General features: G+C 32.2%; 59 protein-coding genes and 3 tRNA genes (1 of these 62 cut by a window edge). 30 read left to right on the forward strand and 32 right to left on the reverse strand.

The window, feature by feature from the left end; genetic code table 11:
- Positions 1–49: 49 nt before the first annotated feature.
- The gene (locus C7448_RS00545; RefSeq protein ID WP_115899422.1) at positions 50–2,350 is read left to right on the forward strand and encodes a M20/M25/M40 family metallo-hydrolase; all 2,301 of its coding nucleotides are present in this window, start codon (positions 50–52) and stop codon (positions 2,348–2,350) included.
- Positions 2,351–2,406: 56 nt separating this feature from the next.
- Here the strand turns inward: C7448_RS00545 and pyk are convergent, their stop codons facing one another.
- The 5 genes from pyk to C7448_RS00570 form a co-directional block, all read right to left on the reverse strand.
- Positions 2,407–3,834: a pyruvate kinase gene (gene pyk / locus C7448_RS00550; protein WP_115899423.1), complete on the reverse strand. Its 1,428-nt coding sequence runs from the start codon at positions 3,832–3,834 to the stop codon at positions 2,407–2,409.
- Positions 3,835–3,838: 4 nt separating this feature from the next.
- Positions 3,839–4,309, reverse strand: a complete 471-nt coding sequence (locus C7448_RS00555; RefSeq protein ID WP_115899424.1) for an IPExxxVDY family protein — start codon at positions 4,307–4,309, stop codon at positions 3,839–3,841.
- 84 nt (positions 4,310–4,393) lie between these two features.
- Positions 4,394–5,131: a ribonuclease III gene (gene rnc, locus C7448_RS00560; RefSeq protein WP_115899425.1), complete on the reverse strand. Its 738-nt coding sequence runs from the start codon at positions 5,129–5,131 to the stop codon at positions 4,394–4,396.
- 6 nt (positions 5,132–5,137) lie between these two features.
- Positions 5,138–6,388: a beta-ketoacyl-ACP synthase II gene (gene fabF / locus C7448_RS00565; protein ID WP_115899426.1), complete on the reverse strand. Its 1,251-nt coding sequence runs from the start codon at positions 6,386–6,388 to the stop codon at positions 5,138–5,140.
- Positions 6,389–6,394: 6 nt separating this feature from the next.
- Positions 6,395–6,631, reverse strand: coding sequence for an acyl carrier protein (locus C7448_RS00570; protein WP_093871978.1), 237 nt, complete (start codon positions 6,629–6,631; stop codon positions 6,395–6,397).
- Positions 6,632–6,811: 180 nt separating this feature from the next.
- On the opposite strand from C7448_RS00570, the gene purN reads away from it, so the two are divergent.
- Together purN and C7448_RS00580 are read left to right on the forward strand one after the other, a co-directional pair.
- Positions 6,812–7,381 (forward strand): phosphoribosylglycinamide formyltransferase, encoded by a 570-nt coding sequence (gene purN, locus C7448_RS00575; protein WP_115899427.1) that lies wholly within the window; start codon positions 6,812–6,814, stop codon positions 7,379–7,381.
- Positions 7,374–8,012, forward strand: coding sequence for a ribonuclease H1 domain-containing protein (locus tag C7448_RS00580; RefSeq protein WP_115899428.1), 639 nt, complete (start codon positions 7,374–7,376; stop codon positions 8,010–8,012). Before purN ends, C7448_RS00580 begins: the two co-directional genes overlap by 8 nt.
- A gap of 55 nt (positions 8,013–8,067) precedes the next feature.
- Here the strand turns inward: C7448_RS00580 and C7448_RS00585 are convergent, their stop codons facing one another.
- Complete coding sequence (locus C7448_RS00585) at positions 8,068–8,415, reverse strand: toxin-antitoxin system YwqK family antitoxin (protein ID WP_115899429.1); 348 nt, start codon at positions 8,413–8,415, stop codon at positions 8,068–8,070.
- Between the two features lie 173 nt (positions 8,416–8,588).
- Between C7448_RS00585 and C7448_RS00590 the strand changes: the two genes are divergently transcribed.
- The 3 genes from C7448_RS00590 (at position 8,589) to C7448_RS00600 (ending at position 10,078) form a co-directional block, all read left to right on the forward strand.
- Entirely contained in the window at positions 8,589–8,789 is a 201-nt protein-coding gene (locus tag C7448_RS00590; RefSeq protein ID WP_115899430.1) for a dodecin family protein, read from the forward strand.
- A gap of 72 nt (positions 8,790–8,861) precedes the next feature.
- Complete coding sequence (locus tag C7448_RS00595; protein ID WP_115899431.1) at positions 8,862–9,215, forward strand: DUF1304 domain-containing protein; 354 nt, start codon at positions 8,862–8,864, stop codon at positions 9,213–9,215.
- Positions 9,216–9,271: 56 nt separating this feature from the next.
- Positions 9,272–10,078, forward strand: a complete 807-nt coding sequence (locus C7448_RS00600; RefSeq protein WP_115899432.1) for a mechanosensitive ion channel family protein — start codon at positions 9,272–9,274, stop codon at positions 10,076–10,078.
- On the opposite strand, the gene tsaB is transcribed toward C7448_RS00600, so the two are convergent.
- The 10 genes from tsaB to cyoE all read right to left on the reverse strand — a co-directional run bounded on the left by tsaB (position 10,075) and on the right by cyoE (position 17,361).
- Positions 10,075–10,749, reverse strand: coding sequence for a tRNA (adenosine(37)-N6)-threonylcarbamoyltransferase complex dimerization subunit type 1 TsaB (gene tsaB / locus C7448_RS00605; protein WP_115899433.1), 675 nt, complete (start codon positions 10,747–10,749; stop codon positions 10,075–10,077). The genes C7448_RS00600 and tsaB overlap by 4 nt on opposite strands.
- A gap of 98 nt (positions 10,750–10,847) precedes the next feature.
- Positions 10,848–12,179 (reverse strand): TolC family protein, encoded by a 1,332-nt coding sequence (locus C7448_RS00610; RefSeq protein WP_115899434.1) that lies wholly within the window; start codon positions 12,177–12,179, stop codon positions 10,848–10,850.
- A gap of 197 nt (positions 12,180–12,376) precedes the next feature.
- Positions 12,377–12,565 carry a hypothetical protein gene (locus tag C7448_RS00615; protein WP_245939402.1) on the reverse strand — a complete coding sequence of 63 codons (189 nt, stop codon included), beginning with the start codon at positions 12,563–12,565 and terminating at the stop codon, positions 12,377–12,379.
- A gap of 16 nt (positions 12,566–12,581) precedes the next feature.
- A complete protein-coding gene (locus tag C7448_RS00620) occupies positions 12,582–13,106 on the reverse strand; it encodes a DUF420 domain-containing protein (RefSeq protein ID WP_115899436.1) in 525 nt (174 codons plus the stop codon).
- 1 nt (position 13,107) lies between these two features.
- On the reverse strand, positions 13,108–13,755 hold the full coding sequence (locus C7448_RS00625) for an SCO family protein (RefSeq protein WP_115899437.1): 648 nt from the start codon (positions 13,753–13,755) through the stop codon (positions 13,108–13,110).
- Between the two features lie 11 nt (positions 13,756–13,766).
- The gene (locus tag C7448_RS00630; protein ID WP_115899438.1) at positions 13,767–14,414 is read right to left on the reverse strand and encodes a hypothetical protein; all 648 of its coding nucleotides are present in this window, start codon (positions 14,412–14,414) and stop codon (positions 13,767–13,769) included.
- A gap of 63 nt (positions 14,415–14,477) precedes the next feature.
- Positions 14,478–14,816 carry a cytochrome C oxidase subunit IV family protein gene (locus C7448_RS00635; RefSeq protein WP_115899439.1) on the reverse strand — a complete coding sequence of 113 codons (339 nt, stop codon included), beginning with the start codon at positions 14,814–14,816 and terminating at the stop codon, positions 14,478–14,480.
- A gap of 18 nt (positions 14,817–14,834) precedes the next feature.
- Positions 14,835–15,818, reverse strand: a complete 984-nt coding sequence (locus tag C7448_RS00640) for a cytochrome c oxidase subunit 3 (protein WP_115899440.1) — start codon at positions 15,816–15,818, stop codon at positions 14,835–14,837.
- Positions 15,819–15,874: 56 nt separating this feature from the next.
- Complete coding sequence (locus tag C7448_RS00645) at positions 15,875–16,459, reverse strand: cytochrome c oxidase subunit 3 (RefSeq protein ID WP_115899441.1); 585 nt, start codon at positions 16,457–16,459, stop codon at positions 15,875–15,877.
- Entirely contained in the window at positions 16,459–17,361 is a 903-nt protein-coding gene (cyoE, locus tag C7448_RS00650) for a heme o synthase (RefSeq protein WP_245939428.1), read from the reverse strand. The genes C7448_RS00645 and cyoE overlap by 1 nt, the downstream gene beginning before the upstream one ends.
- A 172-nt stretch (positions 17,362–17,533) precedes the next feature.
- Here cyoE and C7448_RS00655 point away from each other — a divergent pair.
- The 13 genes from C7448_RS00655 (at position 17,534) to C7448_RS00715 (ending at position 28,234) form a co-directional block, all read left to right on the forward strand.
- A tRNA-Gly gene (locus tag C7448_RS00655) sits at positions 17,534–17,605 on the forward strand.
- A 22-nt stretch (positions 17,606–17,627) separates the two neighbouring features.
- Positions 17,628–17,716: transfer RNA gene (locus C7448_RS00660), tRNA-Leu, on the forward strand.
- Between the two features lie 60 nt (positions 17,717–17,776).
- Positions 17,777–17,862 (forward strand) — tRNA-Leu (locus tag C7448_RS00665).
- Positions 17,863–17,932: 70 nt separating this feature from the next.
- The gene (locus C7448_RS00670; protein ID WP_147300483.1) at positions 17,933–19,123 is read left to right on the forward strand and encodes a DUF5018 domain-containing protein; all 1,191 of its coding nucleotides are present in this window, start codon (positions 17,933–17,935) and stop codon (positions 19,121–19,123) included.
- A 112-nt stretch (positions 19,124–19,235) separates the two neighbouring features.
- Complete coding sequence (locus C7448_RS00675; RefSeq protein WP_115900102.1) at positions 19,236–19,943, forward strand: DUF547 domain-containing protein; 708 nt, start codon at positions 19,236–19,238, stop codon at positions 19,941–19,943.
- A 142-nt stretch (positions 19,944–20,085) separates the two neighbouring features.
- A complete protein-coding gene (locus C7448_RS00680; protein WP_099215110.1) occupies positions 20,086–20,421 on the forward strand; it encodes an arsenosugar biosynthesis-associated peroxidase-like protein in 336 nt (111 codons plus the stop codon).
- A gap of 161 nt (positions 20,422–20,582) precedes the next feature.
- Entirely contained in the window at positions 20,583–21,638 is a 1,056-nt protein-coding gene (arsS, locus tag C7448_RS00685) for an arsenosugar biosynthesis radical SAM (seleno)protein ArsS (RefSeq protein ID WP_115899444.1), read from the forward strand.
- Positions 21,639–21,774: 136 nt separating this feature from the next.
- The gene (locus tag C7448_RS00690; RefSeq protein WP_115899445.1) at positions 21,775–22,290 is read left to right on the forward strand and encodes a rhodanese-like domain-containing protein; all 516 of its coding nucleotides are present in this window, start codon (positions 21,775–21,777) and stop codon (positions 22,288–22,290) included.
- Complete coding sequence (locus C7448_RS00695) at positions 22,283–22,918, forward strand: TIGR04282 family arsenosugar biosynthesis glycosyltransferase (RefSeq protein ID WP_115899446.1); 636 nt, start codon at positions 22,283–22,285, stop codon at positions 22,916–22,918. The genes C7448_RS00690 and C7448_RS00695 overlap by 8 nt, the downstream gene beginning before the upstream one ends.
- 120 nt (positions 22,919–23,038) lie before the next feature.
- Positions 23,039–23,857: a purine-nucleoside phosphorylase gene (locus C7448_RS00700; RefSeq protein WP_115899447.1), complete on the forward strand. Its 819-nt coding sequence runs from the start codon at positions 23,039–23,041 to the stop codon at positions 23,855–23,857.
- A 90-nt stretch (positions 23,858–23,947) separates the two neighbouring features.
- On the forward strand, positions 23,948–24,916 hold the full coding sequence (arsM, locus tag C7448_RS00705) for an arsenosugar biosynthesis arsenite methyltransferase ArsM (RefSeq protein WP_115899448.1): 969 nt from the start codon (positions 23,948–23,950) through the stop codon (positions 24,914–24,916).
- Between the two features lie 44 nt (positions 24,917–24,960).
- On the forward strand, positions 24,961–25,977 hold the full coding sequence (locus C7448_RS00710; RefSeq protein WP_115899449.1) for a leucine-rich repeat domain-containing protein: 1,017 nt from the start codon (positions 24,961–24,963) through the stop codon (positions 25,975–25,977).
- 70 nt (positions 25,978–26,047) lie between these two features.
- The gene (locus tag C7448_RS00715; protein WP_115899450.1) at positions 26,048–28,234 is read left to right on the forward strand and encodes a transglycosylase domain-containing protein; all 2,187 of its coding nucleotides are present in this window, start codon (positions 26,048–26,050) and stop codon (positions 28,232–28,234) included.
- A 149-nt stretch (positions 28,235–28,383) separates the two neighbouring features.
- Here the strand turns inward: C7448_RS00715 and radA are convergent, their stop codons facing one another.
- From radA to panC, 4 genes are all read right to left on the reverse strand, one after another.
- Positions 28,384–29,745, reverse strand: a complete 1,362-nt coding sequence (gene radA / locus C7448_RS00720; protein ID WP_115899451.1) for a DNA repair protein RadA — start codon at positions 29,743–29,745, stop codon at positions 28,384–28,386.
- A gap of 172 nt (positions 29,746–29,917) precedes the next feature.
- Positions 29,918–30,871 carry a lysylphosphatidylglycerol synthase transmembrane domain-containing protein gene (locus C7448_RS00725; protein WP_115899452.1) on the reverse strand — a complete coding sequence of 318 codons (954 nt, stop codon included), beginning with the start codon at positions 30,869–30,871 and terminating at the stop codon, positions 29,918–29,920.
- A gap of 1 nt (position 30,872) precedes the next feature.
- Positions 30,873–31,223: an aspartate 1-decarboxylase gene (gene panD / locus C7448_RS00730; RefSeq protein ID WP_115899453.1), complete on the reverse strand. Its 351-nt coding sequence runs from the start codon at positions 31,221–31,223 to the stop codon at positions 30,873–30,875.
- Between the two features lie 92 nt (positions 31,224–31,315).
- Positions 31,316–32,167, reverse strand: coding sequence for a pantoate--beta-alanine ligase (panC, locus tag C7448_RS00735; protein ID WP_115899454.1), 852 nt, complete (start codon positions 32,165–32,167; stop codon positions 31,316–31,318).
- A 96-nt stretch (positions 32,168–32,263) separates the two neighbouring features.
- Between panC and C7448_RS00740 the strand changes: the two genes are divergently transcribed.
- From C7448_RS00740 to glmS, 3 genes are read left to right on the forward strand one after another with little or no spacing between them, the layout of a single operon-like run.
- Positions 32,264–33,079: a glycogen/starch synthase gene (locus C7448_RS00740; protein WP_115899455.1), complete on the forward strand. Its 816-nt coding sequence runs from the start codon at positions 32,264–32,266 to the stop codon at positions 33,077–33,079.
- The gene (locus tag C7448_RS00745) at positions 33,079–34,626 is read left to right on the forward strand and encodes a DUF4270 family protein (protein WP_115899456.1); all 1,548 of its coding nucleotides are present in this window, start codon (positions 33,079–33,081) and stop codon (positions 34,624–34,626) included. Before C7448_RS00740 ends, C7448_RS00745 begins: the two co-directional genes overlap by 1 nt.
- A gap of 6 nt (positions 34,627–34,632) precedes the next feature.
- Positions 34,633–36,489: a glutamine--fructose-6-phosphate transaminase (isomerizing) gene (gene glmS / locus C7448_RS00750; protein ID WP_115899457.1), complete on the forward strand. Its 1,857-nt coding sequence runs from the start codon at positions 34,633–34,635 to the stop codon at positions 36,487–36,489.
- Positions 36,490–36,539: 50 nt separating this feature from the next.
- Here glmS and C7448_RS00755 read toward each other — a convergent pair whose 3' ends face one another.
- A complete protein-coding gene (locus tag C7448_RS00755) occupies positions 36,540–37,499 on the reverse strand; it encodes an endonuclease/exonuclease/phosphatase family protein (RefSeq protein WP_115899458.1) in 960 nt (319 codons plus the stop codon).
- Between the two features lie 337 nt (positions 37,500–37,836).
- On the opposite strand from C7448_RS00755, the gene C7448_RS00760 reads away from it, so the two are divergent.
- Positions 37,837–38,169 (forward strand): hypothetical protein, encoded by a 333-nt coding sequence (locus tag C7448_RS00760; protein ID WP_125064411.1) that lies wholly within the window; start codon positions 37,837–37,839, stop codon positions 38,167–38,169.
- Positions 38,170–38,246: 77 nt separating this feature from the next.
- Here the strand turns inward: C7448_RS00760 and gdhA are convergent, their stop codons facing one another.
- Complete coding sequence (gene gdhA / locus C7448_RS00765; protein ID WP_115899459.1) at positions 38,247–39,590, reverse strand: NADP-specific glutamate dehydrogenase; 1,344 nt, start codon at positions 39,588–39,590, stop codon at positions 38,247–38,249.
- 191 nt (positions 39,591–39,781) lie between these two features.
- Here gdhA and pheS point away from each other — a divergent pair, with 191 nt between their 5' ends.
- The 3 genes from pheS to C7448_RS00780 all read left to right on the forward strand — a co-directional run bounded on the left by pheS (position 39,782) and on the right by C7448_RS00780 (position 42,739).
- Positions 39,782–40,801 (forward strand): phenylalanine--tRNA ligase subunit alpha, encoded by a 1,020-nt coding sequence (pheS, locus tag C7448_RS00770; RefSeq protein WP_115899460.1) that lies wholly within the window; start codon positions 39,782–39,784, stop codon positions 40,799–40,801.
- Positions 40,802–40,874: 73 nt separating this feature from the next.
- Complete coding sequence (locus tag C7448_RS00775) at positions 40,875–41,270, forward strand: hypothetical protein (protein WP_115899461.1); 396 nt, start codon at positions 40,875–40,877, stop codon at positions 41,268–41,270.
- A gap of 104 nt (positions 41,271–41,374) precedes the next feature.
- A complete protein-coding gene (locus C7448_RS00780; RefSeq protein ID WP_115899462.1) occupies positions 41,375–42,739 on the forward strand; it encodes an alanine/glycine:cation symporter family protein in 1,365 nt (454 codons plus the stop codon).
- On the opposite strand, the gene C7448_RS00785 is transcribed toward C7448_RS00780, so the two are convergent.
- The 3 genes from C7448_RS00785 to C7448_RS00795 form a co-directional block, all read right to left on the reverse strand.
- On the reverse strand, positions 42,699–44,459 hold the full coding sequence (locus C7448_RS00785; protein ID WP_115899463.1) for a M28 family peptidase: 1,761 nt from the start codon (positions 44,457–44,459) through the stop codon (positions 42,699–42,701). The genes C7448_RS00780 and C7448_RS00785 overlap by 41 nt on opposite strands.
- 44 nt (positions 44,460–44,503) lie before the next feature.
- Positions 44,504–44,632, reverse strand: a complete 129-nt coding sequence (locus C7448_RS16065; RefSeq protein ID WP_262510974.1) for a hypothetical protein — start codon at positions 44,630–44,632, stop codon at positions 44,504–44,506.
- A 236-nt stretch (positions 44,633–44,868) separates the two neighbouring features.
- Positions 44,869–45,213 (reverse strand): HopJ type III effector protein, encoded by a 345-nt coding sequence (locus C7448_RS00795; RefSeq protein ID WP_115899465.1) that lies wholly within the window; start codon positions 45,211–45,213, stop codon positions 44,869–44,871.
- Positions 45,214–45,328: 115 nt separating this feature from the next.
- Here C7448_RS00795 and aspS point away from each other — a divergent pair, with 115 nt between their 5' ends.
- The 3 genes from aspS (at position 45,329) to C7448_RS00810 (ending at position 50,807) form a co-directional block, all read left to right on the forward strand.
- Complete coding sequence (aspS, locus tag C7448_RS00800) at positions 45,329–47,083, forward strand: aspartate--tRNA ligase (protein WP_115899466.1); 1,755 nt, start codon at positions 45,329–45,331, stop codon at positions 47,081–47,083.
- A 96-nt stretch (positions 47,084–47,179) separates the two neighbouring features.
- A complete protein-coding gene (locus C7448_RS00805) occupies positions 47,180–48,943 on the forward strand; it encodes an APC family permease (RefSeq protein ID WP_115899467.1) in 1,764 nt (587 codons plus the stop codon).
- 91 nt (positions 48,944–49,034) lie between these two features.
- Positions 49,035–50,807, forward strand: a complete 1,773-nt coding sequence (locus C7448_RS00810) for a chloride channel protein (RefSeq protein WP_115899468.1) — start codon at positions 49,035–49,037, stop codon at positions 50,805–50,807.
- Positions 50,808–50,819: 12 nt separating this feature from the next.
- Here the strand turns inward: C7448_RS00810 and gwsS are convergent, their stop codons facing one another.
- The 6 genes from gwsS to C7448_RS00840 form a co-directional block, all read right to left on the reverse strand.
- The gene (gene gwsS, locus C7448_RS00815; RefSeq protein ID WP_115899469.1) at positions 50,820–51,803 is read right to left on the reverse strand and encodes a grasp-with-spasm system SPASM domain peptide maturase; all 984 of its coding nucleotides are present in this window, start codon (positions 51,801–51,803) and stop codon (positions 50,820–50,822) included.
- Positions 51,787–52,017, reverse strand: a complete 231-nt coding sequence (locus C7448_RS00820; protein ID WP_115899470.1) for a hypothetical protein — start codon at positions 52,015–52,017, stop codon at positions 51,787–51,789. Before C7448_RS00820 ends, gwsS begins: the two co-directional genes overlap by 17 nt.
- Complete coding sequence (gene gwsG / locus C7448_RS00825; RefSeq protein WP_115899471.1) at positions 51,980–52,966, reverse strand: grasp-with-spasm system ATP-grasp peptide maturase; 987 nt, start codon at positions 52,964–52,966, stop codon at positions 51,980–51,982. The genes C7448_RS00820 and gwsG overlap by 38 nt, the downstream gene beginning before the upstream one ends.
- Before the next feature lie 64 nt (positions 52,967–53,030).
- Positions 53,031–53,210, reverse strand: coding sequence for a hypothetical protein (locus C7448_RS00830; RefSeq protein ID WP_115899472.1), 180 nt, complete (start codon positions 53,208–53,210; stop codon positions 53,031–53,033).
- Positions 53,211–53,586: 376 nt separating this feature from the next.
- The gene (gene glpQ / locus C7448_RS00835; RefSeq protein WP_115899473.1) at positions 53,587–54,561 is read right to left on the reverse strand and encodes a glycerophosphodiester phosphodiesterase; all 975 of its coding nucleotides are present in this window, start codon (positions 54,559–54,561) and stop codon (positions 53,587–53,589) included.
- A gap of 3 nt (positions 54,562–54,564) precedes the next feature.
- On the reverse strand, positions 54,565–56,058 hold the full coding sequence (locus tag C7448_RS00840; RefSeq protein ID WP_115899474.1) for a YfcC family protein: 1,494 nt from the start codon (positions 56,056–56,058) through the stop codon (positions 54,565–54,567).
- 113 nt (positions 56,059–56,171) lie between these two features.
- Between C7448_RS00840 and C7448_RS00845 the strand changes: the two genes are divergently transcribed.
- Entirely contained in the window at positions 56,172–56,873 is a 702-nt protein-coding gene (locus C7448_RS00845) for a Bax inhibitor-1/YccA family protein (RefSeq protein ID WP_211321873.1), read from the forward strand.
- Positions 56,874–56,918: 45 nt separating this feature from the next.
- Here the strand turns inward: C7448_RS00845 and C7448_RS00850 are convergent, their stop codons facing one another.
- On the reverse strand, positions 56,919–57,671 hold the 3' portion of the coding sequence (locus C7448_RS00850; RefSeq protein ID WP_115899476.1) for a polyamine aminopropyltransferase. Its footprint extends 786 nt past the window's final position; the window shows 753 of its 1,539 coding nt (coding positions 787–1,539); its start codon lies beyond the right edge, outside the window — the gene reads right to left on this strand; the stop codon is at positions 56,919–56,921.

Genomic DNA, 57,671 nt, shown 5'->3' on the forward strand with positions numbered 1-57,671 from the left:
TCTTCTTAAAAAATAAATTACTTACTTTTATAAATACTAAAATCCAACTATGAAATCATCAAGAAATTACCTTGCAGTTCTCATCATTATTTTAACTGTTTATTGGAGCTTTAACGATATAATACCCAGTGTAACCTCTTCAAAAAAAGAAATTAGTGCTACTGAATTTTCAATTGATAATGCACTCTATCATTTAAAAAACATTTCTCAAAAGCCGCATCATACTGGATCTGAAGAACACAAAAAAGTACAAGATTATCTAGTACAAGAGTTGAAAAAACTGAATTTAGAGCCTGAAATTCAATATCAAACTGCTATTAATAAAAAATGGAGAGCAGCAACTACTACAGAAAATATTATTGCTAGAATTAAAGGAACTGAAAATAGCAAAGCTTTATTACTTTTAACTCATTACGATTCTAATCCACATTCATCGTTAGGCGCAAGTGATGCTGGTTCTGGCGTGGTAACTATTTTAGAAGGTGTAAGAGCTTACTTAGCAGCAAGTAAAACACCTAAAAATGATATTATTATTCTCTTTTCTGATGCTGAAGAGTTAGGACTTTTAGGCGCACAAGCTTTTGTTGAAAATCATCCTTGGGCAAAAGATGTTGGATTAGTACTAAATTTTGAAGCACGTGGTAGTGGTGGTTCTAGTTATATGTTGATGGAGACTAACGGGAAAAACAAAACGTTATTAACTGAGTTTTTAAATGCAACCCCCAATTACCCTGCTGCTAATTCTTTAATGTATGGTGTATATAAAAAACTTCCTAACGATACCGATTTAACTGTTTTTAGAGAAAAAGGGAATATTAACGGATTTAATTTTGCTTTTATTGATGATCATTTTGATTATCATACTGAACAAGATTCATACGAAAGATTAAATAGAGAAACACTTTTACATCAAGCGGATTATTTTACCACTTCGTTAAATTACTTTGCTAATGCTGATTTAACCAACCTGAATAGCGATACAGATTATATTTATGTAAACTTTCCTTTTATAAAGCTTTTAACCTATCCGTTTTCTTGGGTATTACCAATGCTAATCATTGCTTTTTTATTATTTATAATTTTAGTTACAGTAGGTATATATAAAAAGAAGATGACCGTAATAGGTGTATTAAAAGGCTTTATTCCTTACATACTATCTTTAGTAGTATGCGTAGGTATATCATACGGGTTATGGCAATTATTGTTGATTATCCATCCACAATATACCGATATACTTCATGGTTTTACTTATAACGGATATCAATACATTATTGCTTTTGTTCTTTTAAATCTTTGGATTCTTTTTAAAGTATATAATAAGCTAAAAGAAGCTAAAGCTATCGATTTACTAGTCGCTCCTATAACTTTTGGATTGGTTATAAATGTTATAATTTACATGAATTTACCAGGAGCGGGTTTCTTTATTATTCCTGTTTTTGCTTCTTTATTCATTTTAGCAATCTTGCTCTTTATGAATATTAACAAAACCTCTAGAGCTACGTTGTTTGCAATTATATCTATCCCTACTATATACATGATTGCTCCTATGGTTCAGTTATTTCCTGTAGCATTAGGATTAAAAACATTATTTATTTCTGCCATACTTTTGGTGTTTCTTTTCGGATTGATGCTCCCTGTTTTTTATCAAGAAAAAACTAAAAACGGATGGCAAACATTAACTGGTTTTCTTACGTTACTATTCTTTGTACTTGCTACATTTAATAGCGGTTTTTCAATTGAAAAGAAAAAGCCTAATAGCCTAGTTTTTATTCAAAATTCTGACACTAACACCTCGTATTGGGCTAGTCATAATAAAACATTAGATGGATACACGAAACAATATTTTAACGATGAATCTAAACAAGGTGGTGCCGATTTAATGGCTGGAAAAAGTAAATACAATACTTCTTTTAACTATTATAAAAAAGCAGAAAATAAAAACATTCGTATTTCTAATATTAAAATTAATCAAGATACAACTAATAATAACTTTCGAAATGTTTCATTCACAATTACGCCTACGCGAAACATTGATAAATATGAGTTGTACACAAATACTCAAATAGAGTTAACTAATTTTACTGTTAACGGAACTTTGTACGATAAAGGAAAAGCTTTTACAGCCGATAAGGGAACACTATTAATTTATCAAATGGCAAATACTGATAAAGATTTGACTATTTCTTTTACTATTGATAAAAATACCCAGCCTGATATTGTAATTAATGAGATATCTAATGATTTATTATCCCACCCTAAGTTTACCATACGACCTAGAAGCGAAATAATGATGCCGATGCCTTTTGTAGTTAACGATGCTATTATTTGTACACGAAAACTTAAATTATAAAACCAAAAAAGCTCAACTTTTAAAGTTGAGCTTTTTCTATATTTTATTGTCTTTATTTAGTCAATATGAGAAACACGTAAAGTGTTCACCATTCCTTTAGCTTTTACGGGCATTGAAGATAAATTTATCATAAAATCTCCTGTTTTTACATAACCTTTTTCTTTAGCTATTTCATTAATATCTTCAATAGTATCATCGGTACTTAGTTCTCTATCGTAAAAATAAGCCCTAACACCCCACAGAAGATTTAACTTTCCTAAGATTCTCTTTTCAGATGAAAATGCTAGCACGTGTGATTTTGGTCTCCAAGCAGAAATTTGAAAAGCTGTATATCCACTATTGGTTAAAGTTGATATTGCTGCTGCATCAATATCATCCGCCATCAATGCTGCATGATGACATACTGATTTTGTTATAAATCTTTTAGTACGTATGTGTGGTGGCTCTTGCGGAACTTCAATTAAATCTGAAAATTCTACGCTTCCAATAATTTCAGTCATTTTTTGAATAACTCTTATTGGGTGTTTTCCTACTGAAGTTTCTCCTGAAAGCATTACAGCATCTGCTCCATCCATAATAGAATTTGCTACATCATTTACCTCTGCTCTTGTTGGTACAGAGTTTTCAATCATAGTTTCCATCATTTGTGTAGCTATAATTACCGGAATCCTCGCTTGCTTAGCTCTACGAACTAACATTTTTTGTATCAAAGGTACATCTTGCATTGGTACTTCAACCCCTAAATCACCACGAGCTACCATTAATCCGTCACAATACGGAATTAAAGCATCTATGTTTTCAACAGCTTCTGGTTTTTCTATTTTTGCTATTACAGGAACTCTATAACGTGATTTCTGTTTAATTATATCACGTAAAATACGTAAGTCTTCTGGTGTTCTTACAAACGAAAGAGCTATCCAATCCACTTCTTGCTCTAATGCAAAAACTACATCTTTCTTATCTTTTTCTGTTAAAGCTGGTAATGAAATTTTAGTGTTTGGAAGGTTAACTCCTTTTTTCGATTTTAAAGCTCCTCCAACTATTACTTTAGTAACAACTTCACTTTCTTTATCTGTTGCTGTTACTTCAAACATCAACTTACCATCATCAACTAAAATCTTCTCTCCTACCTTTACATCTTTTGGAAAACGCTGATAGGTCATAAAAGCTTTCTCTTGTGTTCCTTCACATTTTTCTGTAGTAAAAATAAAGGTGTCTCCCGCTTTTAATTCTACTCCATCTTGCATTACACCAACTCTAAGCTTTGGCCCCTGTAAATCTGCTAATATTGCTACGTTATAGCCTCTTTCATCATTTATCTCACGTATTTGACGTACACGTTCTTTTACTACTTCATAATCGGCATGTGAAAAATTAATTCTAAAAACATTTACACCAGCTGCTGCCATATTAGCCAAAATTTCTTTTGTGTTTGTTGCTGGACCTAATGTTGCTACAATTTTTGTTTTCTTGTTGTGTGGCATATAATTAAAAAATTAAAAAATCTTTCGATTTTAATGAGTTTACCTCTATTTGATAAGAGGTTATAATTTGAGGAATTTGTTTAATTACTTCTATAATTTTTAGAATTGAGTCATAATCAAAATCTCCTTCTAGTTTTAAAAAAAAATCAACCTTTTTCTTTTCTGGTATCAAACGCGTAATTGAATCACTTTGATTAAAAAGACTTATTGATTCTGATTCAAGAATTGACTTATATACATTTGCAATTAAAAACCAATCTTGACATAGTTTTGCATTGGTATATTCATATACTGTATAAGATGATTGACTACCTTTTTTAATAAAGTCTAAATCATAATTTGCCCTATTAAACTTAATTTGTAAATATTGGTTTAATAAATATGCTAATTTATACTCACCTAAAGTAGTATGAATACCTATCAATGTATAATCATCGTTAGAAAATTCATTTATATTCACCTCATAAATTGGCATAAAAACAATTATTTGTTTTTGCTAAATTAATGAATGTATAGAAAATACTATGTAAAATTTACGAAAACGTTTTTTGTTTACGTGTTAAGAATTTAGCATTTGCTTTTGCATAGCAAAATATACTCTTTTTGCTGCAATTTCCTCTGCTTTTTTCTTAGACGTTGCTCTACCCTTAGCTATGATGTTACCATCTATACTAACCCGAACACTGAAGTGTTTCTTACTTTGGTTACCTGAATCTTCGTATGATTCAAACTTATACTTTTTCTTTTGCTTTTGACACCACTCTATAACAAAACCTTTATAACTAGATATTTTTCCTTCCAATCGTTCAATATCTACGTAAGGCATTATTACTTGTTCATAAATAAACTGATGACAATAATTGTATCCTCTATCTAAATATATTGCACCTACTAGAGCTTCAAAAATATTTCCATGAATATTATTACTAACATGTTCTTTGGAAATGTTACTTTTTATAAACCTAATTAGCTCAAGGTCTTTACCTAAACTATTTAAGTGCTCTCTACTTACAATCTTAGAACGCATTTGCGTTAAATACCCTTCATCTCCTTCAGGTACTTTTTTAAACAGGTAAGAAGCTATAACTGTACCTAAAATGGCATCTCCTAAAAACTCTAAACGTTCGTAGTTAACAGGGTGTCCTTTACTATCTACTAATTTTAAAGATCTGTGCGTAAATGCTTTTTTATAATACGATAACTTAATTGGTTTAAAATTAAGCAGTTCTTTTAATTCGTAGTAGAAGTTTTCATCCTCTTTATTTTGGGGTTTAACAATTCTACGAAGGAAGTTCATAAAAGATTAATCTAGTTTTCTAAAGGCTACACAAGCATTATGACCACCAAAACCAAATGTATTACTCATTGCAACTTTAATCTCTCTTTTCTGAGCTTTGTTTAACGTTAAGTTTAACTCTGAGTTGATGTTTTCATCAACATTAGTATGATTAATTGTTGGAGGAACAACACCGTGCTCCATTGCTAATAAAGAAGCAATTGCTTCAATAGCACCAGCAGCACCTAACAAATGTCCTGTCATAGACTTTGTTGAGTTGATATTAATGTTTTTAGCGTGGTTTCCAAAAACTTCAGAGATTGCTTTTAATTCTGCAACATCTCCTAAAGGAGTTGAAGTACCGTGAGTGTTGATGTGGTCTACGTCTTCTGGTTTTATTCCAGCATTTTCAAGACAGTTTTTCATTACTGCAATTACACCAATTCCGTCAGGGTGAGGTGCTGTCATGTGGTAAGCATCTGAAGACAATCCTCCACCAATAACTTCTGCATAAATTTTAGCTCCACGAGCTTTAGCATGTTCATATTCTTCTAAGACTATTGCACCTGCTCCTTCTCCTAAAACAAATCCATCACGTTCAGCATCAAAAGGTCTTGAAGCTGTTTCTGGACTTTCATTTCTAGTAGATAAGGCATGCATAGCATTAAAACCACCCATCCCTGCAATTGTAACAGCAGCTTCACTACCACCAGTTACAACTACATCACAATGACCTAGTCGAATATAATTTAAAGCATCAATCATAGCATTAGCTGATGATGCACAGGCAGATACCGTAGTATAATTTGGCCCCATAAATCCATTTTTAATAGAAATATTCCCAGGAGCAATATCTGCAATCATTTTTGGGATAAAGAATGGATTGAAACGAGGTGAACCATCTCCTTCAGCATAATTCAATACTTCATTTTGGAATGTTTCTAATCCTCCAATACCAGCTCCCCAAATAACGCCAACTCTTAATTTATCAACGTCATCAAGGTTTAACTTAGCATCGGCGATTGCTTCATCAGAAGCAACCATCGCGTACTGCGTAAATCTATCCATTTTACGCGCCTCTTTTCTATTTATAAAATCGGTCGCGTTGAAATCCTTAAGCTCACATGCGAAACGAGTTTTGAACTTGGCAGCATCAAAATACGTTATAGGTGCTGCTCCGCTAACTCCGTTAACCAAGCTATTCCAATACTCTTCTTTATTGTTTCCTATTGGCGTTAATGCGCCAAGTCCAGTTACTACAACTCGTTTTAATTGCATATAATCTTATTTTTTTGCGTCTTCAATATAGCTAACCGCTTGACCTACAGTACCAATATTTTCTGCTTGATCATCTGGAATTTGAATATCAAATTCTTTTTCGAATTCCATGATTAACTCAACCGTATCTAAAGAATCTGCTCCTAAATCGTTTGTGAAGCTTGCTTCGTTAGTTACTTCGTTATCGTCTACTCCTAATTTGTCTACGATAATTGCTTTTACTCTTGATGCAATGTCTGACATAATTTGTTTGTTTTAAAATTTAAAATCGAGGCAAAAATACAAATCTTAGTTATTAATTCTAACTTTTGCTCAAAAATGTGATGCCTAAAATAAAAAAAATACCTGAATATTTTGCTACAAACACCACCATTGTTAATAATTATTCTTTTTTTTGTAGTAACAAAACAACTAAAATTTGACATGAAACGCATCGTAATTTTTGCTTCAGGTTCTGGATCTAATGCCGAAAACATCATTAAATACTTTAATTCAACTAAAACTGCGATTGTTACTCATGTGCTTTCTAACAACCAGCGTGCCAAAGTTTTTGATCGTTGTGAAAGATTAAATATTGATGCTTCATTGTTTGACAAAGAAAGCTTTACAAAAGATGATACCGTATTAAATTTTTTACAAGCAGAAGCAGATATTATAGTGTTAGCGGGGTTTTTATGGCGTATTCCTTCTAAAATCGTAGAAGCCTTTCCTAATAAAATAATCAATATACACCCAGCATTGTTGCCAAAATATGGAGGAAAAGGAATGTACGGAATGAACGTACATAATGCCGTAAAAGAAAATAATGAAACTGAAACAGGTATCACCATTCATTATGTAAATGAAAATTATGATGAGGGAGCTATTATTTCTCAAGTTAAAACTTCAATTTCTTCTGAAGATACTCCTGAAACCATAGCTCAAAAAGTTCACGAGTTAGAATATGAACATTTCCCAAAGGTTATTGAAGAGATAATTTTACAGAATGGGTAAGAAAAAAAAGTACTATGTAGTCTGGAAAGGCAAAAAAACAGGTGTTTTTTCGTCTTGGGATGCTTGTAAAAAGCAAATTGACGGATTTACTGGTGCACAATACAAGGCCTTTACTGATAAAAAAGAAGCTGAATTAGCGTTAAAGAAAAGCTATAACGAGTATAAAGGAAAAGACACTAAAAAAACAACGCTTTCTCCAGAAGAAAAAGCTAAATATGGCTCTCCTATTTTAGAAAGTATATCTGTTGATGCTGCTTGTGCAGGCAACCCTGGTTTGATGGAATACAGAGGTGTTTTAACTCATAATAAGAAAGAAATATTTAAAATGGGGCCATTTAAAAATGGCACTAATAATATTGGTGAATTCTTAGCTCTTGTGCATGGAATTGCTTTGTTAAAAAGTAAAAACATGGATTCTCTCCCAATTTATTCGGACTCTAAAATAGCTATGAGCTGGATTAAAAAGAAACAGTGTAGAACTAATATTACATTTGATAGTTCTAATAAAGAAATTTTAGACTTAATTAGACGTGCTGAAAACTGGTTACAACAAAATTCATTTAAAAACCCATTGTTAAAGTGGGAAACTAAAGCTTGGGGCGAAATTCCTGCTGATTTTGGTAGAAAATAAAAAACCGAGTATATAAAATACTCGGTCTAATTCTCTTATTCTGCAAAATATTAACTTATTTCACTGCCATTTTGGTCTCTTCTTTCCAAGTTTGTACGCTTGCTATGGCATTATCTTTAAAATCGATTTCTTTCAATCCATCTTCTTTCCACATAAACCATTTACCTACTTTTTTTCCTGCTTCATAATGACCAATAGCCACTTTATTTCCTTTCTTATCAAAAGAAGTCCAAGTACCTGTTAACTTTTTATCTTTGAAAAAACCTTGCTCTTTAATAGTACCATCCTCATAAAAATAAGTGGCTTTTACTAAATTACCCTCAACTTCATATTTTGGTTCTATGTCCTGAGCTTGTAAAAATGTCACAGACAACATACAAGCTGCTATTATTAATTTTTTCATAATCTAAATCTTTTAAAGTTAATACCTGTTAACACAAATATACAAAAAATTTACATATTTGAAACATTTACATAACATTAAATTAACATTGAGAATTTTTAACAATTACTCATCTGTTAAAAAACGTTTTTAAAAGCTTATATTTACATATATTAACCTTTAAAAAAATTATTATGGCAGTAATGAAAGTTATTGAAATTTTAGCAAATTCTGATAAAAACTGGGAAGACGCCACTAGAAAAGCCATTAAACAAGCTTCTAAATCAGTAAAAGGAATTAAATCCGCTTTTGTACAATCACAAAGTGTAGTTGTAAATGATGATGAAGTAACCGAATTTAGAGTAAACCTAAAAGTAACTTTTGAAGTAAAATAACCTTAATACATACTAACTACTACATGCGGTTTTGATAACTATCTAAACCGCATATTTTATCTTTATCTTATTATGAACATTACACAATATATTCTTTTATCAATAGTTGCTTTCATCCACTTATACATTCTAATATTAGAAATGCTATTATGGACCACCCAAAAAGGAATAAAAACTTTCGGTTTAAAATCTGAGAGTTTTGCTGAAGAAACAAAAGTATTAGCTGCCAACCAAGGTCTATATAATGGTTTCCTCGCTGCTGGCATAATTTGGTCTATTTTATCCCAAAAAACTGATGTTGCTATATTTTTTCTAATTTGTGTTTTTATTGCTGGTGCTTATGGTTCTTTTTCTACAAAAAAACCTCGTATTTTTGTCATTCAATCTATACCTGCCTTATTAGGGCTAGTTTGTCTTATGCTATAAAAACCAACTACTACTAACTAAAATCATTTATTAACAACTAAAATTTACCATAAGAAATGGAAAAGTATTTAGAAAATTTTCAAGATTTAATAATCACCTACGCTCCAAAAGCGATTATGGCTATTATTATTTACATCGTAGGTTCTTATATTATTAGCCTTCTACTTAGAGCTACCAAAAAAATAATGGTTAAAAGAGAAGTAGATGTTACACTACAAAAATTCCTAGTTAATTTACTGCATTGGACATTAAAAATCCTTTTAATAATCACAGTAATAGCAAAACTAGGGGTTGAAACCACGTCATTTGCTGCTATCTTGGCCTCAGCTGGTTTAGCTGTTGGTTTAGCTTTACAAGGTTCTTTGGGTAATTTTGCTGGAGGTGTTTTAATTATGCTTTTTAAACCTTTTAAAATTGGTGATTTGATAGAGGCTCAAGGAGAAATTGGTGTTGTAAAAGAAATAGAAATTTTCACTACTAAACTTACAGGCTTATCTAATAAAGAAATAATTATACCTAATGGTTCTTTATCTAACGGGAATATTGTTAATTACTCTACTGAAGGTACTCGTAGAGTAGATTTAACTTTTGGTGTTTCTTACGATGCAGATATTAAACAAACTAAAGAAATATTAATAGATGTTATTACCTCACACCCAAAAGTATTGAAAAATCCTGCTCCTACAGTAAATGTATCTGAATTGGCAGATAGTTCTGTGAATTTTGCTGTAAGACCTTGGTCTAAAACAGAAGATTACTGGTCTGTTTACTTCGACATAACTGAAAACACTAAAATTGCCTTAGATAACGCTGGAATTGAAATTCCTTACCCACACTCTGTAGAAATTCACAAAGAGGGTTAACGTTTTTTTTCAGGCGTAACTACAAAATCTTTTAGATAGAAAGGTTCAAAATAAGCGACATCTTCGATGTCGTTTTTTTTATACTTGTCAAAACTTAACTTTACCATTTCTTTTGCCGAAGGGAACTCTCCATCAATAAAAACTGCATTTTTATGCGTAATAACTCCCTTGCATTTTTCTCCCCCATCACCTAAGAAATATACTTTTCCTTTTGACAAATACTCTTGAAAAGAATTTTCGTCAATAATTTCAGCTTTTATATCTCTTATTTGTTCGTAATTAGAATTGTACACACTTGCATATACTTCCATACGACGTGCATCAAGCATTGGTATAATAACTCCTTCTTTAATATTTACTTTATGCGCCAAAGATTGCAACGTTTCAATAGATATTAAAGGTTTATCAAATGCAAAACACAATCCTTTTGCTGCTGAAACCCCAATACGTAATCCTGTGTAAGAACCTGGACCTTTACTTACTGCTACAGCATCAATATCACTAAAAGAAAGCTTTGCTTCTTGCATTACCTGCTGAATAAACGGATGTAACTTTTCGGCATGTGAATAGTTGCCATCATTTAATTCTTGTATTGCTAAGAGCTCTCCTTTTTCTGCTACGCTAACCGAGCAATTTTTAGTTGCCGTTTCTATATGTAAGATTGTTGCCAAATCTGAAATTTATTTTTTGACAAAGATACATTATAAAGAAAAACCTCATTAGTAAAATTCTAACAAGGCTCTTCCAACAATAAATATATTTTTCTTAGTTAGTCAACGATTGACTCTCCGTAGTAAAATTTCAATACTTTCGTTTTAAATACATAATCGTATTTAGCTCTAATCATTGCTCCTTCTGCATTTACTAATCGATTACGTACTTGATCAAAATCGAATTGAGTCATTGATCCATAATCATAACTTACCTGAGCATTTTTAAATGCTTCTTTTTGAGCTTCTAATGATATCTGTGCCACTTCATATGTCTTAGCTGCTGCTTTTGCATCTAAAAAAGCGCTTTCTATTTCTTGTTGTAGTTGTAGTTTTTGATTTTCAAGAGCAAGTTGAGAAACTTCTTTATTTATAACAGATTTTTTTACTCTGTTTTTTGTTTGAAAACGATTAAAGATTGGGATATTAAGTGACAAGCCTAAATTATATCTAATTCTATCTTTTGTTTGTTTAAAAAAGTAGTCATTAGTTTGACCTGGGAATAGGTTATTAAACTGATGAAAGTAAGAGCTACTTGCACCTATTGAATAGGATAGGTTAGGTAGATAAGCCCCTTTTTCTAATTTTATATTTAAATCAGCATTACTTACATCCAACTTTGCTCTTTCTATATCTGGCCAAGCAGATAAAGCTTTCTCATATACAATGTTAGAGTTTTCATATAGCAATGCTGCCGAAGGAGTTCCCACTTCAATATCCGTTACATCAAAATCTTCTGATGAAATCTGTAACAACTGACTTAACCTTAACAATGCTATACTTAATGTATTTTCTTGCAATACTACGTTTTGAACGTCATTTGCCGCTGTAGATTCAACATTTAATAAATCTCCTTTAGGAATTACTCCTCCTTCAAACTGAGCTCTTGCTCTTTCTATTTGTTTTTTACTAATCTCTGCTTGAACATTTGCTACCGACAAATTTTCTTTTGCAAACAATACATTTAAGTATTCATTTACTACATTTAAAGAAATATCATTTTCGATTTTCGCTAAGTCCAACTCACTTCCTTTTACGCTTAGTTGCGCTTGCTTTTTTTGATTTAAGTTTCTAAACCCGTTAAAAATAGTTCCTCTAGTTGATAGACTAAATGAGGAATTAAAATTCTGAGTATTCTTTAAAACCCCAGTTTGGTCTGGTGATAAACCAGAACTAAAACCAGCACTAGAAGAAGCGTTTAAATCTGGCAAGAAGTTTCCTTTAGATATTTCAACATCTTTTTCAGCCAACTGAACACTTAAGCGATTTTGCTTAACTGTTATATTATTTTTTAAGGCATAATTCACACACTCTTTAAGTGTCCATTGTTTTTGTGAAAAAACAGCTATAGAAGTGAAAATAGCTGTAAATAATGCAATTTTAGTTTTCAAAAGATCAATATTTTTTATTTAAACTCAGTTAGTTTATATTTCTAAAAGTAGAAATATATTGCTTTTCTATTAATTACAGAAAAACTAGCAAACAATTTTACACTCTAATGTATAAAAACGATAAATTATTTTTTACTGCGCTTATATGACGATTAAAACTGAGAAATGTTACAAAAAATATTTCTGATTTAAGAATATTAGTTTTTAGCTTTCTTTTTATGGCGATAAATAAAGTAAAATAGTAATCCTACTAATATGTATGGAAACACCATTAAATAAGTAATTCCATTATTTACTCCTTCGGCAATAGTTTCGTTACCTCCTTCTATCACAGCCTTACACATTGCACATTGTGCAGAAGTATTAAAGGAAAAAACAAGGAACATTAAAAATATAATCTTTTTAAACATAATAAGGTGATATCATTAAATAAACAACTACTCCTGTAACCGCTACATATAACCACAAAGGAAATGTAATTTTTGCAATTTTTTTATGTTCAGGAAAATTACCTAAGCGAGCTCTCATAAATGTAATTAGCACAAACGGTATAATTACTATTGATAACAATATATGAGTTATTAAAATGAAAAAATATACATATTTAACCATTCCCTCTCCTCCAAATTTAGTAGAGTCCGAAGTCATATGGTATGCTACGTACATCACTAAGAATAATGCAGAACAAATTATTGCTGTAGTATTTAGCTGCTCATGCAGCTTTCTTTTTCCATTTTTAATAGCTACTACCGACGCCACCAGCAATACTGCTGTAAAACCATTTATACTCGCATAAATAGGTGGCAAAAAAGACAACGGTTCTACGTTAGGTATTTTTACACCAAATAAAGCAGCCACTGCAATAGGAATTACAATAGAAACTATAGTAATTAGTTTTTTATATTTTTTCTCTTCTGTTGTACTCATCTTACTCTTTAAGTAATAACTTAATGTCTTCTTTTAACTCACTAATTTGGTTTCCAAAATTATGCTCATCTAAAGCGCGGTAGTACATCACTGGATTCCCATGTTCATCATAACGTGAACGGATATAACCGTCTTTATCTACTAACGCAAATAACCCAGAATGTTCAAACCCTCCATGGCTCGCTTCTCCTTTTCCAGCATACAACTTGAAGCCTTCATTTGATAAATCATATACAACATCTTCTGCTTTACCTGTTAACAAATGCCAGTTTTTATGATTTATTCCATTATTCTTCGCGTATTCTTTTAATTGATGTGGGGTATCAATTTCTGGAGTGATTGAAAATGATGCTATACCGAAATTCGGGTTTCCCATAAATTCATTTTGAATTTCAACCATTTGTGCATTCATTAAAGGACAGATAGTTGGACAAGTAGCAAAAAAGAACTCAACCACATATACTTTTCCTTCGTAGTCCTCATTAGTAATTGTTACACCTTCTTGATTGATAAATTCAAAATCTGGTACTTTATTGAATTTATGTAAATTGGCTGTTTGGAAGTGTGCTACAATTTTTGGAATTGCATAAATCCCAAAAAGCAATACTATTAATGAAATACCTATGTATGAATAATTTTGTTTCTTCATGTGACTCCTTCTTAAATTTCTCTATCCGCGTTATTCTTTTTTAATGCTAAACGATATTCTGCTAACACCACTTTAATATCGTCTTTCATTTTGTTGTTAAGTTCTGCTACAGATTTCATATTGTAACCAAACAACTTACCTCCTGCACTATCCTTATCATCTGTTCTTCCTCTTAAACCTCCATCTTTATCAATTATAAAAGCTTTTGATGAATGTAATTCTCCATCTAGTGATTGATTTGTTTTAAAACTATCATACAATACCTCTATTTCTGCATCATTAGCAAAAATAAAATTCCATTTTATCATATTTGTGAAAGCTCCTATTTCTTTTTGAAGCTTTTCTACATCTTCTTTAGATTTTTCTGAAACAATGACAATTAACTGAAAGTCTTTAAAACCATAAAATGGTTTGTATATTTTTTCATTAAGATTAAATAATTCTCCTTTAGCTTCATCAATATTACTCCCTAAAAAAGTAACTATTGATATTCTTTTATCAAATTGATGCTTTTTACTAATTGAAGAAATATCAATTACATTTTCTGTAAGTACAGGTAACTTAGCAAAGTTATTAATTCCTAATGATAAAAATATATAAAACAATAACGGCACAATAAATAGTGCAAACAATACTATGTTTCTTTTTGTTTTATCCATCTTACTATAAATTTAAGTATAAAAAAAGGTGGTTAACACCACCTTTTATTTTGTTTTATATGATTACCATTTTACTAATGGTGCTAGTGTATCGTACAAGTAACCACCTTCTATTAATACTAACGTTACTAAATAACATATTAAGAAAACAGCTGTCCAAACAATTGCTCTTCTAAGCCATGGTTTTTCACCTTCTAAGTGCATAAAAGCCCAAGCAATATAATATGCTTTTACAATTGTTAAGATAATAAATATCCAATTTAACCAACTAGTACCCCAACCGTGTAAGTGTAATCCTGCTGGTTTTACAATACCTAAAGCTACCTCTACTGTTGTTACTATTGTTAAGATTGCTAAAACAATCCAAATTCTTTTTGTATTTGATTCGTGTGCGTGACCCATTTTACTATTGTTTTTTGATTATACTAAGTAGAAGAAGGTAAATACAAATACCCAAACTAAATCTACAAAGTGCCAATATAAACCTACTTTTTCAACCATCTCATAATGCCCTCTACGTTCATACGTACCTAACACTACATTAAAAAAGATAATGATGTTAAGAACTATACCTGAAAATACGTGAAAACCATGGAAACCTGTAATAAAGAAAAAGAAATCGGCAAAAATTGGGTTACCATACTCGTTTACTTGTAAGTTGGCTCCTTCTACTACCATTTGAGCTTTTCCTAAATGAGCTAAACTCTCTTCTCTTGATAATATTATTTTTTGTTTGGTTTCAAGATTAACTTTTTCAATTCTAATTAATAAAGATGGATCTGCTTTAAAAGCTTCCTGCACCTGAGCTACTGAATACTGAGAAATTGTTGCTTCTTTTTCAAACCACAATCCATTTTCTCTTTGATGTTGAACTCTTTCGTCTTTTCTATCGTTATGAACAAAATCTGCTAAGGCAATTTGATGACCGTCTTTTACAAATTGTAAAATATGGTTATCTGTAGTCTTAACGGCTCCGTATGAACCATTAATAAAGTTTTTCCATTCCCAAGCTTGTGACCCAACGAAAATAATACCAAAAACGATAGTAGCAAACATATACCAAGCTACTTTTTTCTTTTGCATTTTATGACCTGCATCTACCGCTAACACCATAGTTACCGACGATACAATTAAAATAAACGTCATTAATGCTACGTAGTACATCGGTGCGTGTACGCCATGTAACCCTGGAAAGTGTGTAAATACCTCATCAGCAATAGGCCAAGAATCAATAAACTTAAAACGTGTTAACCCGTACGCTGCTAAAAAGCCCGAAAAAGTTAATGCATCTGATACGATGAAAAACCACATCATCATTTTACCATAACTAGCGCCAAATGGTTTCACACCACCTCCGCCCCAGGTCTCTTTGTTGTCAGAATTTACAGCAATATTTGCTCCCATAAATCTCTTATTGTTAATTTTTGTTAAATCAGTGCGCCAAAATTACGCATTTTTCATCATCTAATAAAATAGAAAAAGAAAAATAGATAAATCCATAGTACATCAACGAAATGCCAAAAGATTGCACCGAGTTCAAACCCAAGCATATCGGTTGAAGAATACTTCTTTTTAAAATGATTATAAATAACAACTAAAAGCACTATTACACCTGCTAACAAGTGCAAAATATGCATAAATGTTATCCCTATAATAAACGATGTAGACACCGTACTCTCAGGTCCTGTAAAATAAAGACCTACAGCCTTTAATTCATTAAACCCTACATATTGATACCATACAAAACCTAAACCTAGCACTAACGTAACTAACAACAAAGTAAATGAAGCTTGTATGTTATCTTTTTTTAATAGTTTTTGAGAAAAAAACAACGTAATACTACTTAATACTATTAGTACAGTACTAATATAAAACGCTTGTGGTAAATCGAACGTTACCCAATCTTCACGATTCATACTAACAACATAAGCACTTGTTAATCCTGCAAAAAACATCACCATACTAATCATGGAAATCCACAACATTGGTTTGGCCGATTTACGCTTGGCTACTTTTAATTCTTCTTGTAACGTTTGTTCACTCATTAGTGTAAAAATTTATCTACCACATATATAATGGGTACTATCGTAATATAAAAAACACTTGCCAGCATTAACTTTCTTGCATCAGTGTTCTTTTCCGTTTTATATAATTGAACTGCATAATAAAGCATGAGTAACCCTAACAATAAAATAACAACCGCTGTTAATGGATATATATAGAAGTTACCTGTTACTTTTAATACGGGTGCAATCGACATTAAAATCATAATACATGTATAAAAGATAATCTGAACAACTGCTCCTTTATCTTTCTTATCCATAGGAAGCATGTGTAACCCTGCCTTATTATATTCTTCAAATTGTAACCAACCAATTGCCCAAAAATGTGGAAACTGCCAAAAAAACTGAATCATAAATAAAAATCCAGCTTCAATACCAAACTTACCTGTTGCAGCTACCCACCCTAACATAAAAGGAATAGCTCCTGGAATGGCTCCAACAAAAACGGCTAAAGGCGTTACTGCTTTTAACGGTGTATAAGCACTCGTATATAAGAATATAGAAATAGCTCCAAACAAAGCACATTTTGGATTGATAGCATATAAAATAGCAATACCAGCAATTGTAAATAACGTTGCTATAATCAAAGCTGTCGTTGTTGACATTCTTCCTGAAGGTAACGGACGGTTTTTGGTACGTTGCATTACTGCATCGATATCCTTTTCTATTACTTGATTAAACGCATTTGATGCTCCAACCATTAAGTAACCTCCTAAAGCTAATAAAACAATTGTAGTATAGTTAATCGATTCTGCCCCTAATAAATATCCTGTAATAGAGGTAAAAACCACACTAATTGACAACCCAACTTTCGTTAACTGTTTAAAGTCCTTAACTATTGATTTTATGGAAGTTTTAGTATGTACAGTTGAAACAGAATCCACTTCTAATTTTAAAAATTTCTGCAAAGATATTCCATTCTTATTGAACCACCATATATTTTTATTGGAATTAAAATTGAAAAAAAATGAAAACTGTTTTGTAATTAAAAAAATGGTGTTATATTTGCACCCGCATTCGCAGTAATGCACGTTCATTAAAATAATTTTTGACTACGCGAAAGTAGCTCAGGGGTAGAGCATCACCTTGCCAAGGTGAGGGTCGCGGGTTCAAATCCCGTCTTTCGCTCAATCCTTTTTAAAGAGAATATGCTGAAGTGGTGGAATTGGTAGACACGTTGGACTTAAAATCCAATGAGCCGTAATGCTCGTGCGGGTTCAAGTCCCGCCTTCAGTACCAATAAGCCTCGCTTTAACGAGTGAGGCTTAATTTTAAAAGTAGTCAAAAAAAAGCGTATACGCTGAAGTGGTGGAATTGGTAGACACGTTGGACTTAAAATCCAATGGGCCGTAATGCCCGTGCGGGTTCAAGTCCCGCCTTCAGTACAAAAGCCTTAACATTTATTTGTTAAGGCTTTTTTTTATAAATTTATCTCTGTCTTAGTAATTTAAATTAATGAAAAAGAAAAAAACCTTATTATTCCTCATCGCATCCTTAATAGTTATATTATCTTGTAATAAAGAATACATACTAATGAGTGGAAGCATTTCAAATAACGAAAATAAAATACTAAGTTTTTCAATTAAAAAAGGAAGTTTTATTAAAGATTTTGAAATTTTAGAAAACTCTATCGTAGGGTTAACTCCCAGCTATATCGAATTAGATGATATTAAACTAGAGGTAATCATTTCAGACAAAGCTACTATAGCTCCAGACCCAAGTGTTATCACAACACTAGACAAACCTTTAATATTTATTGTTACTGCTGAAGACGGCTCTACCAAGAACTATAATGTTGATATAAGAAAAGAGTTAAGTAATCAAAACGAGATTACTTCTTTTAATATTAAAATTGCTGATCAAACATTAGAAGCAAATATAAATACTGTTGAAAATAAAATAACTAAAAAACTTCCTAGCTTCTCAAACCTATCCGACTTAACAGTTACAGCCAACATACCAGGCAAAGCTTCAATTACCCCTTTACCAAGTAATCTTACAGATTATTCTTCTCCCGTTGATTTTATAGTAAAAGCAGAAAATGGCACTGAAAAAACCTACACTGTTGCACTTGAATACGTTAATATCCCTTATTCGAGATCATGTAATGAATCCAACGCGAATAAGTGGTTCGGTGGAGATAGTAGAACTAACGCTCCAGACATATCTCCATACGATAGAAATGTAGGAACAGGTCAAAGTGTATTATTCCAAAAAGACACAGAGCTATCCTCTTTTAGTATTAAATTAGAAAGTGGTTTTAAATATCATGAAACTAGAACCCCATACAATGAGAAAGTGAAGCTAAATTTAGACATAAGAAATTTAAGTGGTGATATTATTTCCTCAACTGTAACAGAATTAGACACAACATTTGTTGGTGGATGGGTTGATTTTGATCTTTCTAATTTACAACTATTTTTTGAAGCAAATACTGAATACATATTCACATGGTACTTGGTTGATGGGACTAACTTAGGAGTAAACACAGGTTCTTCAGCATATATTGATAATGGAGACGGATTTTGCTTTGGTCAAGGCTACTATGGTCAGTCTAACATATCTTTGAATAACAATCTAAAAAACTGGAATACTTGGAAAGAACATGAATGGTATTTCAACATAAAACTTCAAGGAAAAAACTAGTTTTAAAGCCTTAACAAATAAATGTTAAGGCTTTTTTTTATTTCTACACTTTTTCGGAATGTTCTTTGTAATGTATCTTTCAAACGCACGTCTAAACTTCAAAACCGAAATCATGCGAAAGATATTTTTACTAGTAAGTTTAACTTTTTTCTTACATACCTCTGCACAAACTAGTGTTTTTGATACACTTTTAAAAGAACATGTAGACTCCAATGGAAATGTAAATTATAAAGATTTTAAAACAGACGAAACACAACTTCAAACCTATTTAAATTATTTAGCTGTAACAAAACCTCAAAAATCTTGGTCAACTGCTAAAATCAAAGCCTTTTGGGCTAACGCTTATAATGCTTATACTATTCAATTGATTTTAGACAACTACCCTCTTAAAAGCATTATGAATATAAAAAAGAAAGGAAAAGATGCTTGGAGTATTCCTTTTGCTAAAGTTGGTGGAAAAACCTATACCTTAAACCAGATAGAACACGAAATACTACGTAAAAAATATAACGACCCCAAAATTCATGTCGCTGTAAACTGTGCCTCAAAATCTTGCCCTAAATTGGCTAACTATGCTTTTACAGGAGAAAATTACGAAGCAAAAACAACTGCTTTAATGAAGAACTTTATTAATGATGCCTCAAGAAATAAAATTTCTGAAAACAAAGTTCAACTATCTAAAATATTCCAATGGTTTAAAGGAGATTTTACTAAAAAAGGAGATTTAATCGACTTCCTGAATCAATATTCAGACGTAAAAATCAATAAAAAAGCTACCATTGGTTATTTAGAATATAACTGGTCTTTAAATGGAAGGTAGTATCTCTACAATTTGGTATTTTTACTTTTTATTGGCACCGCCAAAGGGTAAAACACCCCAGAGGCTTGTCTCGAAATTAAAGTCAGTATTAATAAATACCTCGTGTGCTTACTCTGAGGTAGTTTACTAAAAATAATAAAACATGTCTAAAACATATTACGACCCTGCCGACTTACGTAAGTTTGGTAAAATAACAGAATGGAGTGAAGAACTTGGAAACAAGTTTTTTGATTATTACGGAAAAGTCTTTGAAGAAGGTGCTTTAACCGCTCGTGAAAAAAGTTTAATCGCCTTAGCTGTTGCACACACTGAACAATGCCCTTATTGTATTGATGCATACACAAAAGATGGATTACAACGCGGAATTACCAAAGACGAAATGATGGAAGCAATCCATGTGGGTGCTGCTATTAAAAGCGGAGCAACTTTAGTACACGGAGTTCAAATGATGAACAAAGTCAATAAATTAGAAATGTAAGCAGAGAACCAATTTTGAAAATCAAAACTGTGTGAATCGCTTATCCTGAGCATTGGTTGAAATCAAAATGCATTTTGATTGAAAGTACACTAGGAACTAGTCGAAGGATATTAAATACTTAAATGATGAGCAGCTGAAATAAGTTCAGCTTTATAGGAAGGATGATGAAAAAATCTTTAAAATCTAGAAATAACGATTTAGCAAACACGCAACGCCAGCTTGAAATTTTATCAAACGGAATTTTTGCTGACGGTGAATTGCCTACGTTTGCAAAAAAAATAAAAGAAACCAATCAATTTCCATTACGTCCTAAAAAATTAGAAATTCTTCAAATTAATTTAGGATACATGTGTAATCAAGTTTGCGCACATTGCCATGTAGATGCAGGTCCTGACCGAAAAGAAATCATGACTATAGAAACCATGGAACAATGTATAGAAGTGATTCGAAATACCGGAGCGCACACGTTAGATTTAACTGGTGGCGCACCTGAAATGAATCCAAGTTTTCGTTGGTTTGTAGAAGAAGCTTCCAAAGCAGGAATTAAAGATTTTATTGTTCGCTCTAACTTAACGATTATTAGAGCGAACAAAAAATACTACGATTTACCTGAATTTTTCAAAAAACACAATGTTCACATAGTTTCTTCTATGCCACACTGGACACGTGGAAAAACCGACAAGCAACGTGGTGATGGTGTTTTCGATAAATCAATAGAAGCTTTAAAAATGCTGAACAAAGTTGGTTATGGAATTGAAGGAACTGGTTTACAACTAGATTTAGTCTACAATCCGTCAGGAGCTTTCTTACCAGGAGATCAGGTAGCCTTAGAAAATGACTTTAAAAAAGCCTTAGATGAAGATTTCGGAATCTCATTCAACAGTTTATTTGCCATTACCAATTTACCTATCAGTAGATTTTTAGATTACTTAATTGCTTCTGAAAATTATGAAGACTATATGTATTCGTTAGTAGAAGCCTACAATCCTATGGCAGTAGAAAATGTAATGTGTACCAATACACTATCGGTAAGTTGGGACGGATATTTATACGATTGCGATTTCAATCAAATGCTAAACCTGAAAGTAGCAAGTAAATCACAACACATTTCTGAATACAACGAAGCACTATTACAAAACAGAAATATCATTATCAATCAACACTGTTATGGTTGTACCGCTGGCGCAGGAAGTAGTTGTCAAGGTACAGTAGCATAGTTCAATGAATTAATGAAACAATGTAGTAATGTCACATCGAGTGGTTTTTCTGACATTTTGGAAGAAAAATTGTATCGAGATGTAATCACTTTAATTCTCTATAGATTTCACCTAACACCATTGAATATCTTTAAACATGAAAAACCTCATCTTTCTCATATTTTTAATGTCCGTAAATTCTTTTTCACAAAAGAACCTACAACAATTATTGAAAAAATATAATACTGAAAGTGTTCCCTATATTTCTATTAGTGAACTACAAAAAGAAAAGCCTTTCGACTCCGCTCAAGGTGACAATATAATTATACTAGACGCTCGTGAACCTAAAGAATTTGAGGTCAGTCATATCAAGAATGCTATGTGTGTTGGCTATGATTTTTTCAATTTAGAAAATACTTTAAAAAAATTCCCGAAGAACAAGAACACCAAAATTGTGGTGTATTGCTCGTTAGGAATTCGTTCAGAAGACATTGCCGAAAAACTACAAAAAGAAAATTACACTAATGTTTTTAATCTTTATGGTGGTATTTTTGAATGGAAAAATAAAGGAAACATAATCGTTAACCTACAAAACAACCCTACAGAAAAAATCCATGCTTTCAATAAAGAATGGAGCAAATGGTTACACAAAGGAGAAAAAATATATGAATAATCAAAATGAAGTGTCATTTCGAGCGCAGTCGAGAAATCTTCTCCTAATATTTACTCGAAACCCAGAATTAGGCAAGGTAAAAACACGTTTGGCTAAAACTATTGGAGAGGAAACTGCGTTAGATATTTATAAATTCTTATTAGAACACACAAAACGAGTTACCCAAAATTTAACTTGCGATAAAGCTGTATACTACTCGGTAAAAGTTCGTGAAAATGATATTTGGGATGCTACCCTATATCAAAAGCACCTGCAAGAAGGAAACGACTTAGGTATACGAATGCACAATGCCTTTCAACAAGCATTTTCTAATGGATATGAAAAAGTGATTATTATTGGTAGCGATTTACCTGATTTAACTTCTGAACACATCAATCAAGCTTTTCAAAAATTAAATTCTAATGGTGTAGTTATAGGTCCTGCTGAAGATGGCGGTTATTACCTATTAGGCATGAAAAAACTACATGCTACCGTTTTTCAACATAAAGACTGGGGAACTTCAACTGTTAGAAAAGACACCTTAAACGATTTACAAAACGAATCAGTACATTTGTTGGAAACCTTAAATGATGTAGATGTTTTTGAGGACATCAAAAACAACCCAATATTCAATCAATTTTTAAACTAACCGTCATTACGAGGTGTTCATTGAGCGAAGTCGAAATGATTGACGACGTAATTTGTTTATTGTAAACCATAACACAAAGGCTATTCCATTAACACTTGGACTGACAAACACGATATTAAAATGCTAAAAAAACAACAACTACAAGAAACACAAGAATTTCTTCAACATAAAGGAATTACCAACCCAGAAATAGGAATTGTTTTAGGAACAGGATTAGGAAAATTAGTAGATGAAATAACCATTGAACATGAAGTACCGTATGCTGATATTCCACACTTTCCACAAGCAACTGTAGAATTTCATTCCGGAAAACTTATTTACGGAACCCTATCGGGTAAAAAAGTGGTGGTTATGTCTGGTCGTTTTCATATGTATGAAGGTTACAACTTATGGGAAATAACCTACGGTATTAGAACCATGCATGCTTTAGGTATTAGAACTTTGTTAGTTTCTAATGCTGCAGGCGCTATCAACCTTTCTTATAAAAAAGGGGATCTAATGCTATTGGAAGATCACTTGAATTTACAAGGTGGCTCTCCCCTAGCCTTTAAAGGAGCAAATGAGTTTGGGAATATTTTTGCCGATATGCTAGAACCGTATTCAAAAAAATTGAACACTCAAATGAAAGCTATTGCTAAAACTAACGACATAGACCTGAAAGAAGGAGTATATGCAAGTGTTGTAGGCCCCCAATTGGAAACTAGAGCTGAGTATAGAATGTTACAAATTTTAGAAGTAGATGCGGTAGGAATGAGTACCGTACCTGAAGTAATTGTAGCAAAACAACTCAACATTCCGTGTGCAGCCGTTTCGGTATTAACCGATGAGTGTGACCCCAAAAACCTACAACCTGTAAATATTACCGAAATCATTGCAGTTGCTGGAAAAGCAGAACCAAAAATGATTACTCTTTTTAAAGAATTGATTACTAATTTATAGAAGCAAGACTATTAGACTTTAGAGCCAAGACAAACAGTACAAGTCTTTATTCTTTTTTCTAACAGTGTAGCGGTCTTTTATCTTAAAAATATGAGTTACTTAGAAACCACCAAAAATGTATATAAAGAAGCGGCCTTAACCCCTGATGTTGGTTTATGCTGTACAACAAACCCTATTTGGGAATTACCTGGATTAAAAATTCCTAAAATTATGCAAGAAATGAACTACGGATGTGGTTCTACCGTGCATGCTCGCGATTTAACCAACAATCCTAAAATATTATATGTAGGTGTTGGTGGCGGAATGGAATTATTACAATTTGCGTATTTCTCACGTCAGAAAAACGGAGTGATTGGAATCGATGTGGTAGATGAAATGCTAGAAGCTTCTGAAAAGAATTTCGTTGAAGCAGAAGCTCAAAACCCTTGGTTTAAAAGTGAGTTTGTCGATTTACGAAAAGGAGATGCATTACACTTGCCTGTAGAAGATAATTCGATTGATGTGGCTGCTCAAAACTGTTTATTCAACATTTTTAAAGCTGAAGAATTGAAAAAAGCCATTGCTGAAATGTACCGCGTATTAAAACCTCACGGACGTTTGGTTATGAGTGATCCTACCTGTGAGCAACCTATGAACGAAACGCTACGAAACGATGAACGTTTGCGTGCCTTATGTTTAAGTGGTAGTTTACCTATTGCTGAATATGTTAAAATGTTGACTGATGCTGGTTTTGGAACCATTGAAATAAGAGCTCGTAAACCCTATCGAATTTTAGATCCTAAAAATTACCCTACCGATGAATTGATTTATATCGAATCGATTGAAGTAGCAGCGATTAAAGATCCAATGCCTGCTGACGGACCTTGTATATTTACAGGTAAAGCTGCCATTTACTTTGGTGATGAAGACTATTTTGATGATGGCGCAGGACACACCTTATTGAAAAACCGACCTTTAGCGATTTGCGATAAAACAGCAGCCGCTTTAAAAGCGCTAGGAAGAGACGATATATTTTTCTCAGAATCTACCTATCATTATGATGGTGGTGGATGTTGTTAAAAGTAAATTTGACACCCTAATTAATTACCTTAACCACAAATAAAATGAAATCCTTAATTTTTATTTTCTTTATTACATCAATTATTCTAAACATTCACAACAAAGAAGTTATACACATCCCTGACAGAAACCTTAAATCTTTTTTATTATCAAATACTCAGATAAACTTAAATGGAGACAGTGAAATACAACTAACTGAAGCTGAAAATTTTAACGGTAAAATAGTTTGCCGTAATAAAGGAATAAAAGATTTAACTGGAATTGAGTTTTTTCCAAACCTTAAACATTTGGATATATCTTTTAATGAGTTAGAAAAAATTAATTTATCTAAAAATAATTTTCTTAGAACTTTTAATTGCTCTGGAAATAGAATTACTTCAATAAGTATTTCTAAAAATCATAACTTAACATATTTAAACTGCTCTCAAAATAAATTAACAGAATTAAACTTATCTACTACACCTAATTTAACTAAACTGTATTGTTCAGAAAATTTGCTAAAAAGTTTAGATATTACTTCTAATCTTAAACTTAAGATTGTCACATGTTCTATGAATAAAATAGAAAAACTAGACATATTTAACAATACTAAACTAGAAGTTTTAGAATGTCACCAAAACAAACTAAATTCTATAAATTTAAGTAAAAATCTAACCTTAAAATCTTTAAGCTGTGGATACAACCCTTTATACAACTTAGACATCAAAAATAATTTAAATTTAGAATATCTTTATTGTGATAAAAATCAATTAACTAGCTTGGATTTATCAAAAAATTTATTACTAAAAACTCTTTATTGTACCGAAAACTTTCTGGAACAATTAGACTTATCGAAAAACAAAAAATTAGAAACTGTGATTTGTTCAAAAAACAATTTAGAAAAGATTAATTTAAAAAATGGTAATAACACTAAACTGGAAATTTTCAAATTCTTTAACAATCCATCTTTAAATTGTATACAAGTAGATAACAAAGATTTTGCTAAAAACAGGAATAAAGCCTTTTGGGGAGGTCGTCACCCCAATAACCCAAAAGAAATCTTCAAAATAATATGTTTATAAAATTTAAATTTATCAGGTAAACATAATAACTCCTCCCACAATTTTACCAACTAGCGCTCGTTTTAGTACAATGAAAACACTCAAAGAAATACTCCTTCAACTTAGAGAAAATAGGAAACTACTCCTTTTGCTAAAATATGCAACAGGATTAATACTATTTGGAACTCTTTCAATAGTACTATTATTCTCCTTAGTGTATTTTGAAGTGTTTGGTAAATTACCCAACAAAGAAGAGTTAACATCTGTTATTAATGAAGAAGCTTCTTTAATCTATTCCTCAGACGAGGTAATTATCGGAAAAATATTTGCTGAGAACAGAACTAATGTTCAGCTAGAACAAATTCCAAATCATTTAAAAGAAGCTTTAATAGCTACAGAGGATAAACGATTCTATTCTCATAATGGCTATGACGGTCAAAGCTATGCACGTGTTTTCTTTAGAAGTATTTTACTACAAGATGCCTCTGGAGGTGGTGGAAGTACCATTACCCAACAGTTAATTAAAAACTTATACGGAAGGCAGTATCATGGTTTTTTGAGCATGCCTATCAACAAAATCAAGGAGCTCATCATTGCCAGTCGTATGGAGAAATTATACAGCAAAGATGAAATCTTGTTATTGTATTTAAACTCGGTTCCTTTTGGAGAAAATAACTTCGGAGTAGAATCGACTGCTAATCGATTTTTTAATAAATCAGTCAACAAATTAAATATCGAAGAATCAGCGGTACTTGTAGGAATGTTAAAAGCTAACACGTATTACAATCCTAGATTGAATCCTGAAAATGCTAGGAAGCGTCGCAATACAGTTCTTCAGTTAATGAATAGCGAAGCCTATTTAAGCAATAAAGTTACGGACAGTTTACAAAAACTACCTATTACACTAAACTATCATAATCTCGACATAAACACAACAGCGGGTTATTTTACGTATCAGGTAAAGAAAAAAGCTTCGGAGCTTGTAAAAACCATTAATGAGACTTCAAACAGCGACTATGATTTAGAAACAGACGGTTTAAAAATTCATACGACGCTGAATTATGAGATTCAAAAAATTGCGGAGAAATCTGCCAAGGAACAGCTCATCATCAAGCAACAACAGTTAGACAAAGAATTAGCTTCAAACAGGCAAAAAAACAGATGGTTTAAAAAACAACAATTCACTGAAAAAGATAAGCAAAAAAGAACTATTCAACTATTTGATTGGGACAGTACAAAAACCATTACTGGTAATAAAATTGATAGTCTTTGGTATTATGATAAAATGCTAAATGCTTCTGTTTTGGTTACGAATCCGAAAAACGGAGCAGTGATTAGTTGGGTTGGCGGAAATAATTTTAACACACTTCCTTTTGACATGGTGTTATCGCACCGTCAAATAGCCTCTGCTTTTAAACCCTTTTTATATGCTACCGCGTTGGAAAATGGAATTTCTCCGTGTGATTATTTTGAAAACGAGGAAAAGACCTATTCTGAATACGATAACTGGAAGCCACAAAATGCTGACCATAGCACTACTCCCGATAAAAAAGTTGCCTTGTGGTATGCCTTAATTAAATCGATGAACATTCCTAGTGTTAATCTATATTTTAAACTAGAAAAAGAGTGGCTAATCGACACTTGTGAAAAATTATTGTTCCCTGAAATTACAGACGATGCTCCTTCTATTGCTTTAGGAACGTTAGATTTATCACTGTTTGAAGCTACAAGAGCTTACGGTACTTTTGCTAATAATGGTGAAATGAACGACTTGTATATGATTAGCAAGATTACCGATAAAGAAGGGAATATCATTTACGAAAGTGAAAAACAAAAGGCAGAAAGAGTATTTACAGAAGAAAGTACACAAACATTAACTACTATTTTACAACAAGCTGTTGAACAAGGAACGGGATCTAAAATAAGAAACACCTACAAAATCAAAAGTCCGTTAGCGAGTAAAACAGGTACCGCACAAAACTACACCAATGCTTGGTTTATGGCATATACACCAAATATTGTTCTCGGAACTTGGGTAGGGACTTCTAAAAACGACGTGCATTTTACTAGCGGAAATGGTTCTGGATCTTCATTAGCATTACCTATTATAGCCAATATTTTGAAGGAAATAGAAAATAATCCTGAATTAAGAGAAAAATATTTAACTTCATTTGACATACCAGAAGAGGTTTCTTCCTCAATCGACTGTCCTCCTTACAGAGAAAAAGGAATTAAAGGATTTTTCAACAGACTTTTTGGAAAGAAAAAGAAAGAATAATTTAATATAAACAATACAAAAATGCTGTCAGTTCGAGTATCGACCAAAGGGAGGTGTATCGAGAACCAACTAATGACGTCTCGATACAATTCCGATATAGTATCGGAATCACTCGACGTGACATTTTAACTATCTAACTCAAATTTAAATTATGCAAACAAGGTTGCAAAAGCCTCTTCAATCTTACTTACTAAAATCAGTTTTATAGAATGGTTTTTGCTCGTAATCTTGTTGTATTTTGAGGTTACAAAGGTTTTATATCCTAACTTTTCAGCTTCGGTAATACGCTGATCTATTTTAGAAACAGGACGAATTTCACCTGCTAAACCAACTTCAGCTGCAAAACACACATCAGGGTTGATCGCTAAATCTTGATTTGATGATAAAATCGCTGCCACTACCGCTAAATCTATCGCAGGATCGTCTACATGAATTCCACCGGTAACATTTAAAAACACATCTTTCGCTCCTAATTTGAATCCCGCACGCTTTTCTAGCACCGCCAAAATCATGTGCAAGCGCTTGAGGTTATAACCCGTTGTAGTTCGTTGTGGAGTTCCATAAACCGCTGTTGAAACCAAGGCTTGAATTTCTATCATCAGTGGACGAATACCTTCCAATGTTGACGCAATCGCAGTTCCACTTAAATCAGCATCTTTTTTCGAAATTAAAATTTCAGAAGGATTCGATACTTCTCGCAATCCATCTGATAACATTTCGTAGATTCCTAATTCAGCCGTAGAACCAAAACGGTTTTTTTGCGAGCGTAAAATACGGTAGGTATGATTTCTGTCACCTTCAAACTGTAACACCACATCTACCATGTGTTCTAAAATCTTAGGTCCTGCAATATGTCCTTCTTTGTTAATATGTCCGATTAACAGTACTGGAGTTGCTGTTTCCTTGGCAAATTTGATGAGTTCTGCGGAGGTTTCTCGTATTTGCGAAATACTTCCTGGTGAAGCTTCAATAGAATTGGTATGTAAGGTTTGAATAGAATCAATCACCAAAACATCAGGCTGAACTTCTTCTATATTTTTAAAAATCTGTTGCGTATTGGTTTCGGTAAGAATTAAACAGTTAGGGTTTTTTCCTTCTACACGCTCAGCACGCATTTTTATCTGCGATTGGCTTTCTTCCCCAGATACATACAAAACTTTTTGCGAAATTTGTAAGGCGATTTGTAACAATAAGGTAGATTTACCAATTCCTGGCTCTCCTCCTAATAATACAACAGCTCCTTTTACCAATCCACCACCTAAAACGGTGTCTAATTCTTGATTTTTAGTACCAAAACGTTCTTCTGGGTTCAGTTGAATATCTTCAACTCGCAAAGGTTTTGCTACTCTTTTTTGATTGTTTTCAGGCGATTTCCATTTTCTTTTTTCCTCTTTTTGAATAACTTCTTCAACAATAGTATTCCATTGTTTACACGAGCCACATTGTCCTACCCATTGCGCGTGTTGCGCTCCACAGTTTTGACAGAAAAAAGTTGTTTTGGTTTTAGCCATTTTTTGAGTTTGAAAGTTTCAAAGTTACAAGTTTCAAAGTTAAAAATACTTTGATTTTTCTTTTTACTTAGTAAGTACAGCGTTAGCGATTGCAGTAATTGTTTAAGCTCTTTTTTGTTCTTAAAACAAAAAAAGCGAGTACGGAAAGCGCGACCTGAAAGGAAACGCCCTATTACTTTTTATTTCTATTATAAATAGGTAACAGTAAAAATGCTAATCCACCAAACACAATAATCATAGCTGTTTGAGCAGTCCACATAATCCATCCAAAAGCGGTTGCAGGTTCTTCTGCAATTCCAAATAGAGCCAAAGCTCCAGCTACAGCAATTGGGTACAAACCGACACCTCCATTAGTTGCTGCAATACTAAATCCTCCAGCTATAAACCCGATTAAAACACCTCCTAATGGAACGTGTAATCCATTAATTGCTGGAATCGTTGCCCAAAACATCAGTACATACATTACCCAAATAAATACCGTATGAAAAATGAACGCCCATTTATACTTCATTTTAAAGATGCTGGTAACACCTTCAATTAGTCCAACTACAAAATTCTTGATTTTTAGCCCTATTCCTGATTTTGCTTTTCTCACAAAACGTGTAAAAACCACAAACACCAATGCTAATCCTCCTAAAAGGATTCCAATTTTAATCGGATCGAAGTTTTTGGTTAGTAATTCATAAATAAAATCAAACTGCACAAAAAGGGTAATGGCAATAATGCTAAGCATCATAATTAAATCTGCCATTCGTTCGGCAACAATGGTTCCAAATCCTTTTTCAAACGGAATGTTTTCATAATTTGTCATAACAGCTGCTCGAGATACTTCTCCCGCTCTTGGTACTACATAATTTACCAAATATGCCACTAAAACTGCCATGGTGCTATTACCAAAGTCTGGCTTATACCCCATTGGTTCAAGTAAAAACTTCCAGCGATAAGCACGAGACAGGTGGCTTAAAATTCCGAAGAATAGTCCTAAAGCTATCCAACCGTAATTAGCATCTTTAAAATATTGGACTAAGGTTTCAATTGAAATTTTTGACAATGAATACCAAACTAAAAAACCTCCCAAGATGAGAGGTAATAGTATTTTTGTAGTTTTTTTGACTGATAAACTCAAACTATTCTAGCAAGTTATTTTCTTCGTTAGGAAATACTAATTGTGGCTTAAACTTTTTGGCTTCTTCTAATTCCATAAAAGCATACACAATTAAAATAAGTATATCTCCTTTTTGAACTCTACGTGCTGCAGCTCCATTCAATGTGATTTCACCACTTTTTCTTGGACCTGGAATTGCATACGTTTCTAAACGTTCTCCGTTATTGTTATTCACAATTTGAACACGTTCTCCTTCAATAATCCCAGCAGCATCCATTAAATCTTCGTCAATGGTAATACTACCTATATAATTTAAATCCGCATTAGTTACCTTAACACGGTGTATTTTAGATTTTACTACTTGTACTAACATGCTGCAAAAATAGTTGTTTTTTAATGAATACTAAGTTGTTTTTAGATGATTTTAACATTACTACAAACCTTACACTTAACACTAAATAGCAATTAATTATTCTTTAAACGAATATTATCAATTAAGCGAATGTCTCCAGCAAAAACAGCAATAAAAGCACGATATTTTTTATTTACTCCAATCTCTGTTACTGTTTGTAATGTTTTTTCATCTGCAATGGTAAAATACTCCAACTCCAATAACGGGTGTTTTTTAAACTGTTTTTCAACCCATTTAGTTAACTCCTCTGGACTTTTTAATCCAAATTTATTTTTTGCCTTTTTTAGTGTTTTATAGATAAAAGGCGCCGCTTCTCTATGCTCTCTACTTAAACGAGTATTTCGAGAACTCATTGCCAATCCATCTTCTTCCCTAAAAATAGGTCTTCCTTTAATTTTTACTAGGAGTTTGTATTTTTTAACTAGTTTTTTAATGATTTGCAATTGCTGAAAATCTTTTTTTCCAAAATAAGCGGTATCTGGCTCAATAATTTCAAAAAAAGCTTTTACAATTGTTCCAACTCCATCAAAATGACCATCTCTAAATTCTCCTTCCATTTGATGCTCTAACCCATCAAAATTGAAGTTTTCAGAAGCTACCTTTTCAGCATAAATTTCTTCTACTGTAGGAAAAAACAACACGTCACAATTAACAGACTCTAACAACGCTACATCACTCTCGTATGTCTTGGGATATTTATCTAAATCTTCTTTATTATCAAACTGTGTAGGGTTTACAAAAATGCTAACTACAGCAATATCATTCTTTTTTTTCGCTCTCTTAATGAGTGATAAATGTCCTTGATGTAAAGCTCCCATAGTTGGGACAAATCCGATAGATTTTTTATTCTTTTTTAACGTGGATAAAAACTCTTTTATTTCGGATTTTCTTGTGAAAATTTTCATTGTTATTTTATTGAAATGCATGCAAAATTAGCAATTTAACACGATTTTTGCATTAAATTTCGTATTTTTGCACATTCAATAAAACAGACCGATTTAATGAAGGATAAGAGAGTTTTATATGTTTCATCAGAGGTAACACCATATTTACCAGAAACAGAATTATCGTCTACCGCATTTAACGTTGCTAAAAATGCACATTCTAAAGGAATTCAAACCCGTATATTCATGCCTCGATTTGGGGTAATTAATGAACGAAGGCATCAATTACATGAAGTTATTCGCCTATCAGGTATGAACTTAATTATTAATGACATGGATATGCCTTTAATAATTAAAGTTGCTTCTATACCTAAAGAAAGGATGCAAGTATATTTTATTGACAATGACGAGTACTTTAAGCGTAAAGCTGTGTATTCTGACGAAGATGATAAGCTATTCGATGATAACGATGAGCGTATGATTTTCTTCGCCAAAGGTGTTATTGAAACTGTTAAAAAGTTAAACTGGGCTCCAGACATTATTCATGTTCACGGATGGATGGCTTCATTACTCCCATTATATTTAAGAGAATTTTATAAAGAAGAACCATTGTTTGCTGAAAGCAAGATTGTAACTTCGCTTTACAATAGCGATATTGAAGATTTGAATAAGGAGTTAGCTAACAAAGTTCGCTTTGATAAGATTGAAGACTCTAAAGTAACTACAATTGAAACACCAAGTCATATTAATATTTTAAAAAGCGCTATTGAAAATTCAGATGCTATTATAAAAGGTAGCGAAGTTTTACCTGAAGAAATTGAAACTTTCATTGAGCAAAGCAATGTAAAAGTCTTGGATTTCCAGTCAGAGGAAACTTTAACTGAAGCATATTTAGAATTTTATAAAGGAAACGTTTTAGAATTAAGCGAATAATGATTAGAAAAATTGGTGTACTTAGTATTAGCTTGCTATGTTTAGCAGCTATTACATCGTGTGAAAAAGATTTTAGTGACGTTGGAACAAACGTTGTTAATAACGATAAGTTCGAAACAGGAGAAATCTTATTAGATGTTGAAATAACCCCAAAAAATATTGAGAGTGTACAAGCTGACAATATTAACGCTACTATTAGCGATTATTGGTTAGGAGTATATAACAATCCTAATGCAGAAAAAATTGAGGCTTCAATAATTTCTCAACTTGGATACATTTCAAACTTAAACAATAAAGATACAGATACCACTGTATTTAACCTTGACAAGGTTATCTTAAAAATTCCATATCAGGCAACCTCTACAGGTACCACTGATGGCGTGACAAACTTTAAATTAGATTCAATTTTAGGAAATCCTGATGTCGCTACCTCTATTCAAGTACTGGAAAATGAGACTTATTTAAACACATTAAACCCAAGTGATCCATCTAAAAGAAACACTTTCTTTTCTGACAAAGAATACTTAGGAAGTAATGTATTAAGCGAAGGTGGTATTTATGAGTTAAAACCTAAAGCTACAGATACTACATTTATCTTTGATAGAGTTGACAGGTCTTCTTCATTAACAGGCACAAATACATATAAAGATACTATTAGAGCTATAAACTCTCAGAAACTTAAAGTTCCATTTTTAGCAATTCCTTTGGATATGCCAAAAATGAAAGCTTTATTTTGGGATAAGTTTCACAGTGGAGAATTTGCATCTAAAGAAGCTTTTGACAATTATTTTAGAGGAATTAAAATAGTCGCTACAGGAAGTGATGGATCACTAGTTCCTTTAAATCTAGCTTCTTCACCTACTCCATCTGTAGATTTTTTATACACTAAATCTGATATAGATGGGTCAACAGTTAAAAAAACTACCAAAAGCACATTTAGCTTCCCCTTATCTGGCATAAGAAATAGTCATTACAAAATGACTCCGGCTACAAATTCAGCTCCTGCCAATAACTTTGTTGTTCAAGGAACAGCTGGAAGCATTGCAGAGGTTAAAATTTTAGACGAGACAAAAGTTCAAGAGTTAAAAAGCAACAATTGGTTAATTAATGATGCTTCTCTTACTTTTTATATAAATCAGACGGTTAATAACGATGCTGATATCATTCCTCAACAGTTATTTTTATATCAAAATAAAGAAAATGAAACAGGAGGTATTTCACCAACACAGTTAACAGATGCCTACGTTGATCCGACTTCATTTGGTGGAACTTTAAAGAAAACTGACGATGATAACCCTGAGGAATATACTTTTAGAATTACCGATTACATTTCTAAATTATTATCAGGCGAAGAAAATACAACTACTGATCCTTTAGTATTAAAAGTCTATAACCCTACAGATACTCCTGTAAGTAATAATGTTTTAACAACCTCTGTTAAATCTTATAACTGGAATCCTAGAGCAGTGACATTATTCGACGGAAATGAGACTGCTAACGGAGCTAAAAGAGCTGTTTTAAAAATATCATATTCAAAAGAAAAATAAGTTGTTATGTGCGGAATTACTGGATATATTGGACATAGAGAAGCTTATCCAATTGTAATTAATGGATTAAAGCGTTTAGAATATAGAGGTTATGATAGTGCTGGAATCATGATGTATGATGGTGAAACAATGCACTTATCAAAAACCAAAGGAAAGGTTTCTGACTTAGAAATAATTACAAACAGAGAAGAGGAAAGAAAAAAAGGTAAAATAGGTATTGGGCATACTCGCTGGGCAACCCATGGCGTTCCTAATGATGTAAATTCCCATCCTCATTTTTCTCAATCTGGAAACCTTGTAATCGTTCATAATGGGATTATAGAAAACTATGATACCATTAAAAAAGAATTACTTTCAAGAGGTTACAAATTTGAAAGTGACACCGATACTGAGGTTTTAGTAAATCTTATTGAAGAAATAAAGAAAAGTGAAAGTTGTAAATTAGGGAAAGCCGTTCAATTAGCCTTAACTAATGTAATTGGCGCTTACGCAATTGCTGTTTTTGACAAAACAAAACCTAACGAAATAGTTGTTGCTCGATTAGGTAGCCCTATTGCTATTGGTGTTGGAAAAAACAACGAAGAATTTTTTGTTGCTTCTGATGCCTCTCCTTTTATTGAATATACAAAAAATGCAATTTACCTTGAAGATGGTGAGTTAGCCATTATAAAAAAAGACAAAGGGATTAAAGTTCGTAAAATAGATAACGACAAAGAAATTGATGCGAACATTCAGAAGCTACAGTTAAGCCTTGAACAGATAGAGAAAGGTGGTTACGATCACTTTATGTTAAAGGAAATATACGAACAACCTAAAGCTATTATAGATACTTATAGAGGTAGAATGCTAGCCAACGAAGGGATTATAAAGATGGCAGGTGTTGATGATAATATGTCTAAATTCTTAAATGCAGACAGAATTATCGTTGTAGCTTGTGGTACTTCTTGGCATGCAGGTTTGGTTGGAGAATATCTTTTTGAAGATATGGCTCGTATTCCTGTTGAAGTTGAATACGCCTCTGAATTTAGATATCGCAACCCTATTATTACTCCAAAAGATGTAGTGATTGCTATTTCTCAGTCTGGAGAAACAGCTGATACTTTAGCAGCTATTAAACTTGCTAAATCTAAAGGAGCTTTTGTATTTGGTATATGTAATGTAGTAGGGTCTTCTATTGCAAGAGAAACTCATGCTGGTGCTTATACGCATGCAGGTCCAGAAATTGGAGTTGCATCAACCAAAGCATTTACAACACAAATAACTGTACTTTCTCTAATTGCTTTGAAATTAGCACAAGCTAAAGGAACCTTATCTACATCGGCAGTGAATACTTATTTACAAACGATGCAGCAAATTCCTAATCAGGTTGAAAAGCTATTACAAATTGATGATCAGGTTAAGGAAATAGCAAGTGTTTACAAAGACGCTAAAAACTGTTTATATTTAGGTAGAGGGTTTAATTTCCCTGTCGCTTTAGAAGGGGCTTTAAAACTAAAAGAAATCTCTTACATTCATGCTGAAGGGTATCCTGCTGCAGAAATGAAGCATGGACCTATTGCCTTGATTGATGAAAATATGCCTGTTTTTGTTATTGCAACAAGCAGAGGTCATTATGAAAAGGTAGTAAGTAACATTCAAGAGATTAAGTCTCGTAGTGGAAAAATAGTAGCAATCGTTACAGAAGGTGATGAAACAGTTAAAGAAATAGCTGATCATGTTATTGAAATTCCAGATACAGAAGAAGCTTTTTCTCCTTTATTAACAACAATACCATTTCAATTACTATCATACCACATAGCAGTAATGTTAGATAAAAATGTTGACCAACCAAGAAACTTAGCAAAATCGGTTACTGTAGAGTAACAATCGACTTTATTCAAAATACAAATCCTGAGAGTTTTCTCAGGATTTTTTTATGTCTCTTTTTCAAAAGTTACATATATAGGGAAATGATCTGAAAAACCACCTTTATAAAAAGGTCCTATAAAAGTTCTAAATGGACTTCCTTTATACTTTCCTTTGTATATTTTTAGCCAATCTTTATTATAAATTTTCGCATTTAAAAAACTATGTTTGCTCTCATTCACATTAAAAAAAGCTTTTGAAAACATAATTTGATCAAACAAGTGCCATTTTTTATAATGAGTTGTAGTTCCTAGCCCTCTTTTATATAACGGCTTCATAGGATTGTACAAATCATCTGATATTAAATACTCTTTAATGCTTTTATTAGTTGGATCATCATTAAAATCTCCCATAACAATAAATTTCGGAGCTTTTTCTTCCTTTTTAATTTTATCTATGATACTTCGAGTTAATTGAGCTGCTTTTATTCTATTCTTTTCACTTTCAGTCTCCCCTTCTCTACGTGAAGGCCAATGGTTAACTAAAACATGTACTAACTCATCATTAAACATACCTTTAACCACTAATAAATCGCGAGTATAATCTACTTCTCCTCTATCATCTGTTAACAAAATCGGATATGTTTCGGAAGACATTACCTCAAAAAAGTCTTGATTATACATCAAAGCAACATCAATACCTCTTTCATCTGGTGAATCGTAATGAATGTAATCATAATTAAATTTTGACAGGTTTTTATGCTTCACTAAATCGTTTACGACCATAGCATTTTCAACCTCAACCAATCCAATAATAACTGGTGGATATGCAGATTGATTATTACCTAACTGACTAATAACTGATGTTATTTTTCTCAATTTATGACGATACTTTTTCTTACCCCATTTTAATTTACCATTTGGTGTAAAATCATTATCATAAGTATTGGGGTCATCAACAGTGTCAAATAAATTTTCAACATTATAAAAAGCAACTGTGAACCTATTTCTTCTTCTATTTAATGTCATTTAAAAATTGTTTGCATATCGAAAATACAAAAATGTAAGAAGCATATAACATAAACCTAACCTTAATTATTAATAAATTGGATAAATTTTCTAAAAACAACCTTATAAATTTTTATAAAAATTGCTGAATCATTTAAAATTCATCAAAAAAGAAAGGTAAAAAAGATAAATATTACCAATATTAACAAGGTGTAAAAAAACACAAAACTTAAACTTAGTTTACTTTAAAACAATACTTTTTTAATCTATAAAAATCATTTAAAAAACTCATTTACAATACTTTTACAGTGTTAAATTTTAACAAACAAACTTAAAACAAACCCTAAAACTCTAAAAAATGAAAAAGTTATTTGTATTAATGTTCGTCACTCTAATGAGTACTTCAGTTTTTTCAACAAACGAAAATCCTGCAAAAGAGAAAATTAGAACAAAAATCGTTGAACTATTAGGTAACCCTAACTTTGTTCTAGATAAAGAAGTAAAAACTACCGTAGAATTTTTAATAAACAAAAACGGAGAAATAGTTATTTTGAATGTTAATTGTGATACTGAACAAGTTTGTCACTATGTAAAAAGCAGATTAAATTATAAGTTTATAAATAATGAATTTAAGCTAAAAAACCATATTTATAAAATGCCTTTAACTATACAAAAAAGTAGCAGTAAGTAATCATTTATCAATCATCCCCTAATAAAAAAGCCTCATAGAAATTTCTATGAGGCTTTAATTTTGTTATTCAGTATATCTTACACTGCTCCTTGATCAAGCATTGCATCAGCAACCTTAACAAAACCAGCAACGTTTGCCCCTTTTACATAATCAACATATCCATCTTCTTCTGTACCATATTTTACACAAGCTTCGTGAATGTTATTCATAATAGAATGTAATTTAGTATCTACTTCTTCACGAGTCCAAGACAAACGTAAAGAGTTTTGAGACATCTCTAAACCAGATGTTGCTACACCTCCTGCATTTGAAGCCTTTCCTGGTGCAAATAAAATTTTTGCCTTGTGGAATACTTCAATAGCCTCTGGAGTAGATGGCATGTTTGCTCCTTCAGCAACACAAATACACCCATTATCAACTAATATTTTTGCTTCTTCTCCGTTTAACTCATTTTGAGTTGCACACGGTAAAGCTACATCACACTTAGTTCCCCAAGGTCTTTCTCCTTTAAAGAATTTTGCTGACGGATACTGCTCAACATACTCGTGAATTCTTCCACGTTTTACATTCTTTAACTCTTGTACAAAAGCTAATTTTTCGGCATCTATACCAGCTTCGTCATAAATATATCCTGAAGAATCAGATAATGTTACAACCTTACCTCCTAATTGAGTCGCTTTCTCAGTAGCATATTGCGCTACGTTACCAGAACCAGAAACAACTACGGTTTTTCCTTTAAAAGAATCTCCTTTAGTTTTTAACATATTCTCCGCAAAGTAAACATCACCATAACCTGTAGCTTCAGGACGGATTAATGAACCTCCCCAAGAAGCCCCTTTACCAGTTAACACTCCAGTAAATTCATTACGTAAACGCTTGTATTGACCAAACATGTAACCAATTTCACGGCCTCCAACTCCAATATCTCCAGCAGGAACATCCGTATCAGGACCAATATGACGTGCTAATTCAGTCATGAAAGATTGACAAAACGCCATTACTTCACGATCAGACTTTCCTTTAGGATTGAAATCAGACCCTCCTTTACCTCCACCCATTGGCAAAGTAGTTAATGAGTTTTTGAAAACTTGCTCAAATCCTAAAAATTTTAAGATCGATAAGTTTACTGAAGGATGAAAACGTAATCCTCCTTTATAAGGTCCAATTGCTGAGTTAAACTCAACTCTATACCCTCTGTTTACTTGAGTTTCTCCGTTATCATCAACCCAAGGCACTCTAAACATAATAGTACGTTCAGGTTCAACCATACGCTCAAGTAATTTCTTATCTTGATATTTTGGATTATTTTCTATAAACGGAATTACTGTTTCTGCTACTTCATGTACAGCTTGCAAAAACTCTGGTTCATATGTATTACGCTCTTTTACGTAATCCATAAATTCTTGTATCTTAGATTCCATAAACTTAGTTGTTGTTCTGTTATTTTATAATATTAACAATTTTACTATGCAAATATAATTATTTTACTACTCGTTAATTTCTATTTTTCTGTTTATTTCCCTTATTTTATTGGTGTTTTTGCAAACACAATCAAAAGTCCTTTTTTTTACACAAAAAAACGTAAATTTGCACCTTAACTTTTGGAAAGATTATGTTAGACAAGGTAAAAGAATTGATTGGAGAGGTAAATGCTTTTAATACCACTTCAAAAGAAGAAATTGAAACATTCAGAATTAAATACTTAGGAAGCAAGGGAATTTTAAAAGATTTATTTGCTGAGTTTAAAAATGTACCTAACGACCAAAAGAAAGAGTTTGGACAAACCATAAATTTACTTAAAAACTCTGCTGAAGAAAAAGTAACCATTTTAAAAGAAGCTATTGAAAATGCTGTTGAAGAAAAAGGTGTTTATGGAGACTTAACACGTCCTTCTGAGCCTATTAATTTAGGTTCTCGTCATCCCATTTCTTTAGTGAAAAACCAAATCATCGAGGTCTTTAACCGTATTGGTTTTACCGTTTCTGAAGGACCAGAAATAGAAGATGATTGGCATAACTTTACCGCTTTAAACTTACCAGAATATCACCCAGCACGTGATATGCAGGATACTTTCTTTATTGAAAAGAATCCTGATACGTTGTTAAGAACACATACCTCATCGGTACAAGTACGCTATATGGAAAACAACGAACCTCCAATTCGTACCATTTCTCCAGGACGTGTGTTTAGAAACGAAGATATTTCTGCACGTGCACACTGTATATTCCATCAAGTAGAAGGATTATATATTGATACTGATGTTTCTTTTGCTGATTTAAAACAAACCTTATTATACTTTACCAAAGAAATGTTTGGTAAATCTAAAATACGTTTACGTCCGTCATATTTCCCGTTTACTGAGCCAAGTGCTGAAGTAGATATTTACTGGGGATTAGAAACCGAAACGGATTACAGAATTACCAAAGGAACAGGTTGGTTAGAAATTATGGGATGTGGTATGGTAGACCCAAATGTATTAAAGAACTGTAATATCGATCCTACAAAATATAGCGGATATGCCTTCGGAATGGGTATCGAACGTATTGCTATGTTATTATACCAAATTCCAGATATTCGTATGTTCTACGAAAACGACAAACGTTTCTTAGAACAGTTTAAATCAGTGATATAATTTTAAGATAAGCTCAAACAAAATAAAAGACGAAAGCACTAAACTTTCGTCTTTCCTTTTAAAGAAGTACTCGATGAAAAAAGATATTGAAATTCCTAAGGTAACTGACGTTGAAATTGCAGTAGTTTTAGAAACCAATGAAATTGACAATAAAGAAGATTGGAATGTATATATTCTAAACAAAAAGGATATCGATTTAGAAATGATAGTCATTGTTTCTCAAGGCTTCTCAGACACTAAAACCACTTCTGTTTTCAGAAGAAAAATAGACAAACTTCCTGCAAACAGTTATCAAAAGTTTGAACTAATGCAACCTGAGTTATTTGATTTAGACAATCGTTTTCAGGTGACTTTTTTTGAAAATAACAGACTACACGATAAAACTTTTATTTTTCAGGCAGAAACAATCCAAGAAGGCTTTTTAAGAGACATCGAATTCTTAGGAAAAAAAGGTATTGTTTGTAAATAAATATGACTCATATAAAATTCACAAAAGAACGATAGTTGTTAATTCACTGCTATCGTTCTTTCTTTTATATTCACTTTTAGTACTTTCGTTTAAAATATCACTTTATGTTTGCAAGCATTCAAGACTTAATATCTCAATTTTCTTCTTGGGTATGGGGAATTCCTTTATTAATATTACTTATTGGTGGCGGTTTATACCTCTTTATTTACTCAGGATTAATTCCATTTAGATATATTGGTCATGCTATTGCTATTTTAAGAGGAAAATATGACAAAGCTGATTCTCCAGGAGATTTATCTCACTATGAAGCTTTATCATCTGCTATTGCAGCTACCGTAGGAATGGGGAACATTAGTGGAGTTGCCATTGCTATTGCAACTGGAGGTCCTGGTGCTATTTTTTGGATGTGGGTAAGTGCTTTTGTAGGTATGGCTACCAAATTTTTTACCTGTAGTTTATCAGTAATGTACCGCGGAACAGATGAAAACGGAAATGTAAAAGGTGGTCCGATGTATGTGATTACAGAAGGATTAGGAAAAAAATGGAAACCTTTGGCACTATTCTTCTCTGCGGCAGGATTAATAGGAACGCTACCTGCATTTCAAGCAAACCAGCTAACGCAAACCTTAGTAGATGTTTTTAAAGTACATGAAACCAACCATTTTACAGCTAAATTATTATTAGGTATCACCACTGCAATTATTGTATCGATGGTAATTTTTGGAGGAATTAAACGAATTGGTAGTGTCGCTGGAAAATTAGTTCCTGTAATGGTTGTGGTATACCTTCTTACAGTCTTAACCATTTTGTTTTTAAGATTAGAACAGGTTCCTGCGATTTTTTCTTTAATTTTTGAAGATGCTTTTTCAGGAAAATCTGTTTTAGGTGGTGCCTTAGGTGCTTTGATAATTACAGGAGTGAAGCGAGCTGCTTTTTCTAACGAAGCAGGTTTGGGTACTGCACCTATGATGCACGGAACTGCAAAAACCAAAGAGCCTATCCGTGAAGGATTGGTTGCTATGTTAGGCCCAGCTATTGACACCTTGTTAGTTTGTTCTTTGACCGCACTAGCTATTTTAGCTTCAGGTGTTTGGAAAGGATTTGAAGGTAATGGAATTTCAATGACATTAGCTGCATTTGATGCTGTACTTCCTCACAATATCGGAAGCGTTATTTTAACTATTTGTGTGTTAATTTTCGCTTTTTCAACATTGTTTACCTACTCTTTTTACGGATTGAGCTGTTTAAGCTTTTTAACCAATACCAAAATTGGAAAGAATTACAACTACATTTATATTTTTACGATTGCTATCGCCTCTATCATCAAATTAGACTTTGTAATTAACTTAATTGATAGCGCCTATGCTTTGATGGCAATTCCAACAGTAATTTCAACATTAATCTTAGCTCCTAAAGTTAAAAAAGAAGCTAAAAAGTATTTTCAGAAGTTAAAAGCGAATGCTTTTTAACACGTTTAAGCTCTTCAATTATCTTAGAAGATAAAGAATCTATTTTTTTAGATGTCTCTTTTATATATTCTTGATGCTTTGTTGAATCCTTTACAATATCTAAAGTTGTTTTAGTCGAATTGGTATACCAACCTTTCCATGCTGAAATAATTGATAATTGAGTTGATAAAGAATCTCCTTTTTTTAATGCTATTTCACTTTGTCTTTGTTCTTCTTGAAGCCTTGATATGGCTGTTTTTTCAATATTTAATAATATTGATTTAGCTGTAGTATTATTTGCATTTAACAAAGTATAGGCAGAAGCTAACGAAGATACTCCTACGTTTTTAAGTGTTTTTTGGGACACTTTATCGATTCGATCGTTATCAGTGTGATAAAATTGGTCGGTAAAATGCCAGAATAGAACGCTAGGAATATTTCTTTTTAAAAATGGTACATGATCACTTCCTCCTTCAAACGGATTTGTATTCACTACCCAATTCGTTCTTTTCCCTTGCTCCTTGAATTTATCGATTAAAAAATCATTTAAATAATGAGGTTTCATTTCTTCTAACTTCATTTTTCTTCCACCCCATTCGGTATGTTTATCATTACCTCTTGTCCAAATAGCACTAGGATCAGGCATTTTTTCAATTAAAAAAGTACCTCCTGTTTTTTTGGTGTCTTCCCCTACCATGTCTAGAGAAATTCCCCACTTAATATCTTTTGCTCTTATTGTATCTTCTTTTACATACCTGTTTGTTGAAATAATTTCATCTCCCCATAAAAAGGTTAAGGTTCTATTGGGTACAAATATGTTATTTTTGATAAGTTCAGCTGTAAGTGTAGCCATTTCTAGAGCAACACCTACACCTGTAGCATTGTCATTTGCACCAGGTTCTTGTATATGAGCACTAAAAACCAAACGTTCTTTAGGTTCCTTATTTCCTTTTATATCAGCAATAATTGTTAATTCTTCTGATGGATAAATGTTGGTTTCAATAGTTACTTTTAAGGATACTTTTCCTTTTGAGAGTTCTGCTTTTAATTTTTCTTTAGCCTTGTAAGACATCGCAATTGCCCAAGATTTTGCTTTTTCATTTAACGGGATAGTTCTAAATTGAATAGAAGTGGTGTTTTTTTGAGGTTGTAAATATTTTGGGTTACTATAGGTAATTAGTCCCAAAGCACCTCCTTTTACAATAGCTTGGTTAAAGATTTTATGAGGACTTGTTTCAGCAAAAACAATCTTTCCTTTAACATCTAACTCTTTTAACTTTTTTAAGTCTTTAATGTAAACGACCTCTGCATTAACTCCTTCTTTTGGTGTACTGTAAGAGTTTAAAGCAATCATATTCCTATTTGTGCTATGCTGTAAAAGAGGAATATCCTCTCCAACTATATTTACAGAAGCATTCACAGATTCCCAAGTAGGATTTTTTAAGGGTCTTGTTTCTATTCTGTAGGTTAACACATCATTACTTTTAGCAACATCTTCTTTAACAAAACCTGACTTTTCTAATTCTTCAGCAATTTTGTACACACTTTTATTAAAACCTGTATTACCAACAACACGCCAATATTTTTCTACAAAAGAAGTTGTTTCATAAGCCAAATCGCCAGTAAATTCTTCATTTAAAACATCAAAATAGTTAGAAGAATTTAAAACAGGTGCTGTTGGTTCATTTTTACAACTTATAAGTAATAGAATGATAGGTAATAGATAGAGTTTTTTTAGCATAACGGGATTTTGTGGCTTTAAAAGTACACTTTTTAAATATAGTTTTACTCTCTCCCTATCGGATAATCTTCATAAAAATCTTCAAAGGTTTTATCGGTGGTGTAATTCTCTCTTAATACTTTGTAAACCATTAACACTACTAGTAATTGACCGATAACTGTAAGTATAAACATCCAACTAAACCCTATATTAGTAAAACCCAAAGCTATTAGCACTAATAAAAAAATAGTGACAAACAATACCAAAAACATAACCGTGCACCTCATAACTATCAAATCACCCTATAATTTACGAAAAAAATCAACAACTTATAAAGCTCTAATGACTTTATAAAGAGTTCCTTTGATATTTAAAGTGGCTTTGGAGATTTATTTGAGGTAGAAGAAAAAGACTAACTCTCTAACAATACTTAACGTTTTATTAGTGCTTCTCCTTCAAAAACTAGCCCTTTAAAACCAGTTTTCATAAAATTTCTAATGTTTTGATGATCTGTTCCTTCAGGGTTTTTTAAAACATCTTCAAAATAATACTGTCCAAAACAAGCCAAGGTTTCTTCTTTACTAAACTTCTGCTGTATCGCGAAAGAAAACACTTTACATGAACCTTGATTTTTTTTAGCTTCATTGTATATATCTCCATTTTTAAAGGCAGTAGGTGTAAAATTATATAAATTTTCAATCACCGATATAGTATCAGGAAACTCTACTTTTCCTGGTGTATTTTGTATAGTTTGTTTAAATGTATCTAGTATCATTTGAAAAAGGTTTTACGCTGCAAAACAAAAGATTTAAACTCATAAAAACTAACTCGTAGTAATTTTTTACAAACTAACATTTATAGTTAAATTTGCACAGCTAAAATTTCAAGAAATGTACAGAACGCATACTTGTGGCGAGTTAAGAGCATCGCACATCAATACTGAAGTAACCCTTTCTGGTTGGGTACAAAAATCACGTGATAAAGGTTTTATGATTTGGGTAGATTTACGTGATCGTTACGGAATTACACAATTAATTTTCGATGAAGAGCGTACTTCTAAAGAGTTAATGGATAAAGCAAAGACTTTAGGACGTGAGTTTGTAATACAAGTAACGGGTAAAGTTATTGAGCGTCAATCTAAAAATGCTAACATTCCAACAGGTGATGTAGAAGTTTTAGTATCTAGCCTAGAGGTTTTAAACGAAGCTAAGTTACCACCTTTTACCATTGAAGATGAAACTGATGGTGGTGAAGATTTACGTATGAAATATCGTTATTTAGATATTCGTCGTAACCCAGTAAAAAACAGCTTAGTTTTCCGTCATAAAGTATCAATGGAAGTTCGCAAATATTTATCTGACAAAGGATTTATTGATGTGGAAACTCCCTATTTAATTAAATCTACTCCAGAAGGAGCACGTGACTTCATAGTACCTTCACGTATGAATGCTGGTCAGTTTTATGCCTTACCACAATCTCCACAAACCTTTAAACAGTTGTTAATGGTAGGTGGTATTGATAAATATTTCCAGATTGTTAAGTGTTTTAGGGATGAAGATTTACGTGCCGACCGTCAACCAGAATTTACACAGATAGACTGTGAAATGGCATTCGTTGAACAAGAAGATATTTTAGAGATTTTTGAAGGAATGACACGTCATTTATTGAAAGAAATCAACGACGTTGACGTAGAGAAATTCCCAAGAATTACGTTTGATGAAGCAATGCGTAAATACGGAAATGACAAACCAGACATCCGTTTTGGAATGGAGTTTGGCGAGTTAAACGAAGTAGCGCAACACAAAGATTTCAAAGTATTCAATTCAGCAGAATTAGTAGTAGGTATTGCTGTTCCAGGAGGAGCTTCATACACTCGTAAAGAAATAGATAAGTTAATCGATTGGGTAAAGCGTCCGCAAGTAGGAGCTTTAGGAATGGTATATGTAAAGTGTAACGAAGACGGAAGCTTTAAATCTTCAGTAGATAAATTCTACGATCAAGAAGATTTAGCAAAATGGGCTGAAGCTACCGGAGCGAAGGCTGGGGATTTAATTTGTGTGCTTTCAGGAAATACTAACAAAGTTCGCGCACAATTGAGTGCTTTACGCATGGAAATGGCAGAGCGTTTAGGTTTACGTAAACCTGATGAGTTTGCTCCGTTATGGGTAATTGACTTCCCATTATTAGAATTAGACGAAGAAACAGGTCATTACCACGCAATGCACCATCCATTTACCTCTCCGAAACCAGGTCAGTTAGCATTATTAGATACTGATCCAGGAGCTGTAAAAGCAAACGCTTATGATTTAGTGTTAAACGGAAACGAAATTGGTGGAGGATCTATTAGAATTCACGATAAAGAAACTCAGGCAATCATGTTTAAGCATTTAGGGTTTACCGAAGAAGAAGCAAAAGCGCAATTCGGATTCTTAATGGATGCTTTTGAATACGGAGCGCCACCACACGGAGGTTTAGCTTTTGGATTGGATAGATTGGTAGCTATTTTAGGAGGACAAGAAACCATTCGAGATTTTATTGCCTTCCCTAAAAACAATTCAGGACGCGATGTGATGATAGATGCACCTGCAACTATAGATGATGAACAACTACGAGAACTAAGCATCAAACTAGATGTAAAAGAATAAAGATAGAAACCCTGCAAATTTTGCAGGGTTTTTTATTACCTTTAATGTACGTCATGAGAAAGGTTAAACTTCACGAAAACAAATCAATAACATATCATGAAACAATCTGTTTCTAAAAAGCTAAATGAATTAGAATCAACTGCTATTTGTGGTAACGACATTAGCTCTTCTGTTTTGTATGTATCAGCATTAGCTATTGCCTTTGCAGGTCAGTATGCATGGATAACTCTTTTAATAGTATCTGTAGTCCTATTTTTATTTAGGAAAATATATGGCGAAGTAGTTGGTGCAATGCCTTTAAATGGTGGTGCTTACAACGCTTTACTTAATACTACAAGTAAGTTAATGGCTTCTTTTGCTGCAACCCTTACCATACTTTCTTATATGGCAACTGCAGTAATTTCTGCCAATGAAGCAATTCATTACTTACACCATCTAATTCCTTCAATGCCTATAATTATAACCACTATTGGGCTTTTATTATTTTTTGCTTTATTAACTATTGGTGGCATAACAGAATCGGCTAAAGTAGCTGTTGGGATTTTTTTATTTCATTTACTATCGTTACTTGTACTTGCTTTTTTTATTCTCTTTTATTTGTCTCAAAACGGAATTGATATACTTTTTAACAACTGGAATCATCAATCTGAAAATAGTATTTGGTATGCTATCTTTTTTGGTTTTGCCGCTTCGATGTTAGGAGTTTCTGGTTTCGAAAGTTCTGCAAATTTTGTTGAAGAACAACAAAAAGGAGTGTTTCCAAAAACATTAAAAAACATGTGGGTAATTGTAAGCATCATTAACCCTTTGATGGCTGTTTTCGCGTTGTCTCTTTTCGCTATCCCTGTTTTACAGAGCTCAGACTATCAAAACACTTTGTTAGTTCAGATGGGAGATTTTGTTGGTGGTGAATGGGTTGCTACAATTATTGCTATAGATGCTTTTTTAGTATTAAGCGGAGCTGTTTTAACAAGCTTTGTAGGTGTTACTGGTTTGTTAGAACGTATGACTTTAGACCGAATAATGCCGCAATTCTTTTTAAAAAAGAATAAAAGAGGGAGTTCTTACCGAATTATTATTTTATTTTTTATTCTAGCTGTTTCTGTATTACTGATAACGAATGGAAACGTTTCTTTATTAGCTGGTGTGTATACGATTTCTTTTTTATCGGTAATGGCGTTGTTTGCCATAGGAAACATCTTATTAAAAATAAGGAGAAATCAATTACCTAGACCCGAAAAAGCAACTTGGGCTTCCGTTTTATTAGCCATAATTGCTGTGTTATGCGCTTTAATAGGTAATATTTTAATGGAACCAAAAGATGGGTTACCTAGTAACACTTCAGTATTTTTAAACTACTTTATTCCAACCATAATTTTCATTATAATAATGTTAAACCGTACTGTTTTATTAAAATTAGTGCTACAAATAATTTATGCTATTTTTAATCCTCTAAGGCGACTGGTTTCAAGTACGGATAAAAAAATTACACAAACCATTAATAAAATAAACGACCAAGAGTTCGTCTTTTTTACAAAAGGGGATAACATTGCTACTCTTAATAAGGTTATGCTATACATTATTAAAAATGAACATACAAAAAAAATAAAAATTGTGTTAGCTCTTGATAAAGGAGATACAATTCCTGAGAACCTACCTAACGAGATTACCTTTTTAGATAGAGAATACCCCAAAATTAAAGTCAACTTTCAAGTTGTTCAAGGAAAATTTAGCCCCGAGCTAATTAAAGAGCTATCTAAAAAGTGGGGGATTCCTATTAATTTTATGTTTATAGGTGCTCCAAGTGATAAATTTCCTTACAAGGTTGAAGAATTAGGCGGAGTTCGATTAATTGTATAATTAAATTTTTATTTAATAAATCAAAAAGAGGATAGTATCTTTAAATATTCTTAACTAGCTTTTCAAAAATTAACTAAGAATCTAGAAAACAATGCCATCATCTAAGGAAGCTTATAAAAAAATATTAATTTGGAGGTACAAACATATCTCTGAACGACAATTCGTATATATTTTAAGCGTTTTAGTAGGCTTTTTGGCAGGTATTGGTACCTTAATTCTTAAAAACCTTACTTTTTACTTTCATCGTATTTTAGAAGATGGGCTTATTAAAGACTATCACCATTCTTTATACTTCATTTTCCCTATCATAGGATTGTTTTTAGTGTATTACATTAAAAAATACCTCATCAAAAAAGATATTGGTCATGGTATTTCTACCACTTTGCAATCTATTTCTAAAAAAAACGGAATTATAGAACGCTATAAAATATACGCATCACTTATAACAGCTCCCATAACTGTTGGCTTTGGTGGTTCGGTTGGGTTACAAGGTCCTGCTGTTAGTACAGGTGCCGCCTTAGGATCAGGAGTAGCACAGTTATTTCATATGAATATGAGAACTCGTATGTTATTAATTGGTTGTGCTACCGCCGGCGCGATGTCGTCAATGTTCAAAGCCCCCATTGCCGCTATTATTTTTGCAGTGGAAATTTTCAGTTTAGACCTTGCTTTTGCATCGTTAGTTCCGTTATTATTAGCATCTGTTTCTGCGGTAATTACTTCGTATTTTTTTTTAGGGAAAGATGTACTATTTAGTGTCCAGCTTCAAGATGCTTTTGAAATTAACGATCTTATCTTTTACATAGCTTTGGCTATTTTTACAGGATTCTCTTCTGTATATTTTTCTAAAATTTATTTTAAAATTATTAACTTCTTCAAAAAACACAACCCTTTTAAACGGCTAGTTTTTGGTGGAATTGCCATTGGTATAATGCTGTTTTTAATTCCTCCACTATTTGGTGAAGGGTACGGAATTATCAACAACTTATTATCTGAAAATGCTAGTGCTGCTCTTAAAAGCATTCATTACAACATTGATTTTGACAATGTTTGGATGGTTATTATTTTTCTATTAATCATCGGTATTTTTAAAGTAATTGCCATGACTACCACTTTTGCTGCTGGTGGAGTTGGAGGAATCTTTATTCCTACGCTTGTTATGGGAAGTTCCTTAGGAAATGTTATGGCTAAAATTATCAACCAATTTGGGTTTGATGTCTCAGAAACTAATTTTACGTTGATTGGTATGACAGGGCTAATGGCTGGTGTTTTACACGCTCCGTTAACCGCTATTTTCTTAATTGCTGAAATAACTGGAGGGTATGACTTATTTGTTCCTCTAATGCTTGTTTCTGCAGTTTCGTATGCCATCACTAAATACTTTGTATCTAATTCCATTTACACTATAGAGCTGGCTGAACGTGGGGAACTTATTACACACAACAAGGACAAAAATGTAATGATGATGATGAAAATTAGTAAAATTATTGAAAAAAACTTTATTAAAACTCATCCAGATATGACTCTTGGAGAGATGCTAAAGCAAGCCGTTTCTAAATCGAAACGAAATATTTTTCCTGTGGTTGATAGTGATAATAAATTTAGAGGAATTGTTCTGTTGGATGATATCCGTCCTATGATGTTCAATCAAGAATTGTATGAAACGACTACCGTTAAAGACATTATGAAAATACCTCCTGCTATTATTTTTTATGATGATGGTACAGAAAAAGTAATGCATAAATTTAAAGAAAGTGGCGCATGGAATTTACCTGTTGTAAAAAACGGAGTGTATGTTGGTTTTATTTCTAAATCTAAATTACTGTCAGTGTATAGAAACAAACTAATTGAGGTTACTGTTTAGCTTAAAACAATTCTATACTCTCAACTCACATTTTGATGTAAAGAAATAACTTCCTTCTTCAGATTTTTGGGGTACTCTATTATCTACACACATATAACGTAACTCACAATCTTTACATTCATTTATTGCATCTTTATTAACTCTCCAGTACTTTTGAAATTGTTCTGAATCTGTAATCTTTTCCAAGTCTTCAAAAGTCACACTTGTTATATTTCCGAATACCTCTTCTGTTTCTGGAGCGTTGAGCAAATTCCCCTCCTTATTTATAAAAATCTTTTTATTAAAGTAAGCATTGTACTTTTGAGACTCTGTAAACAAAGAAATATTTACCGTGAAAAAACATTCCTTTCTATTTACAAATTTGTTAGGTGACGTTATAATAATTTTTGAAGACGTTGTTTTTAACTGTGCTTCACTTAGCAGAAAAATAGTTTCTACCCGTTTGTTTTCAGCTACAAGTTGTTCATAATCGGTTATTCTTTCATCTTTATTATATTTTGCTTCAAAAACAACAGAAAAAATAGAAGAAGTAGTTAATTTTTCTATAATATTTTTAATAACAATATAAGATTCAGGAGTAGATATTTTAATATACAAGTATTCACAACCCAGTGCTGTAAGATATTTTAGTATTTTATCAAAAAAAGGATATGTTATTTCACTTATCTCGATAATTGCATTTGATATTTTAGCTGGGGACGCCCAATTCATATTCAATTTAGGAAATAACGCTATTTCATCTTTATCTACTAAAAATGTAAGTTCTTTTGTTACCAAAAACTGAAAGTACTCTTCTACGACTTGCTTATTGTCTTTACCACACAATTCAAATATTTCCGAAATAGTATGTTCTTCAAACAACTGAATGAAGTTATACAAATCGTTTGGAATATTAAACATTTGTTTTCTTTGTAAATCATAAATAGCTGATTTATCTCTCCCTAAAACCGGAATGCAATTAGAAAACATTCTTACGTATTTATCGCTGTTTTTCATTTATAGGATATTGTATCGTTATTGGCTTGTAAAAACTTCTTTTTAAAGCGTACCTCTCATGGTATTTATCTATTGGTATTCTATTATGAATCAACGACATTGAACTATTACTGATAGATTTTATTTCTGACAAATAGATTATTGCGGGTAATTTCTTTTTATACTCTTCTTTCGTTTTATCTAATAACTGCTGAGCTTCTTTTTGAGGTATCATATTTTTTAAGTTTATGTGCTATTTTTTCTTCTAAATAATAATTACAAGGATAAGAAACCATACCAAATTGCCCAATGGGGTTTACCTCCAAGAAAACATACTGCTTACAGGGTGTATAAATTAAATCGAAAGAACAACTAGCTAAATTGAGCTTTTCTGCTAACGTTTTTAATTTTGTTTCTATGTCTAAAGGTAGGTTAAACGGAATTGTTCTATTTGGTTTTTGATTGTTATAACATCTAAAATCTGTTTTAGTTTGTTCATCTAACTGAGAAAAAATTGCCATTGAATAAAACTCCCCGTCCAAAAAATAACTACGTATTTCTAGTGTTTTTTTAATATTTTCTTGAAATAAACTAATTCCAAAAGAGTCATCAAATAAACTTGCTTTTTCAGCAGTTATTGATGTTGTGTACGTGGGAAACCAATAAGTATCTCCATACAAACTAATAGGGTCATTAATAGGCTTTGTAATTAACAATTTATCTTTTAATTCTTCTTCTAAAACACTTTTTTGGTTTGTAATTGTGGTTTTAGGGATGCACAATCCTAATTGTTTTGCTATTGTTAATACAATAAGTTTATTAACTTTTTTAAAGTTATAATTATTTATAGAAGGTTTTTGACTCAGTAAAAAATGTAAATACTCAAATAAATCTTTTTTTTCTTCATTGTAAAACTCCGTTATTTTGTCTCCAATAAAATCTTTCATCTCAATGCAATCATACAGCATAAAATTTCCTCTTCGATACCAAACCGAGGTAACTTCATTAAAGTTTACAGTTACATCTTTAGTAGTAATAAAAACCTCAGAGGTGTTTATATTTACTGTTACATTATTTATAAACTCATTGTTGTTAAGTAATATAAAATCTTCTTTTAAATAGTAAAGCCATCTTATTATATCAATGGTACTTTCATCTTGCTCTATGGATAAAATTAATATCATACTTCAACTATGTTAACCCATTCTGCTAATTCTATTTTGGCAGAATGAGTTATTTAAGGACTAATTAATCTTTATAACCATCAGTTCCCATATTCATACCATCTACATAGGTTCCGATATTAAAACTTCCTACGTAGTCTTCTTCTCTCTCGTCTCTCCAATAAACTCCATGTCCATAGTAAAGACCTCCTTTAGTTGTGTCCATCTCATTTTGAGACATTTCAAACTCTTTTAATGATTTCATTTTTGAATTCATAATTAACTATTAATTTGGTTACCTACTCTGTTTACTATAGGATTTTCGGCTTACTCCTTTCTATGTCAATTAGATGTGTTTTTTGTTCCCTTTTTAGTAAATTTAAAAGGGTGTTCTGATCAATTTTTTTCAAACAGGATGAATACAAATATTAAGTTTTTAGTAAGGCAAAGTTGAAGTACAAGGGAACTATTTATAAAATAAGGAGGTATAATTTAAAAATTATACCTCCTTAAAGAAACTGGTTTACAGTTACAAAATCGTTTTTTGTTAGTAATGGTTACTAAAGCTTAGTATTTTTTAAAATATTGGCTTATTAAGTCATTTGAATTTTAATTAGTAAGTTGCATTGTATATAAGCTAATTATATAGCTAAGAAAGCAAGCATTTTATCTGGAAAATCGGTAAAACCACCATCAACATTTGCTTCAAAAAAAAGTACTTGCATCATTTCTTCAAAAGAAGAAAATTCATCTAGTTGATCGGCTCTAAAAGTATACGGGTGTACTTGTAATCCTAGTTTGTGAGCATCTTTAACTAGTGTTGTAAACTGCCACTTCTCTCCTACTTTTTTATCTAAAATTTGCTTGTACCAAGGCCCCAACCCGTCTGCATACGATGCGAAATGTGCTAATTCTTTGGTTTCCTCAGAGAACTCAATTAATTGTACTAAGAATAGTTCGGACTTCAATTCTTTTCGAACTCTTTCCAATTCTTTCGCATCAAAACATTGAAACATACATTTATCGTTCTTTGTTTTGTAGCCATAGCTTGAAAGAATGTCCAACGTAATTTTAGCAATATCTTTTCTATTTTGGTGATGAAACTCAGGGTTTTTAATTTCTGGATAAATTCCGATATTTTTTCCTGTAGAAGCATTCAACCCTTGAATTAGTTCTATTTCCTCTTGTAAAGAATGTAATTTAAAACTTCCTTTCCCCTTCGGAAATCGATTCGGGTATATTTGTTTTCCAGTTTTCGGATTAAAACGTTCTGTTACATTTAGCTTTTGTAGTTCTTCAAACGTAAAATCAATCACATAAAAACGTTCATCTTCTCTTCTTCTTTCTGGGAATTTTTCAGCAACATTAGTAACATCATCCAAATAAATATCATGAATCACAATTGGAATGTTGTCTTTACTCAATACCAAATCTTGTTCTATATAATCAGGATTCATTGCATATGCCATGGCTTTGGCTTCCATCGTGTGTTCTGGTAAATATCCTGAGGCTCCTCGGTGAGCGATTACAATTTTCTTTTTCATATTGGTCAGTTTAGTTTGTGGCTTGCATCCGAAGAAAAGAATCAAGAAAAACAGCGCATAAATTTGTTTCATTCTTTACAGGTATACTTGAGTGGTTAAAACTAGCATTGTAAAAACTGTTAAGATAATTACTAAAGGAATTACAAACTTTAACCATTTATCATACCCTACTTTCACAATAGCTAAGGATGCTAAGATTAAGCCTGTTGGATTAATAAAAGCAAACAACCCCATACCATATTGATACGTATTTACAATTACTTCTCTACCTACTCCAACAGTATCTGCTAATGGAGACATAATTGGCATTGTTAATACTGCCATACCTGATGAACTAGGAATAAAAAATGATAATCCTGAATAAATAAAGAGCATTACATTGGTAAAAATTCCTTTAGGCATTCCTGTAGTAAACTCGCTTGCATACTGTAAAATAGTATCACTTATCAATCCTTGTTCCATTAATACTGAAACTCCTCGTGCAATACCGATAATAAAAGCAACTCCTAATAAATCTCCTGCTCCTTTAATAAACGTGTTTACAAAGTTTTCTTCTTTCATCCTCGCTAGAAAACCGATTAAAATAGCTCCTATTAAAAACACCACAGTCATTTCTTCAAACCACCAACCTAAACGAGATACTCCATAAATCATAATTACAAAACACATGGTAAAAATGGTTAGTATAATTCGTAGTCTGCCTGTTAAGCTATGCGTACTTGATGTTGAACTACCAAAAAGGCTTTCAATCATTTCTTTTTGATCGTAAATAATCGATTTTGTTGGGTCTTTTTGAACTTTGTTCGCATAACGTAAGATGTAAATTACACATATTATAATTCCTCCAATTAGCATTAACAACCTACCTGTAAAACCTGTTGTCCAATTAATTCCTGCTGCATCTGAAGCAATAATAACACTGAACGGATTTACTGTTGAGCACATTGTACCAATTGACGACCCAATATACACACAAGCTAAAGCTACTATGGCATCGTATTTTGCAGCTAAAAATATGGGAATTAGTATTGGATAAAAGGCAATGGTTTCTTCTGCCAACCCAAAAGTTGTACCTCCTACAGCTATTAAGGTTGTTACCACAAATATAAGCCAGTACTCTTTTCCTTTGAGTGTTTTTGCTAGCCAAGCGATTCCTGCATCAAAAGCACCTGTGAAGTTCATTATTCCTATAATTCCACCTAAAATCAGGACAAATAAAATGATATCTGACGATTGAATAATTCCTTTTATAGGAGATTTAAAAAAATCTAAAAAACCTTGTGGCTTTGAATCTAACTGCGTGTAGGTTCCCGGTACACTAATTGGTTTTGCAATATCTCCATTAGTAAACTTTTCTAATGGAATTTTAATTCCCAAGTTTTCTAATGTTTCTTGACTTGCCTGTATTGTTTTCTCTTCCTCTAAGTGTGAATACGTAAATGAATTATTGTTTTTCTGATACTGTAACGTATCAAACTTACCTGCTGGTACAAACCATGTTAAAACAGCTACCAACCCTGCAATTAACAACAAAATAGTATGCGGAGTTGGAAATTTAATGTTCTTCAAAATGTAAAATTATTTTTTTGTTAAAAGTAACAAAAACTTACTGTTTTAGTATTTAAACAAGTTTAAAGTTCCTTCAAAAAAATTATCTTTACATCGTATTTTAAAAATTAATTATGGAAAACTCATTTGAGCCCAAAGTGCTTGTTGCACAAGTCTCAGAAACTGACAGAATTGCTTTTTACAAGAAAACCTATGCACATGTTGCTGGTGGTGTATTATTGTTTGTTTTGTTTGAGTATTTATTTTTACAGAGTGCTACTATTGTTGAATTTGCCTTATCAATGACCCAAGGTTACAAATGGCTATTGTTACTAGGTGGTTTTATGTTAATTACAAACTATGCAGAAAGTACTGCTTTAAAAACATCTGATAAAAACTTACAATACTTAGCATATTCAGGGTATATTTTTGCGGAAGCATTTATTTTTATCCCTTTAATTTACATTGCCATATCCTACACTAATAATTTGGATGTTATAAAACAAGCAGGTATTGTTACACTAGCTTTATTTGTTGGAATTTCATCAATCGTTTTTATTACTAAAAAGGATTTTTCTTTTATTAGAGCTGGACTATCTGTTGGATTTTTTATTGCTATCGGATTAATTATTGCTGGTGCTTTATTCGGATTTAATTTAGGATTATGGTTTTCTGTTGGAATGTGTGTATTAGCCGCTGGTTCTATTTTATATCAAACATCTAACTTAGTTAACAAATTCTCTACAGATGATTACATTCCTGCAGCATTAGGTTTGTTTGCTTCTTTAATGTTATTATTCTGGTATGTATTACAAATATTTATGTCGAGAGATTAACAAAAAACTATTATAAACTAAAAAGCCTCCAAATGGAGGCTTTTTTTAGTATAAATCCCAATTCCCTTCTCTATAGTAAATATATAATTTAGGTGAAAAAATTGTGTTAACTTTTATTCCTGTAGTGTCTGTTAATGGTTTTCCAAATGCTATTAGTTGAGGTATAACATTATTATTTAGCCATTTTAAATTTAACTCAGATACGTTTACTTTTATAATTTCTCTCTTAGAAACACTATTATGTTTTGCCATAACCCACCCCCACTCTCCTAAAGTTAAAATTTGATTATGCATTGGTATAGTTTTCAATCCTGCTGCTCTTAAAGTTTTATCAATACAATAAAAAGCTTTGGTTGCATAATAAGGACTACCTGCTTGTGTTATAAAAACACCATCTTTTTTTAATTTTAATTTACATAATTTATAAAACTCTTTTGTGTATAATTTGTTTAAATCTAAATTGTTAGGGTCTGGTAAGTCAACATAAATCACATCATATTTTTCTTTAGTTTCTTCTAAAAAATTGAATGCGTCCTGTGTTATTGTTTCTAATCTAGGATCATTCATCGCATTATTATTTAATGTTTTAAAAACTGAATAATTCTTACCTAAATCAACCATATTAGGGTCTAAATCTACCAATGTTACCTTTTGTACATCTTCATATTTAAAAACCTCTCTAACCAAGCAACCATCTCCTCCTCCTAGTACTAATATATTTGCATGTGACTTTGTTAAGTTCATTGGAAGATGTACCATAGGTTCATGGTACATAAACTCATCAAAAGAAGAAAGTTG

The sequence above is a fragment of the Tenacibaculum gallaicum genome (assembly GCF_003387615.1).
GTDB classification, from domain to species: Bacteria; Bacteroidota; Bacteroidia; order Flavobacteriales; family Flavobacteriaceae; genus Polaribacter; species Polaribacter gallaicus.

Coding starts and splice junctions, on each gene's coding strand:
- C7448_RS00620 (WP_115899436.1), bottom strand. CDS start 13,106: ATGAGTACAACAGAAGAGAAAAAATATAAAAAACTAATTACTATAGTT.
- C7448_RS00690 (WP_115899445.1), top strand. CDS start 21,775: ATGAAAAACCTCATCTTTCTCATATTTTTAATGTCCGTAAATTCTTTT.
- C7448_RS00805 (WP_115899467.1), top strand. CDS start 47,180: ATGAAACAATCTGTTTCTAAAAAGCTAAATGAATTAGAATCAACTGCT.
- gwsG (WP_115899471.1), bottom strand. CDS start 52,966: ATGATATTAATTTTATCCATAGAGCAAGATGAAAGTACCATTGATATA.
- panD (WP_115899453.1), bottom strand. CDS start 31,223: ATGTTAGTACAAGTAGTAAAATCTAAAATACACCGTGTTAAGGTAACT.
- C7448_RS00670 (WP_147300483.1), top strand. CDS start 17,933: ATGAAAAAGAAAAAAACCTTATTATTCCTCATCGCATCCTTAATAGTT.
- C7448_RS00820 (WP_115899470.1), bottom strand. CDS start 52,017: ATGATACCTCAAAAAGAAGCTCAGCAGTTATTAGATAAAACGAAAGAA.
- pheS (WP_115899460.1), top strand. CDS start 39,782: ATGTTAGACAAGGTAAAAGAATTGATTGGAGAGGTAAATGCTTTTAAT.
- C7448_RS00570 (WP_093871978.1), bottom strand. CDS start 6,631: ATGTCAGACATTGCATCAAGAGTAAAAGCAATTATCGTAGACAAATTA.
- arsM (WP_115899448.1), top strand. CDS start 23,948: ATGAGTTACTTAGAAACCACCAAAAATGTATATAAAGAAGCGGCCTTA.
- C7448_RS00580 (WP_115899428.1), top strand. CDS start 7,374: ATGGGTAAGAAAAAAAAGTACTATGTAGTCTGGAAAGGCAAAAAAACA.
- C7448_RS00760 (WP_125064411.1), top strand. CDS start 37,837: ATGAAAAAGTTATTTGTATTAATGTTCGTCACTCTAATGAGTACTTCA.
- C7448_RS16065 (WP_262510974.1), bottom strand. CDS start 44,632: ATGTTTATACTTACAGTTATCGGTCAATTACTAGTAGTGTTAATGGTT.
- C7448_RS00680 (WP_099215110.1), top strand. CDS start 20,086: ATGTCTAAAACATATTACGACCCTGCCGACTTACGTAAGTTTGGTAAA.
- C7448_RS00740 (WP_115899455.1), top strand. CDS start 32,264: ATGAAGGATAAGAGAGTTTTATATGTTTCATCAGAGGTAACACCATAT.
- C7448_RS00675 (WP_115900102.1), top strand. CDS start 19,236: ATGCGAAAGATATTTTTACTAGTAAGTTTAACTTTTTTCTTACATACC.
- C7448_RS00585 (WP_115899429.1), bottom strand. CDS start 8,415: ATGAAAAAATTAATAATAGCAGCTTGTATGTTGTCTGTGACATTTTTA.
- C7448_RS00795 (WP_115899465.1), bottom strand. CDS start 45,213: ATGATACTAGATACATTTAAACAAACTATACAAAATACACCAGGAAAA.
- C7448_RS00545 (WP_115899422.1), top strand. CDS start 50: ATGAAATCATCAAGAAATTACCTTGCAGTTCTCATCATTATTTTAACT.
- C7448_RS00830 (WP_115899472.1), bottom strand. CDS start 53,210: ATGAAATCATTAAAAGAGTTTGAAATGTCTCAAAATGAGATGGACACA.
- arsS (WP_115899444.1), top strand. CDS start 20,583: ATGATGAAAAAATCTTTAAAATCTAGAAATAACGATTTAGCAAACACG.
- glpQ (WP_115899473.1), bottom strand. CDS start 54,561: ATGAAACAAATTTATGCGCTGTTTTTCTTGATTCTTTTCTTCGGATGC.
- C7448_RS00745 (WP_115899456.1), top strand. CDS start 33,079: ATGATTAGAAAAATTGGTGTACTTAGTATTAGCTTGCTATGTTTAGCA.
- C7448_RS00775 (WP_115899461.1), top strand. CDS start 40,875: ATGAAAAAAGATATTGAAATTCCTAAGGTAACTGACGTTGAAATTGCA.
- C7448_RS00635 (WP_115899439.1), bottom strand. CDS start 14,816: ATGGGTCACGCACACGAATCAAATACAAAAAGAATTTGGATTGTTTTA.
- C7448_RS00595 (WP_115899431.1), top strand. CDS start 8,862: ATGAACATTACACAATATATTCTTTTATCAATAGTTGCTTTCATCCAC.
- C7448_RS00715 (WP_115899450.1), top strand. CDS start 26,048: ATGAAAACACTCAAAGAAATACTCCTTCAACTTAGAGAAAATAGGAAA.
- C7448_RS00630 (WP_115899438.1), bottom strand. CDS start 14,414: ATGGATAAAACAAAAAGAAACATAGTATTGTTTGCACTATTTATTGTG.
- fabF (WP_115899426.1), bottom strand. CDS start 6,388: ATGCAATTAAAACGAGTTGTAGTAACTGGACTTGGCGCATTAACGCCA.
- C7448_RS00625 (WP_115899437.1), bottom strand. CDS start 13,755: ATGAAGAAACAAAATTATTCATACATAGGTATTTCATTAATAGTATTG.
- C7448_RS00710 (WP_115899449.1), top strand. CDS start 24,961: ATGAAATCCTTAATTTTTATTTTCTTTATTACATCAATTATTCTAAAC.
- purN (WP_115899427.1), top strand. CDS start 6,812: ATGAAACGCATCGTAATTTTTGCTTCAGGTTCTGGATCTAATGCCGAA.
- C7448_RS00615 (WP_245939402.1), bottom strand. CDS start 12,565: ATGTTCCTTGTTTTTTCCTTTAATACTTCTGCACAATGTGCAATGTGT.
- pyk (WP_115899423.1), bottom strand. CDS start 3,834: ATGCCACACAACAAGAAAACAAAAATTGTAGCAACATTAGGTCCAGCA.
- C7448_RS00780 (WP_115899462.1), top strand. CDS start 41,375: ATGTTTGCAAGCATTCAAGACTTAATATCTCAATTTTCTTCTTGGGTA.
- rnc (WP_115899425.1), bottom strand. CDS start 5,131: ATGAACTTCCTTCGTAGAATTGTTAAACCCCAAAATAAAGAGGATGAA.
- C7448_RS00555 (WP_115899424.1), bottom strand. CDS start 4,309: ATGCCAATTTATGAGGTGAATATAAATGAATTTTCTAACGATGATTAT.
- gwsS (WP_115899469.1), bottom strand. CDS start 51,803: ATGAAAAACAGCGATAAATACGTAAGAATGTTTTCTAATTGCATTCCG.
- glmS (WP_115899457.1), top strand. CDS start 34,633: ATGTGCGGAATTACTGGATATATTGGACATAGAGAAGCTTATCCAATT.
- panC (WP_115899454.1), bottom strand. CDS start 32,167: ATGAAAATTTTCACAAGAAAATCCGAAATAAAAGAGTTTTTATCCACG.
- C7448_RS00590 (WP_115899430.1), top strand. CDS start 8,589: ATGGCAGTAATGAAAGTTATTGAAATTTTAGCAAATTCTGATAAAAAC.
- C7448_RS00755 (WP_115899458.1), bottom strand. CDS start 37,499: ATGACATTAAATAGAAGAAGAAATAGGTTCACAGTTGCTTTTTATAAT.
- aspS (WP_115899466.1), top strand. CDS start 45,329: ATGTACAGAACGCATACTTGTGGCGAGTTAAGAGCATCGCACATCAAT.
- gdhA (WP_115899459.1), bottom strand. CDS start 39,590: ATGGAATCTAAGATACAAGAATTTATGGATTACGTAAAAGAGCGTAAT.
- C7448_RS00845 (WP_211321873.1), top strand. CDS start 56,172: ATGGAAAACTCATTTGAGCCCAAAGTGCTTGTTGCACAAGTCTCAGAA.
- C7448_RS00640 (WP_115899440.1), bottom strand. CDS start 15,818: ATGGGAGCAAATATTGCTGTAAATTCTGACAACAAAGAGACCTGGGGC.
- C7448_RS00700 (WP_115899447.1), top strand. CDS start 23,039: ATGCTAAAAAAACAACAACTACAAGAAACACAAGAATTTCTTCAACAT.
- C7448_RS00695 (WP_115899446.1), top strand. CDS start 22,283: ATGAATAATCAAAATGAAGTGTCATTTCGAGCGCAGTCGAGAAATCTT.
- C7448_RS00785 (WP_115899463.1), bottom strand. CDS start 44,459: ATGCTAAAAAAACTCTATCTATTACCTATCATTCTATTACTTATAAGT.
- C7448_RS00645 (WP_115899441.1), bottom strand. CDS start 16,459: ATGAGTGAACAAACGTTACAAGAAGAATTAAAAGTAGCCAAGCGTAAA.
- C7448_RS00810 (WP_115899468.1), top strand. CDS start 49,035: ATGCCATCATCTAAGGAAGCTTATAAAAAAATATTAATTTGGAGGTAC.
- radA (WP_115899451.1), bottom strand. CDS start 29,745: ATGGCTAAAACCAAAACAACTTTTTTCTGTCAAAACTGTGGAGCGCAA.
- C7448_RS00600 (WP_115899432.1), top strand. CDS start 9,272: ATGGAAAAGTATTTAGAAAATTTTCAAGATTTAATAATCACCTACGCT.